Raw genomic sequence first — 57,671 nt, 5'->3', positions numbered from 1 at the left:
GGAGAGTCCGCCCTCGACCCGGAGCGGGTCGCGACGGACGTCGCCGGCGCCGTGGAGACCGTCGCGGCGCGCCTCGGCACGCCGCTGCCGCGGTTCTCGATCGAGCCGGGCCGGGCCGTCGTCGGGCCCGCGGGGCTCACCCTCTACACGGTGGGGACCGTCAAGCCCGTGACGCTCGACGACGGGCGCGTGCGCACCTACGTGTCCGTCGACGGCGGCATGAGCGACAACGTCCGCCCCGCGCTCTACGGCGCGCAGTACCACGCGGAGGTCGTGGGCCGGGCGTCCGACGCCGAGCCCGTCCTCGCGCGCGTCGTCGGCAAGCACTGCGAGAGCGGCGACATCGTCGTCCACGAGGTGCAGCTCCCCGGCGACGTGCGGGCGGGCGACCTGCTCGCCGTCCCTGCCACCGGGGCGTACGGGCGGTCCATGGCGTCGAACTACAACCTCCTCACCCGCCCGCCGGTGGTCGCCGTGGCCGACGGCGCCTCCCGCGTGCTCGTGCGCCGCGAGACGGTCGACGACCTCCTCGCGCTCGACCTCGGCTGAGCGCCCTCGCGGCGGCGACCCGGTCGTGACCACTCCTCGGGAGGGACGACGGGGTGCGCCGCCGCGCACGTATCCTGTGCCCTGCGGCGCCTCGCCGCCCCTCCCTGGAGCCTGACCGGCCCCGTCGCCGGCCGACCGAAAGAAGAGCCGTGCCCGCTGTCCCCGTCGAGTCCCACCCGCCCCTGCGCGTCGCCCTGCTGGGCTGCGGCGTCGTCGGCACGCAGGTCGCGCGGCTGCTGACGCAGGAGGCGGACGACCTCGCCTCGCGGGTCGGCGCGCGGCTCGAGCTCGTCGGCATCGCCGTCCGGGACGCGTCCGCGCCCCGCGACCCGGTGGTCGACCGGTCCCTGCTCACCGAGGACGCAGGAGGGCTCGTCGAGCGGGCGGACATCGTCGTCGAGGTCATGGGCGGCACCGAGCCGGCCCGCGAGCTCCTGCTCCGCGCGATCGGTGCCGGGGCCGCCGTCGTCACCGCCAACAAGGCGCTGCTCGCCGAGGACGGCCCGACGCTCTACCGGGCGGCCGACGACGCGGGCGTCGACATCTACTTCGAGGCCGCCGTCGCCGGCGCCATCCCCATCGTGCGCCCCGTGCGGGAGTCGCTCGCCGGCGACCACGTGCAGCGCGTCCTCGGGATCGTCAACGGCACCACGAACTACGTGCTCGACCAGATGACCAGCACGGGCGCCGACCTCGCGGAGGCCGTCGCCGAGGCGCAGGCCCTCGGGTTCGCCGAGGCCGACCCGACCGCCGACGTCGAGGGCTTCGACGCCGCCGCCAAGGCCGCGATCCTCGCGAGCCTCGCGTTCCACACGCGCGTCCGCCTCGACGACGTCGCCCGCGAGGGCATCATGTCCGTCACCGCCGACGACGTCGCGTGGGCCGCCCAGACCGGCCACGTCATCAAGCTGCTCGCCATCGCCGAGCTCCGCGACGGGGAGGGCGGCGCACCCGGCGTGTCCGTGCGGGTCCACCCCGCGCTCCTGCCGAGCACCCACCCCCTCGCCACCGTCCGCGGGTCGTTCAACGCCGTGTTCGTCGAGGCCCGGTCGGCGGGCGAGCTCATGTTCTACGGCCGCGGCGCCGGCGGTGCCCCGACCGCCTCGGCCGTCCTGGGCGACGTCGTCTCCGCCGCACGGCACCGCGTCCTCGGGGGCAAGGGCCCGCAGGAGTCCACCTACGCCGAGCTGCCGATCCTCCCGCCGAGCGCCGCCCTCACCCGGTACCAGATGCGGCTCGACGTCGAGGACCGCCCCGGCGTCCTCGCACAGGTCGCGCAGGCCCTCGCCGAGCACGGCGTCTCCATCGAGGCCGTCCGGCAGCCCAGCGCACCCGAGGCCGAGGCCGCGGAGGGCACGCAGACCCCGCCGAGCGGCGTCGCGCAGCTCGTCATCACCACCCACACCGCGCCCGAGTCGGCGCTCGCGGCGACCGTCGAGGCCGTCGCCGGGCTCGACCCGGTCCGTACCGTCACGTCCGTCCTGAGAGTCGAGGGAGCCTGATGGCCCAGCAGATGGCACACCAGTGGAGGGGGATCATCGCGGAGTACGCGGATCGCCTCCCCGCGCACGTCTCGGAGCGCGTCGTCACGCTGGGGGAGGGCGGCACGCCGCTCGTCGAGGCGCCCGCGCTGTCCGACCGCACCGGTGCGCAGGTGTTCGTCAAGGTCGAGGGCATGAACCCGACGGGGTCGTTCAAGGACCGTGGGATGACCACGGCGATCTCCGCCGCCGCCGCGCGCGGCGCGAAGGCGGTCGTGTGCGCGTCGACGGGCAACACGTCCGCGTCCGCCGCGGCGTACGCGACGCGCGCCGGCATGCTCTGCGCCGTGCTCGTCCCGGACGGCAAGATCGCGATGGGCAAGCTCAGCCAGGCCATCGCGCACGGCGCGCGCCTGCTGCAGGTCGACGGCAACTTCGACGACTGCCTCGTCGCGGCCCGCAAGCTCGCCGAGACGCACCCCATCGAGCTCGTGAACTCGGTCAACCCCGACCGCATCGAGGGGCAGAAGACGGGCGCGTTCGAGATCGTCGACGCCCTGGGCGACGCCCCGGACATCCACGCGCTGCCGGTGGGCAACGCCGGCAACATCACGGCCTACTGGCGCGGGTTCCGCGAGTACGCGGGCCAGGGCGCCCCCGGTCACCCGGGCGAGGGCCTGCCCGCCGTCGCGACCCGCGTGCCGCAGATGTGGGGCTTCCAGGCCGCGGGCGCCGCGCCGATCGTCGCCGGGCACCCGATCACCGAGCCCGAGACGATCGCGACCGCGATCCGCATCGGCAACCCCGCCTCGTGGGAGCTCGCCGAGGCGGCGCGCGACGACTCGGGCGGCGTCATCGAGTCCGTCACCGACGAGCAGATCCTCGCGGCGCACCGCGTGCTGTCCAGCGAGGTCGGCGTCTTCGTCGAGCCCGCGTCCGCGGCGGGCGTCGCGGGCATCCTCGCGCGCGCCGAGCGCGGTCTCGTCCCGGCGGGTGCGCGGATCGTCGTCACCGTCACCGGGCACGGGCTCAAGGACCCGCAGTGGGCGCTGCGGACCGCGGACGGCGGCGACGTCGTGCCGACGCGCGTGGGCGCCGACGTCGTGTCGATCGCCGACGCGCTCGGTCTCGGCTGATGCAGCTCGGCGCCGACCACGTCCGGGTCCGCGTGCCCGCGACGAGCGCGAACCTCGGGCCCGGCTTCGACGCGCTCGGTCTCGCCCTGGCGCTCCACGACGTCCTCGACGTGCGGGCGCTCGGCAGTGATGAGGTCGTGGTCGACGTCGAGGGCGAGGGCGCCGGCGAGGTGCCGGGCGACGAGACCCACCTCGTGGTGCGCGCGCTGCGCACCGCGCTCGACGTCGCCGGCGCGCCGCAGACCGGCCTGCACCTGACCTGCGTCAACCAGGTCCCGCACGGGCGCGGCCTCGGGTCGTCGGCGGCCGCCGTCGTCGCGGGCGTCGTGGCGGCGCGCGCGCTCGTCGCCGACCCGTCGGTGCTCGACGACGACGTGGCCCTGCGGATCGCGACCGAGCTCGAGGGACACCCGGACAACGCGGCACCCGCCCTGCTCGGCGGGGCGACGGTCGCCTGGACGGGGCACGACGGCGCGCGGGCCGCCCGCCTGGACATCCACCCCGACGTCCGGGCGACCGTGCTCGTCCCGTCCGCGCGCCTCGCGACGAGCCGCGCCCGCGGCGTGCTGCCGCCGACCGTCCCCCACGGCGACGCCGCGTTCAACGCGGGTCGCTCCGCGCTGCTCGTCGAGGCGCTCACGCGCCGCCCCGACCTGCTGCTCGACGCGACGGACGACCGGCTGCACCAGGGCTACCGCGCCGACGTGATGCCGACGTCGTACGAGCTCGTGCGCGCGCTGCGCCGCGCGGGGCTCGCCGCGACCGTCTCCGGTGCCGGACCGACCGTCCTGGTGCTCAGCGACCGGGCCGGTGCCGAGCGGGTGGGCCAGGTCGCCGGCGAGCTGCTGGACGGGACCCCCGACTGGGCCGTGCGTCGTCTCGACGTCGACCCGGACGGTGTCGTCGCGCGCCGGGTGGCCCCCGCCTGACGCGCGTCCCGTCGGGCGGGGCTCGGCGGGACGCCCGCCGTGGCGTGCCGCGCAGGGGTCCGGGCAGGAACGCTCGGGTGCTAGGATGGGGGCAGCCTTCGGTCATACCCTCCCGTCCCGTCCGACGTCGGTCCGGCGTCGCGTCGGGGGATCCGTTCGACCACCACCAGGTCCGGTCGGACCGGGAGCCATCCGAGAGAAGGCCATCCAGCCCACGTCAGCTGACGTCGTCGTACCACTGACGCGTGGTTGTAGCTGCGCTCCGGCCGTCACGGTCGGGCGTCGACCACCCGCGGCCCACCCTCTGAGAGGTGGGCGCAGACGAGGGGGAAGGGTCCTTCGTGACAGACACCATCGACACCGCCACGAGCAGCGCGAACGGTTCCGCTGCCGGCGGGAACGCCCGGGGCGCCGCGCTCGGCACGCTGCGCCTCCCGGAGCTGCAGGCGCTCGCGTCGCAGCTCGGGGTGAAGGGCACGTCCAAGATGCGCAAGAGCGATCTCGTGGACGTCATCCGCGCTCGCACCGGCGAGCAGAGCGCCCCCGCGCGGACCGCGGGTGCGGCGCCCCAGAACGACACGCCCCGCACCGGGGCGTCGCCGGACGGCGCCGAGCCGCGTGCCGCCCGTGGCCGCAGCCGTCGCGCCGACCGCCCGGCGGGCTCCGGCGAGACCACCGAGGCGCGCTCGGACGCGCCCGCCGCCGCGAGCCGTGCGGCACGCGGGGCCGCCCCCGTGCTCGACCTGCCGGTCCGCTCGGGCGAGCAGGGCGAGAACGGCAGCCGCCGCGCCGAGCGCTCGCGCGACGAGCGCGACTCGCGCTCCGAGGCTGCTGCCGCCGTCGCCGAGGCGCTCGGCGAGCAGGGCGTGCGGGCCCGTGACTCCGAGTCGACCGACGACCGCGCGGCGCGTGCCGCGGCCGCCGTCGGCCTCGTCACCGGAGAGCGCGGTTCGCGCCGGTCGGGCCGTGGCGCGGGTGCGCCGTCGACGGACACGGACGGCGAGCGCCAGCGCTCCGGCGACCGGTCCGGTGAGCGCTCCGGCGACCGCCAGCAGGGCCAGCAGCGCTCCGGCGAGCAGGGGTCGCGCGGCGACCGCCAGGGCGACCGCCAGAGCGAGCGCAACGACCGCGGCGGGCAGGACGACGAGCGCGGCGGCCGCCGCCGTCGCGGCCGCGACCGCGGCCGGGACCGCAAGCGCGGGCGCAACCGCCAGAACCCCGACGTCGCCGGTCTCGACGACATCGAGGTGAGCGAGGACGACGTCCTGCTGCCCGTCGCCGGCATCCTCGACATCCTCGACAACTACGCGTTCGTGCGCACCAGCGGCTACCTGCCCGGCTCGAACGACGTGTACGTCTCGCTCGGCCAGGTGAAGAAGGCCGGCCTGCGCCGCGGCGACGCGGTCACGGGCGCGGTGCGCCAGCCCCGCGAGGGCGAGAACCAGGGCAGCAGCGCGCGCCAGAAGTTCAACGCGCTCGTGCGCCTCGACTCGGTCAACGGCATGTCGCCGGAGGAGGCGCGCCAGCGCCCCGACTTCACCAAGCTCACGCCCCTGTACCCGCAGGAGCGGCTGCGCCTGGAGAACGCCGAGGCGACGCGCCTCACGCCGCGCGTCATCGACATCGTCGCGCCCGTCGGCAAGGGCCAGCGCGGCCTCATCGTCGCGCCGCCCAAGGCGGGCAAGACGATCATCATGCAGCAGATCGCGAACGCGATCACCGCGAACAACCCCGAGGTCCACCTCATGGTGGTCCTCGTGGACGAGCGGCCCGAAGAGGTCACCGACATGGAGCGGACGGTCAAGGGCGAGGTCATCGCCTCGACGTTCGACCGCCCCGCGTCCGACCACACGATCGTCGCCGAGCTCGCCATCGAGCGCGCGAAGCGGCTCGTGGAGCTCGGCCAGGACGTCGTCGTGCTGCTCGACTCGCTGACCCGCCTGTCGCGCGCGTACAACCTCGCGGCGCCCGCGTCGGGCCGCATCCTGTCCGGTGGTGTCGACGCCTCGGCGCTCTACCCGCCGAAGCGCTTCTTCGGCGCGGCCCGGAACATCGAGAACGGCGGCTCGCTGACCATCCTCGCGTCGGCGCTCGTCGAGACCGGCTCGAAGATGGACGAGGTGATCTTCGAGGAGTTCAAGGGCACCGGCAACATGGAGCTCCGCCTGTCCCGCAACCTCGCGGACAAGCGCATCTTCCCGGCCGTGGACGTCAACGCCTCCGGCACGCGCCGCGAGGAGATCCTGCTCTCGCAGGACGAGCTCAAGATCGTCTACAAGCTGCGACGCGTCATGGGCGCGCTCGACCAGCAGCAGGCGATCGAGCTGCTGCTCGGCAAGCTCAAGGACACGAAGTCGAACGTCGAGTTCCTCCTGCAGGTCCAGAAGACCACGCCGCAGGGCTTCGCCGACGACGACAACGTCGGTCGCACGATCTGACGCCCGCCGGCCGCGGGCCGTCCCGTGCCCGGGGCGGCCCCGCGGTCTGGCACAATGGTTCGTCGGTCTGCGTCACGCAGACCGCGTCTGCGGTTCACAGGCCCGGGGTCTCCCGGGGCTGACCCGGAGACCTCGCACCCAAGGAGACACTGTGAAGTCTGGTATCCACCCCGAGTACGTCCTCACCGAGGTGACGTGCACCTGCGGCAACACCTTCGTGACGCGCAGCACCGAGACGTCCGGCAAGATCAGCTCGGACGTGTGCAGCGCCTGCCACCCGTTCTACACGGGCAAGCAGAAGATCCTCGACACCGGTGGCCGCGTGGCCCGCTTCCAGGCGCGCTACGGCAAGAAGGACGCCGACAAGTAGCATCCCCGCAGCGCCGGTGGTCCGCGCCCGACAACCTCTCCAGGGGCAGTCGAGCGGCGCGGACCACCGGCGCTGTCGCGTTGCCGGGGTCGGTGCGTCGACGCCTCCCCGCCGCCGGCCCTGCCGGACCCGTTGACCCCGAGGAGCCCGAGTGACCGACCAGTTCGCCGCGACGAGGCCTCTCCTCGCCGAGCACGCCGAGATCGAGGCGCAGCTCGCCGACCCGTCGGTCCACGCCGACCCGGCACGGGCGCGCGCGCTCGGGCGCCGGTACGCAGAGCTCAACCAGGTCGTCGGCGCGCACCGGGCGTGGCGCGAGGCGACGGACGACGCCGAGGCCGCGGCCGAGCTCGCCGCGGAGGACGAGGCCTTCGCCACCGAGCTCCCCGCGCTGCGCGAGGCGGCCGACGCCGCGGCCGAGCGCCTGCGTCGCGTGCTCGTCCCGCGCGACCCCGACGACGGTCGCGACGTCATCCTCGAGATCAAGGCGGGGGAGGGCGGCGAGGAGTCGGCGCTCTTCGCGGGGGACCTCCTGCGCATGTACCTGCGCTACGCCGAGCGCCAGGGCTGGAAGACCGAGGTCATCGAGGCCACGGAGTCGGACCTCGGCGGGTACAAGGACGTCCAGGTCGCCGTCAAGGCGAAGGGCGCCCCGTCGGACCCGGCGGAGGGCGTCTGGGCGAACCTCAAGTACGAGGGGGGCGTCCACCGCGTCCAGCGCGTCCCCGTCACGGAGTCGCAGGGCCGCATCCACACGTCGGCGGCCGGCGTCCTCGTCTTCCCCGAGGTCGAGGACCCGGGCGAGGTCGAGATCGACCCGAACGACCTGCGCATCGACGTCTACCGCTCCTCCGGGCCGGGCGGGCAGTCGGTCAACACGACCGACTCCGCGGTGCGCATCACCCACGTGCCGACCGGCATCGTCGTGTCGATGCAGAACGAGAAGTCCCAGCTCCAGAACCGCGAGCAGGCCATGCGCGTGCTGCGTGCCCGGCTGCTCGCCGCCCAGCAGGAGGCTGCGGCCGCCGAGGCGGCGGACCTGCGCCGCTCGCAGGTCCGCACCGTGGACCGCTCGGAGCGCATCCGCACCTACAACTTCCCCGAGAACCGCATCGCGGACCACCGGACCGGGTACAAGGCGTACAACCTCGACCAGGTGCTCGACGGCGACCTCGGCCCCGTCGTGCGGTCCGCCGTCGAGGCGGACGAGGCCGCGCGGCTCGCGGCGGCGGGCGAGGCCTGACCCCGTGGGCGACGGTACGGTCGCGGGCGGTCCGGTGGCGGACCCCCGTCCTTCCGTGGGGGTGCGCTGGGCCACCGGTGTGCTCGACGAGAGCGGGGTCGCGACCCCGCGTGCCGACGCCGAGATCCTGCTCGCCCATGTGCTGGGCGTGCCGCGCGGTGAGGTGCGGCGGCTGGCCGTCCTGGACCGGCCGCTGCCCGACGACGCGGTGCGGGCCTTCGAGGACCTCGTGGCCCGGCGCGCGGCTCGCGTGCCGCTGCAGCACCTCACGGGCACGGCGCCGTTCCGGCACCTCGACCTCGCGGTCGGTGCCGGCGTCTTCGTGCCGCGTCCCGAGACGGAGCAGGTCGCGCAGGTCGCGGTCGACGCCGCCCGGGAGGCCGTCCGGCGCACGGGGCGCGCGGTCGTCGTCGACCTGTGCACGGGGTCGGGCGCGATCGCGCTCGCCGTGGCGAGCGAGGTGCCCGGCGCCGAGGTGCACGCCGTGGAGCTCGACGCGGCGGCCCACGGCTGGGCCGAGCGCAACGTCGCGTCCGTGCGCGAGGCGACGGGCGCCGTCGTGCACCTGGTCCGCGGGGACGCGCGGCGGGCCCTCGCCGGGCCGCCGGGGAGCGGGGGGCTCGACGGCGCGTGCGACGTCGTCGTGTCCAACCCGCCCTACGTGCCGCCCGGAGCCGTCCCGCGGGACCCCGAGGTGGCGGACCACGACCCGGCGGTCGCCCTGTACGGGCTGGGTGCGGACGGGCTCGAGGTGCCCCGCGGGGTGACCGCGGCGGCCGCGCGCCTCCTGCGTCCCGGCGGGCTGTACGTCATGGAGCACGCCGAGGTCCAGGCCGCGGCGGCCCGCGCGATGGTCGCGGCGGCGGGGGAGTTCACCGACGTGCGGACCGGTCAGGACCTCACGGGCCGCGACCGGATGGTCGTCGCGCGCCGCGCCGGCGGCGACGGACGCTCCGGCGAGCGTGGAACACTGGTCCCGTGAGCACCGTCCACCCCGTGACCGACCCGAACACCTGGGGCCCTGGGATCGACGAGGCGGTCAACGCCGTGTCCCGCGGCGGCCTCGTGGTCCTTCCCACCGACACCGTCTACGGCATCGGCGCCGACGCGTTCGACGCGGACGCCGTGTCCGCGCTGCTGGCCGCGAAGGGCCGGGGCAGGCACATGCCCCCGCCGGTGCTCGTGCCCGACGCGCGGACCCTCGACGGGCTCGCCACCGACGTGCCCGACGACGTCCGTCGCCTCGTCGAGGAGCTGTGGCCCGGCGGGCTCACCATCATCCTGCGCGCCCAGCCGTCCCTCGCCTGGGACCTCGGTGAGACGCACGGGACCGTGGCGCTGCGCATGCCCGACCACGAGGCCGCGCTCGCGCTGCTGCGTCGTACGGGCCCGCTCGCGGTCTCGTCCGCGAACACGACCGGCAGCCCTGCTGCGCTCGACGTGGACGACGCGCGCACGCAGCTCGGCGACGCCGTCGCGGTCTACCTCGACGGCGGCACGGCGCCCGGCGGGGTGGCGTCCACCATCGTCGACGCCACGTCGGGCGCGCTGCGCGTCGTGCGCGCGGGCGCCGTGCCGCTCGACCGGCTGCGCGAGGTCGCGGCCGTCGACGGGCCCCAGGACGCCGTTCCCGGGGACGACGCAGCCTCCGGCACGGCGGCCGACGAGGAGCCCGCGGGCGCCACCTTGCACGAGGGGGACCAGCCGGAGGCGAACGGCGGGTGAGGGTCTACCTGCTCGTCATGCTCGTCGCCGCCGCGGTGACGTTCCTGACGACGCCTTTCGCCCGGTGGGTCGCGATGAGGTCCGGGGCGATCACGGCGGTCCGGGCGCGCGACGTGCACACCGTCCCGACCCCGAGGCTCGGCGGCGTCGCGATGCTGCTCGGGCTGGTCGTCGCCGTGGTGCTCGCGTCGCAGATGCCGTTCCTCGAGGGCGTCTTCGTGCGCGACGTCGCGGGGGTCGCCGTCGTCGACCCACGGGTGTGGGGGATCGTCGGGGCGGCGGCGATCGTCTGCCTCCTGGGCGTGGCCGACGACATCTGGGACCTCGACTGGATGACCAAGCTCGCCGGGCAGGTGCTCGCCGCCGGTCTCATGGCGGCCCAGGGCGTGGTCCTCTACACCGTCCCCGTCGGCGGGTTCCAGGCGCTGCCGTCCTCGCGCCTGCAGCTCGTCGCGACGATCCTCGTCGTCGTCGTCGCCATGAACGCGGTGAACTTCGTCGACGGGCTCGACGGCCTCGCGGCGGGCCTCGTCGCGATCGGCGGGACGGCGTTCTTCGTCTACTCCTACGCGCTCACCCAGCGCACGGACCCCGACGACTTCTCGAGCCTCGCGACGCTCGTCATCGCCGCTCTCGTCGGGGTGTGCGCGGGCTTCCTCCCGCACAACTTCAACCCGGCCCGGATCTTCATGGGCGACTCCGGGTCGATGGTGCTCGGGCTCGTCTTCTCCGGGGCGGCGATCGTCGTCACCGGCAACATCGACCCGGGGGCGACCTCGGGCCGCGAGCAGCTGCCCGCGTTCATCCCGCTGCTGCTGCCGCTCGCGGTCATCCTCCTGCCGCTCCTGGACATGGGGATGGCCGTGGTGCGGCGCGTGCTCGCGGGCAAGTCCCCGTTCCACCCCGACCGGATGCACCTGCACCACCGGATGCTCGCGCTCGGCCACTCCCACCGTCGTGCCGTCCTCATCCTCTACGTGTGGACGGCGGTCTTCGCGTTCGGCGCGGTCGCGCTCGTCGCGTGGGACGCCCGCACGGTCGCGGTCGGGCTGGGCGTCGCGTGCGTCGTGGCGCTCCTGCTCACGCTCGGCCCGCTGCGTACGCGTGGACGGTTCCTCGACGACCAGGAGCCCCCGCAGGACGCGCACGAGACCGGCGGTCTCCCGCCCGACGCCGACCGGACCCCCCCTCCTCGACCCGCCTCCGCGCCGTCGGGCGCGACCACCTCGACCCCGCCGAAGGAAGCCTGAGATGGACACCCACCAGCCCGAGCCCGCGCACCCCGAGCAGGGGGCGGGCGCCGACCCCGGCACGACCGGCTCCCCGGACACGGCCGCGCCGCAGGCCGAGCAGACGCTGGGCCCGCACGGCCAGGCCGTCCGGGCCGTCTTCCGCACCGCCCTGCGGGACGTCCTCGTCCTGCTCGGCGGGCTCACCGTGCTCGGTGTGGCCGTCGGCGCGCTGGTCTCCGGCGTCGCGGGGGTCTGGGGTGCCCTGCTGGGCGTCGGGGTGGCGCTGGTCTTCTCCGCGACGACGGTGTGGACCATGCTCCGCACGGTCGACTCGACGCCGACGACGACGGCGGCGGTGGTCATGGGCAGCTGGCTCGCGAAGATGGTCGTCCTCGTGGCGGTCCTCGTGGTGCTGCGCGGCATGGACTTCTACGACCGCTGGGTGTTCGCGGGGGTGCTCCTCGTCGGCGTGATCGGCTCGGCCGTCCTCGACTACAGGGCCGTGAACAGGGGACGGATCCCCTACGTCGAGCCCGCCCCGCGCACGGGCGGCCCGACGGCCTCCTGAACCGTCCGGAACGGTTGCCCCGGGCGCATGAGCAGAATGTCACAAGCGCCGCCGGATCGGCGTGAGCACGCCGATCCATACGTTAGGCTAGCGGCGAATCCATGACGGCCAGGTCCGACGGCGTGCCCACGATCGAGTGGTGAGTGCCCGGACCACACGACCATTGGGAGTCCACCCTGTCCACGCTTGCGACCCCCGTGATCCTCGCTGCCTCCGAGAGCGAAGGTGGCTTTCACGCGCCGTCCATCGCCGACTTCTTCCCGCCGGCCATCCTCTTCGAGGACACGATCTTCCAGATCGACCGCATCTGGATCCTGCGGATCATCGCGACGGTCGTCCTCCTGACCGTGTTCCTCATCGGCGCACGCCGCGCGAAGCTCGTCCCCGGGCGTCTCCAGAACGTCCTCGAGATGGGCATCGACTTCGTGCGCGTCCAGATCGTCGAGGAGATCATGGGGAAGGAGACCGCCCGCCGGTTCGTCCCCATGATCGCGACGATCTTCTTCGCCGTGCTCGCGTTCAACATCACCGCGGTCATCCCCGGGCTGAACCTCGCCGGGACGTCGCGCATCGGTCTTCCCCTCGTGCTCGCGCTCTGGGTGTTCGTCACCTACTGGGCGGTGGGCATCAAGAAGCACGGGCTGGGCGGCTACCTGAAGAACAACCTGTTCCCCCCGGGGATCCCGTGGCCGATCTACATCATCGTCACGCCGATCGAGCTCCTGCAGATCCTCGTCATCCGGCCCGCCTCGCTGGCGATCCGACTCGCGGCCAACATGATCGCCGGGCACATCATGCTCGTGCTCTGCTTCGCGGCGACGCAGTACTTCATCTTCGAAGCGGCCCCCGCCATGAAGGCGTTCGGCGCGCTGACCCTCGCCGGCGGCTTCGCGATCACCCTGTTCGAGGTCCTCGTGGCCTTCCTGCAGGCGTACATCTTCGCGCTCCTCGCGGCCGTCTACATCAACATGTCGCTGGAGGAGGAGCACTGACCCCCGGGTCCGTGCCCGGCAGCGTCACCCGCACCACCAGCAGCACCCTCATCAAGCGCAGTACCAACGCGACGCCCGATCATCCGGTCGGGCGCCCAACGGAAGGAACGAGCAATCGTGGACGTCACCACTCTCGCTGAGGTCTCCGGCAACGTCGGCACCATCGGGTACGGCCTCGCGGCGATCGGCCCCGGCATCGGCCTCGGCATCCTCATCGGCAAGACCATCGAGGGCATCGCCCGCCAGCCCGAGGTCGCCGGCCAGCTCCGCGCCACCATGTTCATCGGCGTCGCGTTCGTCGAGGTGCTCGCGCTGCTCGGTCTCGTCGCCGGCTTCCTCTTCACGGCGTGATGCCGGCGCTGGCGACCGCCGCGCTGAACGTCGCGGCGGAGACGGGCGAGGAGCCTGCAGGCATCGACCTGTTTCTCCCCGCCGGGTACGACATCCTCTGGTCGTCCGTCGTCGTGCTCGTGATCGCGATCGTCTTCTACAAGGCGATCCTGCCGAAGTTCCAGGCGGTCCTCGACGAGCGCACGGCCAAGATCGAGGGCGGGCTCGCCAAGGCGGAGTCCGCGCAGGCCGAGGCGGCCGCCGCGCTGGCGGAGTACCACCAGCAGCTGCAGGAGGCCCGTGCCGAGGCCGCGAAGATCCGCGAGGAGGCCCGCGCCGAGGGCTCGGCCATCGTCGCGGACCTGCGCACCAAGGCGTCGGACGACGCCGCGCGGATCGTCGAGACGGCGCACCGCCAGATCGAGGCCGAGCGCCAGCAGGCCGCGGTCTCGCTGCGCAACGACGTCGGCCTGCTCGCGACCGAGCTCGCGTCGAAGATCGTCGGCGAGTCCCTCGCCGACTCGGCGCGCCAGAGCCGCGTGGTCGACCGCTTCCTCGACGAGCTCGAGGCCGCGGGTCCCGCGGCGGCGAGCTCCGTCGGCGGTCAGGCCGCCAAGGAGGACTGATGCGCGGTACGAGCGGAGAGTCCCTGTCCCAGGCGCGCGAGCGGTTCGAGCCGGTCCTGCGCTCTGCCGGGGACGACGCCCTCGCCCTGGGCGAGCAGCTGTTCGCGGTCACGGCCGCGCTCGACGAGTCGGCACCGCTGCGGCGGTCGCTCGCCGACCCGTCGCGCTCCGGCGACGACAAGGCGGCGCTCGTGACGGCGGTCCTGCGGACCGGCTTCGACGGTCGCGTGGTCGACCTCGTCTCGGGTCTGGTGCGCTCGCGCTGGTCGCACGAGCGCGACCTCGCGGACGCGGTCGAGCACCTCGGTCTCGACGCGGTCCTCGCGTCGGCCGAGCACCGCGGTGCCCTCGAGAAGGTCGAGGACGAGCTGTTCCGCGTCTCGCGGTCGCTCGTCGGCCAGCGCGAGGCACGGCAGATCCTGTCCGACGACACGACCGCCCCGGAGCGGCGCGCGACCTTCGTCGCCTCGCTCCTCGACGGCAAGGTGGACCGGGTCACCTCGGTCCTCGCCCAGCACGCGACGCGCGCGCTGCGCGGCCGCCGGTTCGTGCCGACGCTGGGGTGGATCGGCGAGGTCGCCGCGGAGCGGCGCCAGCGCCTGGTCGCCTCCGTCACCTCGGCGGTCGTGCTCGACGCCGCTCAGCTCGACCGGCTCGGCGCGCTCCTCGAGCGTGCCTACGGGCGGGCCGTGCAGCTCAACGTCACGGTCGACCCGGCCGTGCTCGGCGGGCTGCGGGTCCAGGTCGGCGCGGACGTCGTCGACTCGACCGTGCTGTCGCGTCTCGCCGACGCCCGTCGGCGTCTCGTGAGCTGACTCCCCGGGCCGACATCCTCCCGACCGACGACCGCCTGCCGGCCACCGGCCGCACAACGACAAACGTTCGACCGCACCCGAACCACGAGGTGCGGCCACGACAGGAGAAGAGCAATGGCTGAGCTGACGATCCGGCCGGAGGAGATCCGGGCCGCTCTGGACAGCTTCGTGAAGTCCTACGAGCCCGAGGGCGCCGTGTCCGAGGAGGTGGGCCGGGTCACCCTGGCCGCCGACGGCATCGCGAACGTCGAGGGTCTGCCCGGCGCGATGGCCAACGAGCTGCTGCGCTTCGAGGACGGGACCCTGGGTCTCGCCCTCAACCTCGACGTCCGCGAGATCGGTGTCGTCGTCCTCGGCGAGTTCACCGGCATCGAGGAGGGCCAGGAGGTCCGCCGCACCGGTGAGGTCCTGTCCGTCCCCGTCGGGGAGGGCTACCTCGGGCGCGTCGTCGACCCGCTCGGCAACCCGATCGACGGTCTCGGCGAGATCGCGACCGAGGACCGCCGCGCCCTGGAGCTCCAGGCCCCCGGCGTCATGGCCCGCAAGTCGGTCCACGAGCCGCTGCAGACCGGCCTCAAGGCGATCGACTCGATGATCCCGATCGGCCGTGGTCAGCGCCAGCTGATCATCGGCGACCGCCAGACGGGCAAGACGGCGATCGCGATCGACACGATCATCAACCAGAAGGCCAACTGGGAGTCGGGCGACCCGGAGAAGCAGGTCCGCTGCATCTACGTCGCCGTCGGCCAGAAGGGCTCGACCATCGCCTCGGTGCGCGGCGCCCTCGAGGAGGCCGGCGCGCTCGAGTACACGACGATCGTCGCGGCCCCGGCCTCCGACCCCGCCGGCTTCAAGTACCTCGCGCCGTACACCGGCTCGGCCATCGGCCAGCACTGGATGTACTCCGGCAAGCACGTCCTCATCGTGTTCGACGACCTGTCGAAGCAGGCCGAGGCCTACCGTGCCGTGTCGCTGCTGCTGCGCCGCCCGCCGGGCCGCGAGGCGTACCCGGGCGACGTCTTCTACCTGCACTCCCGTCTGCTCGAGCGTTGCGCGAAGCTCTCCGACGAGCTGGGCGCGGGCTCGATGACGGGCCTGCCCGTCATCGAGACGAAGGCGAACGACGTGTCGGCGTACATCCCGACGAACGTCATCTCCATCACCGACGGCCAGATCTTCCTCCAGTCGGACCTCTTCAACGCCGACCAGCGCCCCGCCGTCGACGTCGGCATCTCGGTGTCCCGCGTCGGTGGTGCCGCACAGGTCAAGGCCATGAAGCAGGTCTCCGGCACGCTGAAGCTCGAGCTCGCGCAGTACCGCTCGCTCGAGGCGTTCGCGATGTTCGCGTCCGACCTCGACGCGGCGTCGCGCGGCCAGCTCGCCCGCGGTGCGGTGCTCATGGAGCTGCTCAAGCAGGGCCAGTACTCGCCGTACCCCGTCGAGGAGCAGGTCGCGTCCATCTGGGCCGGCACGAAGGGCAAGCTCGACGACGTCCCCGTCGACGACGTGCGCCGCTTCGAGTCCGAGCTCCTCGACCACCTGCGCCGCAACACCGACGTGCTCTCGACGATCGCCGACACCGGCAAGCTCGCCGAGGACACGGAGTCGCAGCTCGCCTCGGCGGTCGACGCCTTCCGTGAGGGCTTCCTCAAGGGAGACGGCTCGCCGCTCGTGGGCGGCGACGAGGTCGAGGACGAGGGCGTGGACGTCGAGCAGGAGCAGATCGTCCGTCAGAAGAAGGGCTGAGCATGGCCGGATCCCAGCGCGTCTACAAGCAGCGGATCAAGTCGACGCAGTCCCTGAAGAAGATGTTCCGCGCGCAGGAGCTCATCGCTGCGTCGCGCATCGGCAAGGCACGCGCACGCACGGCGGCGGCGACGCCGTACTCGCGGGCGATCACGCGTGCCGTGTCGGCGGTCGCGACGCACACCGCGACCCAGCACCCGCTGACGAGCGAGCGCACCGACACCAACCGTGTCGCGGTGCTCGTCGTCGCCTCGGACCGCGGCATGGCCGGCTCCTACTCCGCCTCGATCCTCCGCGAGACCGAGCGTCTCGTGGAGCGGCTCACGGCGGAAGGCAAGGAGGTCGTGCTCTACGCCTCGGGCCGACGTGCGATCTCGTACTACACGTTCCGTGAGCGCGAGCTCGCCGGGACGTGGTCGTACGGGTCGGACGCCCCGAACGCCGAGGTCGCCGGCGAGATCGCGGACACGCTCCTCCAGGCGTTCCTCGCGCCGGCCGCCGAGGGCGGCGTGAGCGAGCTGCACATCGTGTACACGCAGTTCGTCAACATGGTGACGCAGCGTCCTCGCGTCGTGCGGATGCTCCCGCTCGAGGTCGTCGAGGGCGTCGCCCCCGCGGGCAAGCACGACGTGCTCCCGCTGTACGACTTCGAGCCGTCGCCCGAGGCGGTGCTCGACGCCCTGCTGCCGCGCTACGTGCGCAGCCGCATCTTCAGCTGCCTCCTCGAGGCGGCGGCGTCCGAGCTGGCGGCGCGCCAGCGCGCGATGCACACGGCCACCGACAACGCGGAGGACCTCATCCGCACCTACACGCGGTTGGCGAACCAGGCCCGCCAGGCGGACATCACCCAGGAGATCAGCGAGATCGTCTCGGGTGCCGACGCGCTGGCGGCGTCATGACGCGCCACCGGGTGGCCACGGCCGGCGTGCCCGCCACCACCGACATCCTGACCGAAACCGCCGGGGACCGTCCCGGCACTGCGAAGCGAGGCCAGCAATGACCGCCACCACCGTGGAAGCCCAGGTCGAGCACTCCAGCGGTCCCGGCGTGGGCCGTGTCGCGCGTGTGATCGGCCCCGTCGTGGACATCGAGTTCCCGGCGGACGCGATCCCCGACATCTACAACGCGCTCCAGGTCGACATCGACCTGTCGTCGCAGGGCGAGGGCGAGCAGAGCTTCACGCTCATGCTCGAGGTCGCCCAGCACCTCGGCGACTCGCTCGTGCGCGCCATCGCGCTCAAGCCGACGGACGGTCTCGTCCGCGGCGCCCAGGTCACCGACACGGGCGCGCCGATCAGCGTTCCCGTGGGCGACGTCACCAAGGGGCGCGTGTTCAACGTGACCGGTGACGTGCTCAACGCGGAGCCGGGCGAGAAGGTCGAGATCACCGAGCGGTGGCCCATCCACCGCAAGCCCCCGGCGTTCGACCAGCTCGAGTCGAAGACCACGATGTTCGAGACGGGCATCAAGTCGATCGACCTCCTCACCCCGTACGTGCAGGGTGGGAAGATCGGCCTCTTCGGTGGTGCGGGCGTCGGCAAGACGGTCCTCATCCAGGAGATGATCCAGCGCGTCGCGCAGGACCACGGCGGTGTGTCCGTGTTCGCCGGCGTCGGCGAGCGCACGCGTGAGGGCAACGACCTCATCGTCGAGATGGAGGAGGCGGGCGTCTTCGACAAGACGGCACTCGTCTTCGGCCAGATGGACGAGCCGCCGGGCACGCGTCTTCGCGTCGCGCTCTCCGCGCTGACGATGGCGGAGTACTTCCGTGACGTGAAGAAGCAGGACGTGCTCCTGTTCATCGACAACATCTTCCGCTTCACGCAGGCGGGTTCCGAGGTGTCGACGCTGCTCGGCCGCATGCCCTCCGCGGTGGGCTACCAGCCGAACCTCGCCGACGAGATGGGTCTCCTCCAGGAGCGCATCACCTCGACGCGTGGTCACTCGATCACCTCGCTCCAGGCGATCTACGTCCCCGCGGACGACTACACCGACCCCGCCCCGGCGACGACGTTCGCGCACCTCGACGCGACGACCGAGCTCTCCCGCGAGATCGCGTCGCGCGGTCTGTACCCCGCGATCGACCCGCTCGCGTCGACGTCGCGCATCCTCGACCCGCGCTACGTGGGCCAGGAGCACTACGACGTCGCCACGCGCGTGAAGTCGATCCTGCAGCGCAACAAGGAGCTGCAGGACATCATCGCGATCCTCGGTGTGGACGAGCTCTCGGAGGAGGACAAGACGGTCGTCGCGCGTGCGCGCCGCATCCAGCAGTTCCTCTCCCAGAACACCTACATGGCAGAGAAGTTCACCGGCGTCGTCGGCTCGACGGTGCCGCTGAGCGAGACCATCGAGGCGTTCAAGAAGATCGCGGACGGCGAGTTCGACCACATCGCCGAGCAGGCGTTCTTCAACATCGGCGGCCTCGAGGACCTCGAGCGCAACTGGGCCCGCATCCAGAAGGAGTACGGGGCCTGATCCGACGCCGCGGGGGTGGGCGGGCGACCGCCCGCCCCCGCGACCGTCATCGCCCGCGGTCCGTCCCTTCGGCCGCGGAGCACCGTCGTACGGGTCCGTCCCGTGCGGCGGGTCGGACCTGATCCGGACACCGTGCCGGGGATGAAGGAGTTGCAGTGGCACAGCTGAACGTCGACCTCGTCTCGGCGGACCGCAAGATCTGGTCGGGCGAGGCGCAGATGGTGAGCGCCCCGGCCGCCGACGGCGAGATCGGCATCCTCGCGGACCACTCGCCCCTGCTGTCGGTGCTGCGCGAGGGGTCGGTCCGGATCAAGGCCACCCAGGGCACGCCGCTGGAGGTGCGGATCTCCGGCGGGTTCCTCTCGGTGGACGCCAACCAGGTCACGATCGTCGCGGACTCGGTCGAGTCCGAGTCCGCTCGCTGAGCACCGGGACCGGCCACCGATGACGCCCCCCGTCTGGATCGCGATCGGCCTGCTGCTCGCAGCGGTCGTCGTGGTCGGGCTGGGGGCGTTCCGCCTGCGTGCGCTGGCCCACCGCGTCGGGTCGTTCGAGTGCGGCGTACGTCCCGCGGGCGTCGAGGGTGCTGCCTGGACGTCCGGGATCGCCCACTACGGCGTGGGGCGGATCGACTGGTGGCGGTCGTGGTCGCTCGCGTGGCGCCCCGCGCGCATCTGGTCCCGGTACGACCTGCAGCTTCTCGGCCGGGAGCCGTTCACCGGCCCGGACGCCCGCCCGGACTCCTACCTCGTCCGCTGTCGCTACGACGGCCAGGACTTCGAGCTCACCATGACGCGGCCCGCGTACGAAGGCCTCGCCTCTTGGCTGGAGGCCGCGCCGCCCGGCCGGCGCGACGTCGTCGTCTGAGCGGAACGGTCGCGGCACGCCCGTCCCGTCACCCTCTCGCCCGACCGCCCTCGGCGGTCACCTCGACCAGGAGGACACGCCGCTCCATGCGCCTCGTCGTCGCCCGCTGCTCCGCCCGCTACACGGGCAGGCTCTCCGCACACCTGCCGCTCGCGACCCGCGTGCTGCTCGTCAAGGCCGACGGCAGCGTGCTCCTGCACTCCGACGGCGGCTCCTACAAGCCGCTCAACTGGATGAGCCCGCCGTGCACGCTCGCGGTGCGCGCGCCGTCGGACGACGCGGTGACACGCGGCGTGACCGAGGTGTGGGCGGTCCAGCACGCCAAGAGCGACGACCGCCTCGAGATCGAGCTGCACGAGGTGCTGCACGACAGCTCCCACGACCTCGGCGTCGACCCCGGCCTCGTCAAGGACGGCGTCGAGGCGCACCTGCAGGAGATGCTCGCCGCGCAGATCGACCTCCTCGGCACGGGTCACACCCTCGTCCGCCGCGAGTACCCCACCGCGATCGGCCCCGTCGACATCCTCGCGAAGGACCCGACCGGCGCCACCGTCGCCGTCGAGATCAAGCGCCGCGGGGACATCGACGGCGTGGAGCAGCTCACCCGGTACCTCGACCTGCTCAACCGCGACCCGCTCCTCGCGCCCGTGCGGGGCGTCTTCGCCGCGCAGGAGATCAAGCCCCAGGCGCGCGTGCTCGCGACCGACCGGGGGATCGGCTGCCTCGTCCTCGACTACGACGCGATGCGGGGCGTCGACGACGTGGAGTCGCGGCTCTTCTGAGCCTGAGCCTGAGCCTGGGCCGGGGGCGCGTGGGCTTCGGGTGCGTGGGCTTCGGGTGCGTGGGTGGACGGGACGGGTCCTGGCGGGTCTACCATCCGGACCCTCGTTCCTCGGGTCCTCCCGCCAGACCCGCCACGACCCGCCAGAACCCGTCCCGTCCACCCACTCGGTCGTCCACCCACTCGGTCGTCCACCCACTCGGTCGTTCAGTCTTGCGGTCGTTCAGTCTTGCGGTCGTCCAGCCTTGCGGTCCTCCAGCCTTGCGGTTCGCCCGTCCGGCGCCGGCCCCACGGGTCTCCCACGTCTGCCCGCACGGGTCGATCGGATCGGGAGCAGAACGGCCGTGGTAGTTTTTGAACATGTTCAGATATGCCGTCGGGGCGTGCGCGCGATGAGCGGGGCGACGCCGAAGTCCGAGCGGACGCGGGCGCTGGTGCGGGACGTCGCGATCCGGATGCTGCGCGACGTCGGCTACGAGCGGACGACGATGCGGGCGATCGCGGCGGAGGCGGGGGTGAGCACGGGCAACGCGTACTACCACTTCCCGTCGAAGGACGCGCTCGTGCAGGAGCTCTACCTCGAGGTCCAGGACGAGCACGCGGCGCTCGCCGAGCCGCTGCTGTCGGCGGGCGGGACGCTCGCGGAGCGGGTGCGCGGCGTCTGGGGTGCGTCGGTGGACGCGTTCGCCCCGTTCCACGCGTTCGGGGCGGAGTTCGTGTCCGTCGCGATCCGGCCGGGGTCGGACGCCAGCCCGTTCTCGGCGGTGTCGGCGCCCGCGCGGCACCGGTCGCGCGCGCTCTTCGAGGAGGTCGTCGCCGGGGCGGAGCCCGCGGTGCCGGCGCGGCTGCGCGCCGAGCTGCCGGAGCTGCTGTGGCTGGGGCAGCTCGGCGTGACGCTGTTCTGGGTGCACGACACGTCCGCGGGGTTCGCGCGGACGCGGCGGCTGGTCTCGGGCGGCGCGGCGCTCGTCGGGAGCGTGGTCCGGCTGTCCCGCCTCCCGGTGGCTCGCGGGGTGGTCGACGACGCGCTGCGGCTCCTGCGGGCCGTCCGCCCGGGGCCCGACGCGGCGCCCGACGGCGAGGGGGAGCGGTGAGCCCGGGGGCGGCCGCGCTCGTCACGGCCCTCGTGGCGCTCGGGATGGTCGTGGTGCTCCCGCTCGGTCTGCGGCTCCTGGGCAGCCCGACCGTGCCCGCGCCGTTGAACCCGCTGTGGCCGCTCGCGGGGCTTGTGGGCGCGACGAGCCTCATGCTGCCGCGCGGTGCTCCCGCCACCGCGTGCGCGACCGTCTTCGCCGCGGCGACGCTCGTGCTGCTCGGCGCCGCCGTCCGCACGGGCTGGGCCGCGCTGCACGGCGGGCGCCGGGATGCGGAGGCCGCTCAGGTGCTCGCGACGGTCGTCGCCCTCGGGACGCCCGCGGTGGGGGCGTGCGCCCTCGTCGCCGAGCGCGCGGGGTGGGGGCTCCTCGGGTTCTCCGGCACGTATCTCGCCCTCACCGTGCCGCACATGCTCTACGCGGGCTTCGGTGCCGCGCTGGTCGCGGGGACCGTGGCGCGCCTCGCGCCCGACGACCAGCTCGCGCGCGCGGGAGCGTGGGGAGTCCCGGTGGGCACCCTCCTCGTGCTCGTCGGGTACTTCCTGGGCGACGTCGCCGAGCTCGTCGGCGCCCTGGTGCTCACCACGGCGCTGTGGTCGACGGCGGCCGCGACGACGCGCGCCCTCGTCGCGCCTCCCGGGCGGGGGGGCGGTCGCGCGGGTCCTGCTCGGGACGGGGGGCGCCACGGTCGCCGTCTCGATGCTGCTCGCCGTGTGGTGGGCGGTGGGCGAGGCCTTCGCGGTGCCGCACCCGGGACTCGGTGTCATGGCCGCCACGCACGGGCTGGCGAACGCCGTCGGGTTCGTGCTCTGCACCGTCCTGGGGCTCCGCCTGCTCCGGGCCACGACCGCCGGCGGACGCCGGCCCGAGCGCACGAGGAGCGCCGCATGACGTTCACCTACCCCGAGGTGGGGGCGACCCGCACGGGTGCGCGCCCGGACGGCTACCGGCACGTGCGCGTGCAGGTCCGGCTGTCGCGGCACGCGCACCCGCCCCAAGACCTCGACCGCCTCGGCGACGCGCTCCTGCGGTGGCAGGTCCACGCGGCGGCCCGGCTGCGGGTCGAGACCGACGCGCCGGAGGCGGCGCCCGGCGTGCGGGTCACGACGCTGCTCGGCGTCGGCCCGCTCCACCTGCGCGAGTGCTGCGAGGTCGTGTGGGTCGAGCGGAGCGAGGAGCGCGTCGCGTTCGGGTACGGCACGCTGCCCGGCCACGCGTTCGTCGGAGAGGAGATGTTCGCCGTCGAGCGCGACGCGGCGGGCGACCTGTGGTGGCGCGTCGAGCTCTTCAGCCGTCCGGCGCTGTGGTGGTTGCGGCCGGTCGCGCCGGTGCTGCCCCTGGTCCAGCGGGCGTTCGCCCGGCACCTCGCGCGGGGCGCCGCACGCGTCCTGCGCGCGACGACCGGACCCTGACGGATTTGTGCGCCGGGCGTACGAAGTGCGCCACAATGAGGGCATGGCCGACGAGCAGCGAGCGCACCGTCCCGACGAGCAGACCGCGGAGCGGGCCGGGGGAGGCGCTGCACCGTCGGCGACCGTCCTCACGGGCCGGGTGGTGACCCCCACGGGCGTCGTCGAGGACGGGGCCGTGGTCGTCGCGGGGGAGCGGATCGCCTGGGTCGGGCCGCGGGCGGAGCTCGCAGCCGCCGGGTTCGACGACCCCGGCACCACCGACGGCTCCACGATCCTGCCCGGCCTCGTCGACGTGCACGACCACGGCGGCGGCGGCGCGAGCTTCCCCGACGCGACGAGCGCCGACGACGCGCGGGTCGCGGCACGCGAGCACCTGCGGCACGGCACGACGAGCCTCGTCGCGTCCCTCGTGACGGCACCGCGCGACGTCCTCCTCGCACGGGTCGCGACGCTCGCCGACCTCGCGGACGCCGGAGAGCTCGCCGGGATCCACCTCGAGGGCCCGTTCCTGTCCGAGGTGCGGTGCGGTGCGCAGAACCCGCACGACATGCTCGACGGCGACCCCGCGCTCGTGCGGGAGATCGCGGCCGCCGCCCGGGGGCACCTGCGGACGATGACGGTCGCGCCGGAGGTGCCGGGCGTCGTCGGGCCGGGCGGCGTGATCGAGACGCTCGTCGAGGTCGGCGCGCTGCCGTCCATCGGGCACACGGACGCGAGCACCGAACAGACCGAGGAGGCGATCGCCGCCGGCGTCGCCGCGCTCGCGGCCGCCGGGCGCGACAGCGTGCGCCTGACCGCGACGCACCTGTTCAACGGGATGCGCCCGCTGCACCACCGTGAGCCCGGCCCGATCGCCGCGTGCCTCGCGGCGGCCGCGCGCGGCGAGATGGTGGTCGAGCTCGTCGCGGACGGGACGCACCTCGCCCACGGGACGACCCGCAGCGTCGTGGAGCTCGTCGGGGCGCACGTCACCGACGGCGCGGTCGCCGGGCCGGACGCCGTCGCCCTGGTCACCGACGCGATGGCTGCCGCGGGGATGCCGGACGGCCGCTACGACCTCGGGCCGATGAGCGTGACCGTCGCGGACGGCGTCGCGCGGCTCGCCGAGGGCGGGTCCATCGCGGGCGGGACGTACCACCTGCTCGACGTGGTGCGCGAGACAGTGGCAGCCGGCGTCGCGCTCGTCAACGCGGTCCGGGCTGCGTCGTGGACCCCGGCGGGGGTGCTGGGGCGTGACGACGTGGGCGGGCTCGTGCCGGGCCGTCGTGCCGACGTCGTGGTCACGGACGCGGATCTCCGGGTGCGCCGGGTGCTGCGCGGGGGGACGCTCGTCTCGGGCGGCTGACCTCCCGGTGCCGGGCGGTCCGGTGCCGGGGTACCCTGGCACCGCCCGGCGTGGAAGCGCTACCACGCCGCGCTCGCCCGACCGCAGGCCGACACCGATCAGCGAGGATCCCGTGACCACCGAGACCACCCCCCGAGCACCCGAGCCCGCACCCGGCCCCGCGACGTCGGGCAGGCGGACGTTCCCCGCCGGCTTCCTGTGGGGCTCCGCCACCGCGTCCTACCAGATCGAGGGCGCCGCCGCCGAGGGCGGCCGCACCCCCTCCATCTGGGACACCTTCTCCCACACCCCCGGCAAGACCCTCGGCGGCGACACCGGCGACGTCGCCGACGACCACTACCACCGGTGGGCCGAGGACGTGCAGCACATCGCCGACCTCGGCCTCGGCGCCTACCGCTTCTCCATCTCCTGGTCGCGCGTCCAGCCCGGCGGCACCGGCCCCCTCAACCCCGAGGGCGTCGCCTTCTACTCACGGCTCGTCGACGCCCTGATCGAGAAGGGCGTCCGGCCCGTCGTCACGCTCTACCACTGGGACCTCCCCCAGGAGCTCGAGGACGCCGGCGGGTGGGCCCACCGCGACACCGCCCTCGCGTTCGCCGAGTACGCCCGCCACATGGCCCGCGAGCTCGGCGACCGCGTCGACACCTGGACCACGCTCAACGAACCCTGGTGCTCCGCCTACCTCGGCTACGGCTCCGGCGTGCACGCCCCCGGTCGCACCGAGCCCGCCGCCGCGCTCGCGGCCGTGCACCACCTCAACCTCGCCCACGGGCTCGCCGTCGCGGCGATCCGCGACGAGCTCGGCGACGACGTGACGACCTCGGTCACGCTCAACCTCCACGTCATCCGCCCCGACGACCCCGCGTCCGACGCCGACCTCGACGCCGTCCGCACGATCGACGCGCTCGCCAACCGCGCGTTCCTCGGCCCGATCCTCGACGGCGAGTACCCCGCCGACCTCCTCGCGGACACCGCGCACGTGAGCGACTGGTCGTTCGTGCACGACGGCGACCTCGACCTCGTCCGTCAGCCGCTGTCGATCCTCGGCGTGAACTACTACTCGACCGTCCGTGTGCGCCACCACGACGGCACGGGCGAACGGTCCGAGAACGACGGCCACGGCGCCTCGAGCCACAGCCCGTGGATCGGCGTCACCGACGTCGAGTTCGTCCAGCAGCCCGGCCCGTACACCGCGATGGGCTGGAACATCGAGCCCGCCGGCATGACCGAGCTCCTGACGTCAGTCGCCGCGACCTACCCGGACCAGCCGATGATGGTCACCGAGAACGGCGCCGCGTTCGCCGACGAGGTCACGCACGACGACGACGGCACGCCCCGTGTGCACGACGACCGCCGCGTCGCCTACCTGCACGACCACGTCGACGCCGTCGGCGCCGCGATCGACGCCGGCGCCGACGTGCGCGGCTACTTCGCCTGGTCGCTGCTCGACAACTTCGAGTGGGGGTACGGGTACGACCGCCGGTTCGGCATCATCCGCGTCGACTACGACACGCTCGAGCGCACCTGGAAGGACTCCGCGCACTGGTACCGCCGGCTCGCGACGTCGAACGTCCTCCCCGGGGTGGACGAGACCGTCTGACGCGGCACCCTCCACCGGCGCGCCGGGGGAGTCGCGCCTACGCGTGAACCATGCGCGGACCGCCGGCGCCCCGCGTGTGTCCCGACACCCCGCGTGGAGTGCCGAGGAGGGGCCTGGTGACGTTCGTCGCACCGTCGACCCGGACGGGTGCCGCGGGGCGACACGCCGAAGGATCCGGACGTGTGCGGGCGCGGGGCGCGGCGGTGTGTCCGGTTGGTGCCGTTCGCGGAGCGGGGTCACGGGGGCCGCGGACGTGCCGGGGGAGTGCGGGACGGGCGCGCACAGGGTGTGGAGCGCCGTCGTCCCCACCCTGTGGACGACGGCGCGTGGGCCGCGCCACCGTGCCGATCCGGCGGTGTCGCGGCGGTGGACGGACGGTGGACGGAGGGTGCCCGGCGGGGGTGTCAGAGGGCCCTGGGAACATGGTCCCGTGCCTCCTAGCACACGCGAGCGGGTGAACTCGGACCACGACATCTAGTGGGGTGGCGGTGTCCGAACCCCTAGGTATAGTGGTTGCACACCCAGGGGGCGAAGGCCTTCCCGGGAATCACACAGACGTAGTTCCACCGGTGTCCTTCGAGGTCAGAGACTCTTCTCCCTCCCCGAGGACCACCCTCCGGACGAGAGACGAGGAGTCACCCCATGAGCGTCACGGTCTACAGCAAGCCGGCTTGCGTTCAGTGCGACGCGACGTACCGCGCTCTCGACAAGAAGGGCGTCGAGTACACGGTGGTGGACATCAGCCAGGACGCGGAGGCGCTCGAGCTGGTGCGCGGGCTCGGTTACCTGCAGGCCCCGGTCGTCGTGGCCGGCGACGAGCACTGGTCGGGCTTCCGCCCCGACCAGATCAACGCGCTCGCGCAGAAGGTCGCCCCGGTCGTCGCCTGACGGCAGGGCACGCGGCGGTCAGCAGACCGCGGCGGTCGGCAGCACCGCAGGTTCAGCAGGACGGAGGTGCGTCCCCGTGGGGTCGCTCGTGTACTTCTCCAGCGTCAGCGAGAACACGCACCGCTTCGTCCAGCGGCTCGACCTCCCCGCGTCGGGCATCGACGTACGACGCATCCCGCTGCGGCCCACCGACGGGTTCCTGCGGGTCGACGAGCCGTACGTGCTCATGGTCCCCACCTACGGGGGCGGCAACGAGGGCGGCGCCGTCCCGCGTCAGGTCGTGAAGTTCCTCAACGACGTGCACAACAGGTCGTTGATCCGCGGCGTCATCGCGGCGGGCAACACCAACTTCGGCGAGGCGTACTGCATCGCCGGCGACATCATCTCCGCGAAGTGCCAGGTGCCCTACCTGTACGCCTTCGAACTCCTGGGAACAGCCGAGGACGCCGCGCGCGTCCGCGACGGATTGGGACGATTTTGGCAACGACAGTCACAGATTCCGGCGTGATCGCGGGCCCCGTCGCGGACGGCGGCGCGCCCGCGGTCCAGCAGGTCGCGCTGAGCGGCACGCAGCTCGACTACCACGCGCTCAACGCGATGCTGAACCTCTACGGTCCGAACGGCGAGATCCAGTTCGACAAGGACCGCGAGGCCGCGCGCGCCTACTTCCTGCAGCACGTCAACCAGAACACCGTGTTCTTCCACGACCTGCAGGAGAAGCTCGACTACCTCGTCGAGCACAAGTACTACGACCCGGCCGTCCTCGCGAAGTACGACCGCGCGTTCGTGACGTCGCTCTTCGAGTTCGCGTACTCGAAGAAGTTCCGGTTCGAGACGTTCCTCGGCGCGTTCAAGTACTACACGTCGTACACGCTGAAGACGTTCGACGGCAAGCGCTACCTGGAGCGCTTCGAGGACCGTGTGTGTATGGTCGCGCTCGGCCTCGCCGACGGCGACGAGCAGCAGGCGCTCGACATCGTCGAGGAGGTCATCTCCGGCCGCTTCCAGCCGGCGACGCCCACGTTCCTCAACGTCGGCAAGGCGCAGCGCGGCGAGCCCGTCTCCTGCTTCCTGCTGCGCATCGAGGACAACATGGAGTCCATCGCGCGCGGCATCAACTCCGCGCTGCAGCTCTCCAAGCGCGGCGGCGGCGTCGCCCTGCTGCTGAGCAACATCCGCGAGCACGGCGCGCCCATCAAGCACATCGAGAACCAGTCGTCGGGCGTCATCCCCGTGATGAAGCTCCTCGAGGACTCCTTCTCCTACGCCAACCAGCTCGGTGCGCGCCAGGGCGCCGGTGCGGTGTACCTGCACGCGCACCACCCGGATATCCTGCGCTTCCTCGACACCAAGCGCGAGAACGCCGACGAGAAGATCCGCATCAAGACGCTGTCCCTCGGCGTCGTCATCCCGGACATCACGTTCGAGCTCGCCAAGAAGAACGAGGACATGTACCTCTTCTCGCCGTACGACGTCGAGCGCGTCTACGGCAAGCCGTTCGCCGACGTCTCCATCAGCGAGAAGTACGACGAGATGGTCGACGACTCCCGCATCCGCAAGACGAAGATCAAGGCGCGCGAGTTCTTCCAGACCATCGCCGAGCTGCAGTTCGAGTCCGGCTACCCGTACATCATGTTCGAGGACACCGTGAACCGGGCCAACCCGGTCAAGGGTCGCATCACCCACTCGAACCTGTGCTCCGAGATCCTCCAGGTCTCCACGCCGTCGACGTTCAACGAGGACCTCTCGTACGACCACGTCGGCCGCGACATCTCCTGCAACCTCGGCTCGCTGAACATCGCGAAGACGATGGACTCGCCCGACTTCGCGAAGACCATCGACACCGCGATCCGTGCGCTCACCGCCGTCTCGGACCAGACGAGCATCGAGTCCGTCCCGTCGGTCAAGCGGGCCAACGAGTCCGGGCACGCGATCGGTCTCGGCCAGATGAACCTGCACGGCTACCTCGCCCGCGAGCGCATCCACTACGGCTCCACCGAGGGCGTCGACTTCACGAACATCTACTTCTACACCGTCGCCTACCACGCGATCGCGGCCTCCAACCGGCTCGCGATCGAGCGCGGGCGCGCGTTCGGCGGGTTCGAGGACTCGAAGTACGCGAGCGGCGAGTACTTCGACAAGTACACGGACCAGGTGTGGCAGCCCGAGACCGAGCGCGTGCGCCAGCTCTTCGCCGACGCCGGCGTGCACATCCCCACGCAGGACGACTGGAAGTCCCTCAAGGCCTCCGTCATGGAGCACGGGATCTACAACCAGAACCTCCAGGCCGTCCCGCCGACCGGCTCGATCTCCTACATCAACAACTCGACGTCCTCGATCCACCCGGTGCCGTCGAAGATCGAGATCCGCAAGGAAGGCAAGATCGGTCGCGTCTACTACCCGGCGCCGTACCTGACGAACGACAACCTCGAGTACTACGAGGACGCGTACGAGATCGGGTACGAGAAGATCATCGACACCTACGCCGCCGCGACGCAGCACGTCGACCAGGGCCTGAGCCTCACGCTGTTCTTCAAGGACACGGTCACCACGCGCGACGTCAACCGCGCGCAGATCTACGCGTGGCGCAAGGGCATCAAGACGCTCTACTACATCCGTCTCCGCCAGATGGCGCTGGAGGGGACCGAGGTGGAGGGTTGCGTCAGCTGCATGCTGTAGTCGCCTGAGGCAACCATCTGGGTTGCCGTCGCGACCTCTGGGGAGACGCGCGCGGGTCCACCATCCGCACCGCTCGTGCCTCGCGGTGCTCCCGCCAGGCCCGCCACGACCCGCGCGCGCCTCCCCGCCGGCCGCTCGTCGTCGGCTCGCCCCGGCCGTCGTGCAGCAGTGCCCGACGGCGTAGGGCCCGTCCCAAGTCATCGTCCCGGTCGGTCCGGGGTCAGCAGGAGAGAAGAAGGCAGATGTCGCCCACCGGGAAGCTCAAGCTCATCGATCGCGTGAGCGCGATCAACTGGAACCGACTCGAGGACGACAAGGACCTCGAGGTCTGGGACCGGCTCGTCGGCAACTTCTGGCTGCCGGAGAAGGTGCCGGTGTCGAACGACATCCAGTCGTGGCACACGCTCACCGAGTCGGAGCAGCAGCTCACGATGCGGGTGTTCACCGGCCTGACGCTGCTCGACACGATCCAGGGCACCGTGGGCGCGGTGTCGCTCATCCCGGACGCGATCACGCCGCACGAGGAGGCGGTGTACACGAACATCGCGTTCATGGAGTCGGTGCACGCGAAGAGCTACTCGTCGATCTTCTCGACGCTGTGCTCCACGCGCGAGATCGACGACGCGTTCCGCTGGTCGGAGGAGAACCCGAACCTGCAGCGCAAGGCCGAGATCGTCATGGAGTACTACAAGGGCGACTCGCCGCTCAAGCGCAAGGTCGCGAGCACGCTCCTCGAGTCGTTCCTCTTCTACTCCGGCTTCTACCTGCCGATGTACTGGTCGAGCCGCGCCAAGCTGACGAACACGGCCGACCTCATCCGCCTCATCATCCGCGACGAGGCGGTGCACGGGTACTACATCGGCTACAAGTTCCAGAAGGGCCTCGAGAAGCTCAGCCCCACCGAGCGCGACGAGCTCAAGGCGTACACGTTCGAGCTGCTCTTCGAGCTGTATGACAACGAGGTCCAGTACACCGCGGACCTCTACGACGGAGTCGGGCTCACCGAGGACGTCAAGAAGTTCCTGCGGTACAACGCCAACAAGGCCCTCATGAACCTCGGGTACGAGGCGCTGTTCCCCAAGGACGAGACCGACGTCAACCCGGCGATCCTGTCCGCTCTGTCGCCGAACGCCGACGAGAACCACGACTTCTTCTCCGGCTCCGGCTCGTCGTACGTCATCGGCAAGGCCGTGAACACCGAGGACGACGACTGGGACTTCTGACGTCCCCGGGGAGCCCGGTGGCTCGACACCGGGTGCTCGCCCGAACCGGCTGATCACAGGCCCGGGACCGCAGGAGGACGCGGTCCCGGGCCTGTGTGCGAGCCCGTGGCGTGGAGACGCACGAGGCCCGCCGCCGTATCACCGGGTACCGCCGGCCGCTCCTTCTCTTCGAGCGGCGCAGTCCCGCGGCTCGAGGGATCACAGGCGAGGCGGTGGTCGACGATGACCATGGACGAGCAGCGAACCGCACGAAGCGGGTTCTTCACGACGATGCCGGGCGTGCTCACGGCCGTCGCCGCGATCGTCACGGCCGTGGGCGGGGTCTACGGCATCTACGTCAGCCAGAGGTCTGCCGAGCAACCGGTGTCGCCCCCGACGGTCGCGACGGGAACCCCGACCCCGGAACCAACCACGCCGACGCCGGAACCGACCACGCCGACGCCGCAACCGACCACGCCGGCCGGGACGACGGAGGTCCCCATCATCATCGCGCTCGGCGACCTGCACGGGGAGGAGGACGCCGACACGAGCCCCGTCGAAGAACCGTTCGCCGCGTGGTACCTGTCCGCCGACGTCGACCGGCAGGTGGTGGCCGACGCGTGCGGTGCGGGCGACCCGACGTCGTGCGCGGTGCTGGAGCAGGTGCTCGTGCAGGACTGCACGGAGACGTTCGACGCGGCGTGCGACATCCTCTACTACGTCGAGCCGGTGGGGTCGGAGCTCGAGAACCTCGACGCGACGTGCGGCTATCTCTTCGGGGACTGGTCCCTCGCGGGCCGGTGCACGTCGTGACCACGTCGCCGGCCTTCTGGCTGACTGTCTGCGCCATCTTCGCGGCGAACGCGCTGCTGTCGTGGGCGTGGCACGCCCCGGTCCTCGCCCTCGCCCAGGTGGCGACGGCCGTCCTGGCGGCGGTCGCGGCGTGGACCGCGCGGCGTCGGAGCTCGGCGGGCGTGCGTCGTGACGGCGTCGACGACCGACGGCACGTCTGACGTCGGGACGAGAGGTTCAGTCCGACGGGCGGGCCTGCGCGCCCTCGACGGGAGGGTCGGCGGACCAGGGGAACGTGATCCACAGGTCCGTGTCCTTCCACGAGTAGTCCGGGTGGATGATCGTGCGCGGCTTCGTGTACAGCACGGCCGACCGGGCCTCGGCCCCGTGCTCGCTCAGCATCTCCATGACCAGGGCCAGGGTGCGGCCGGAGTCGGCGACGTCGTCCACCACGAGGACGTGCGCGCCGGGTAGGTCGGACGTGTCCATGAGCGGCGGCAGCACCTTGGGGTCGGCGAGGGTCTGACCGATGTCCGTGTAGAACTCGACGTTGAGCGTCCCGACGCCCTTCGTCCCCAGCGCGTACGCGACCGCGCCGCCCGGGAGGAGCCCGCCGCGCGCGATGGCGACGACGACGTCCGGCCGGAACCCGCTCGCGACGACCTGCTCCGCGAGCTCGCGCGCGGCCACGCCGAACTGGTCCCACGACAGCACCTCGCGCTCGGGCGCCACGGCGTCGGTGGGCACGGCCTCGGTAGGCACAGCCACGGGAGACGCCGCCGCGGCAGGAGTCGTCTCGGTGGTCCGGTTCTCCGTCATCCGACGAGCCTAGGCGCCGCGCCTCGACTTCTCGCGCCAGGCAGCCACCCGCGGCACCGCCGGGAGAGTGGCGACGGCGCCCTGTGCCGGAACGACGACGGGCCGCCCCCCGGGAGGGGACGGCCCGTCGTCGGCCGGCGATCACCGGCGAGACGTCACTGTGCAGACGTCACTGTGCAGACGTCACTGCGCGTCGAGGATGTCGACGACGAACACGAGCGTCTCGTTCTGCAGCTCGTGGCCCTCGCTCGCGCCGTAGCCGAGCGACGGGGGGATGACGAGCAGCACCTGGCTGCCGACGGTCTGGCCGGCGAGGCCCTGCGTCCAGCCCGCGACGACCTGCTGGAGCGAGAAGCTGGACGGCGACCCGCGGTCCCAGGACGAGTCGAACTGCTCGCCGTCGAGCTTCCAGCCCGTGTAGTGCGCGGTGACGGTCTGGTCCTCGGTGACCTCGGGGCCGTCGCCCTTGATGAGGGTCTGCACGACGAGGTCGTCCGGCGCCTCGTAGCCCTCGGGGATCTCGACGCTGGGCTTGCCGTCGTCGTCGAGCGTGACCACGGGCAGGCCGTCCTCCGGCGTCACGGCCTCACCCTCGGCGCGCGACGGGATCTCGCGCGCGGCGGTGATCTCCGCGACCGTGAGGTACGTGATCGGCTCCTGGGTCTGCGGGTCCGTCGTCGGGTTCGCGAAGAGGAAGCGCGTGCCGACGTTCTTGCCCTCGAGGACCTCGGTGAGCTGCGGGATGAGGGTCTCGTCGCCCATGCCGATCGAGTCGGGCATCTCGTTCTCCCACGTCGACCCGAGCACGGTGCCGTCCGCGCCCGAGTACACGACGGAGTGCATCGTGAGCTGCTGGCCGTCCTCGAGCGGCTCGCCGTCGCCGTCCTCCAGGGACAGGGACGCCATGGTGGACACCTCGAACGGCGTCTCGAACTCCAGGGTCACGTCTCCCTCGTCGCCCGAGACGGTCACGCCCTCGAGCGCGGCGAGGTCCTCCGGCGAGGTGGTGGCGGCGTCGGTCGTGGTCTCCGAGGGCGTCGACGACGTCTCGGCGTCCGACCCGCCGTCGCCGGACGCGCAGCCGGCGAGCAGGAGGGAGGCCCCGAGGGTGAGCGCGGCGACGCCGCGCAGGGTGCGGTGCTTCACGTGAAGGAGTCCTTCGGTCGAGGGGACGACGCGCACGCCGTCGGGGTCTGTGCCGCAGGCCGGCCGTTCGTCCCGGCAGGACGGTCGGACGCCGGGTGCAGCACCGGCCCGGACACTCTAGCCCTCTCGTCTGGACGGCGGCTGGGAGCGGGCCGGGGTCGATCCCGGGGCCCTCGCCGGGTCATCATGGACGGATGCCGTCGCGTCGCCCCTCCCGCAAGCGCCCCTGGGGCGCGGAACCCCCGCCGCTCGACCTCGACCGCGCCCTCGGCGGGGCGCGCCGCGAGTCCGGTGCGGACGGCGAGTGGACCGTCCGCACGGTCCGCGGAGGGGACAAGTCCTACCTCTGCCCGGGCTGCAACCAGACGATCCCGCCGGGCACCGGCCACGTCGTCGCGTGGCAGGAGGACTCGTTCTTCGGCGCGCAGACCGCGCTCGAGCACCGCCGGCACTGGCACTCGGCCTGCTGGACGGCGCGCGGGCGCCGTCGGCCCGGCTGAGCACGCAGGCGCCCCCGAGCAACTAGGCTCGACGGCGATGAGCACCGCACCCGAGACCGCGCCCCAGCCCGTGCCCGACGACGGGACGGCCACCCCGATCCGGTCCCTCACCGTCCTGCCGGCGCGGCGCGAGGACGTCGAGCTGCACACCGCGGACGGTCTCACCCTCGTGGGCGAGCTCGCGCTCCCGGCCGACCGTCCGCCGTCGGCCACCCTCGTCACGCTGCACCCCCTGCCCACGCACGGCGGGTACATGGACTCCCACGTGTACCGCAAGGCGGCGTGGCGGCTCCCGGCGCTCGCGGACCTCGCGGTGCTGCGGTTCAACACGCGCGGCACGTCGTCGCCGCGCGGCACCAGCGAGGGGACGTTCGACGGCGGCGAGGCCGAACGCTTCGACGTCGCCGCGGCGATCGAGTACGCCGAGTTCCACGACCTGCCGCACCCGTGGCTCGTCGGCTGGTCGTTCGGCACGGAGCTCGCGCTCAAGCACGGCGCCGACCCCGCGGTCGAGGGCGCGATCCTGCTCTCGCCCCCGCTGCACCGCGCGACCGACGAGGACCTCGACCGGTGGGACGCGTTCGGCAAGCCGCTCGTCGTCCTGGTGCCGGAGCTCGACGACTACCTGCGCCCGGACGAGGCGCGCCGCCGGTTCGCGCGCGTGCGCCAGGCGGAGGTCATCGGCGTCGACGGCGCCAAGCACCTGTGGGTGGGGGAGCCGTCCGTGCGGCGCGTCCTCGACGAGATCGTCGGGCACGTGCTCCCCGGCCACCCCCTGCCGCTGCCCACGACGTGGTCCGGGGACGACGGCGCGCCCGCCGACGCGGACGAGGACACCGAGGCGAGCGACCAGGCGAGCTACGACGCGAGCCGCACGGACGGCGTCCCCGACTGACGGCGTCGGGCCGGACGTGGCAGCGTGGGGGTCGTGACCCGTACCCGGGGCACGACCCGACCCGAGGAGAGAACGACGTGACCACGCCACGGCTCGAGACCTACACGCTGCGCGACGGGCACGGCACGCCTCTGGTGCTGCTGCACGGGTTCCCGCTGGACCACCGCATGTGGGAGGACGTCGCCGCCGCGCTGCCGGGGGAGCCGACGGTGCTCGCCCTCGACCTGCCGGGCCTCGGCCAGAGCCCGCTCGGAGCCGAGCCGCCGTCCCTCGACACCGCCGCGGACGCCGTCGCGCAGGCCCTGCACACCGCGGGGGTGCGCCGCGCCGTCGTCGCCGGGCTCTCGATGGGCGGGTACGTCGCCCTGGCCCTCGCGGAACGCCACCGCGACCTCGTGGCCGGGCTCGGCCTCGTGGACACGAAGTCGACCGCCGACACGGACGAGGCACGGGACAACCGGCTGCGCGTCGCGGACCGCGTGACGTCCGAGCAGTCCGTCGACGCCGTCCTCGGCATGCCCGGCGTGCTGCTCGGCGAGACGAGCGCGACCCTGCGCCCGCACCTCACCGCGCGCCTGGAGGAGTGGATCCGCGTGCAGCGTCCCGCGGGCGTCGCCTGGTCCCAGCGGGCCATGGCGGCACGGCCGGACCGCACCGGCGTGCTGGACACCTTCGGCGGCCCCGTCGCCGTGGTCGTCGGCGAGGAGGACCAGGTGACCCCCGTCGCCGAGGCGGAGCACATGGCGTCCGCAGCGCGGGACGCACAGCTCGTGCAGGTGCCGAAGGTCGGGCACATGAGCGCCGTGGAGGAGCCGGCCGCCGTCGCGGACTCTCTCGCCGACCTCCTCGCCCGCGCCACGGCCTGAGACCGCCGGGCCCGACGCCGCGTGGCCGGCCCCCGCGGAGCGGCTACGCGCCGTCGAGCACGAGGGCGAGCGCGTCGGCGAGGTCGATCGACTCGCCGTCGCGCCCGCCCTTGCCCAGCACCAGGGGCGGGTCCGACGGCGTGAGCGCGGCACCCCGCAGACGTGCCGCGAGGCCGCCGGGCACGCTCAGCACGTAGAACTCTTCGTCCGTGCCCACCGCGACCGAGCGGTTACGGCGTAGGTACCACCCGCTGACGGGCGTGCGGTACGTCGCCGAGCCGTCGAACGCCCGCGCGCGCAACGGCTCCGGCGCGAGTCCACGCTCGCGGGCCTGCGCGACGAACGTCGAGATCAGCTCGCGCGCGGCCGTGGTCTCCTGGGCACGTCGCCGGTCCAGCGCACGCTGCTGCTGCTCCGCGGCCTCCGTCCGCTGCCGACGCCAGCGCGCGGCGTCGGCAGCGGCCCGCGACTCGTCGGGCATGTCAGGCGGAAGCCGGGGTCTCGGCCTCGTCGTCGGCCGGGGGCTTCCTCGCGGTGTCCTTCGGGGCCCCGCCCTGCGCGGGGCGTGCCGCGCCGCTCGCAGGGGGACCGCTCGTCGTGGCGCCCTCGGGTGCCGTCACGGTGCCGACCGGGGTGGCCTCGTCCTGCACGACCGGGAACTCGGCCGTGAGGAGCTGTGCGGCCCGCGCCTGCTGCGCCGGGGTGCCCGCCGGGACCGCCGACGAGCGGGCCGACTGCTTCGTCCCCTCGTTCGGGTCGCCCAGCAGTCCGCGCAGCTCGTCGAGGTAGGTGTTGATCGAGTCGTGCTGCCGCGTGAGGTCCTCGAGCTGGCGCTGCGCGGCCGTGCGCTGCTGCTCCGCCTCGACCCGGGCGTCGCCGACGGTCTGGTCGGCGAACTCGCGCGCCTCCGCGACGATCCGGTCCGCGTTGCGCCGGGCCGTGGCCATGAGGTCCTTGACGTACGCGTCGGACTCGGCGCGCACCTTCTCCGCCTGCTCGAGCGCCAGCGCGACGCGCTTCTCCGCCTCGGCCGCGTGCTCCTCCGCCGTGGCGACCAGCTTCTCCGTCTCCGCCTTCGCCGTCGCGTGACGCTCCGCGTTCTCCCGCTCGGCGTCCTCGCGGCGGCGCACCACGTCGAGCTCCGCCTCGGCCAGCGCCGTGCGCGCCCTCTCGCGCAGCTCCTCCATCTCGGCCGTCACCGCGTTCGCGGCCTCCGACGCCTGACGCTGCGCCTCGTCCACCGTGCGCTGCGCCTCGCGCCGCGCGTTCTCCAGCAGCTCCGCCGTCTCCCGATCCGCCGACTCGCGCTGGGCCGCCGTCTCCGCCGCGACCCGGGCGCGCAGCTCCGCGGCCTCGCGCTCGGTGGTGACGCGCAGCTCCGTCGTCTCACGCTCCACCGACGCGCGCAGCGTGCCGAGCTCGCGCTCCAGCGACGCACGGCGCTCGCTCTCCTCCGTCGCGATGGCGCTCTGGATGCGGGCCGCCTCGCGCTCCGCCGACCCGACCAGCTCCTCCGCACGTCGCTGCGCACCCACGAGCGTGCTCTCCGCCTCGGAACGGCTGGTCGCCCGGACCTCCTCCGCCTCGAGCCGCGCGCTGTTGAGCAGCTCGCCGACCTCGTTCTCCGCTCGCGACCGCACCTGGCCGGCAGAGAGCTTCGCGCGCGCCATGACGTCCGCAGCCTGGGAGTTCGCCTGCGAGAGGATGTCGGCCGACTGCTCCTCCGCCGAGCGCAGCAGCTGCTCGATGCGCGAGCCCAGGCCCGCGTACGACGGCTTGTCCGACTCGCGGAGCTGGCGCTGCGCGTCCGAGAGGTCCGTCGTCAGCTGCATGACGCGACCGTCGGCGGCCTCGAGCCGCCCGCGGGCCTCCTCGAGCGCCCTCTCCAGCTTCGCGAGCTGGGCCTCGACCTGGACGCGGTCGTAGCCGCGCATGGTGATGGGGAAGAGCGTGCGCTCGTCGGACACGTCGATGACCTCCGGTGTGGTTCGTCGTGGGCGGCCGCGCCGGGCGACTCGTCCCCTCCGGCGCAGCCCGAAGGGCGCGGTCCGCGGCCCCACGTGCTCGGTCCAGGATACGGTCCGCCCGCTGTCCTGAATACCCGGAATGGGTCCGCGGCGGCACGCCCGCCCCCATCCTCGGGTCGAGGGGTGGGGCCGGTTCGCGCGCAGGTCGTGAACGGTTCGTGAGGATCCGTGCCACGGCTGCCAGGGTCGATCCGGCGGCTCGTTCGCACCTATCCTGGAACGTCGATCGACGAAGGGAAAGCTCGGTGCTGCAACGAATCATCGCCGTCGTCCTGCTCGTGGCAGGGCTCGTCGCCGTGGGCCTCGGCGTCGCCTCCGCCACGGTGTGGAGGGACAGCGACACCGTCGTGGCGGCGACGTCGTACACGGGCGACGGCACGATGCTCGTCACCGAGCCCGGGGTCCTCGACCTCGTGGCCGAGGACGTGACGATCACCGCGACCGCACCGGGCGAGCAGCCGGTGACCCTGGCGATCGGCCGCGAGGTCGACGTGACCGGCTGGGTGGGCGAGGACCCGCACGGCGTGGTCACCGGCCTCGCCGACTGGGACCGCCTCGCGGTCAGCGCCGCCGAGCCCGCCCCCGCGGAGGAGGAGGCGCCCGCGGAGGAGGAGGCGCCCGCGGAGGAGGAGGCACCCGCGGACGGGGAGACTCCAGCCGAGGAGGAGACACCCGCCAACGGGGAGACCCCGGCCGAGGACGAGGCTGCCGGCGACGAGGCTGCGGAGGCCGAGCCGGTCGTCGGCGTCGACCCCGCGGGCTCGGACATGTGGGTCCAGGAGTCGAGCGGCGAGGGCTCCACGACGCTGCGCTGGTCCGACCAGCCCGGCCGTTGGCAGGTCCTGGCCGCCGGAGTCGGCGAGGACGCGCAGGCACCGACCCTCACCCTCTCCTGGCCGCGCGACGTCGAGACGCCGTGGCTGTGGCCGGGCGTCGTCGGCGGAGTCGTGCTCGTCCTCCTCGGCCTCGGGATCGGCGCCGCGAGCCTGCGGCCCAAGCGCCGCCGCTCGTCCGAGCGGCGTGCCGCCACCGCCGCCACCCCCGTCGTCGGCGACGGGACCGACGCGGGCGGGCACGCGGCGTCGGGCACCGGCACGCGGCCGGACGACGCAACCCCGAGCGACGAGAACGGGGAGCCGACGACGCACACCGCCCAGGTCCGCATGCTCACCCGCCGCGAGCTGCGTGAGCGGGAGGAGGCGGAGCGCAACGCCCAGCAGCAGGCGAAGCCCAAGCAGCGGCGCGCCTGGCTCACGGGCCAGATCCCCGTCGTGCCCGGTGGGCGCCGGCCGAAGACCGCGGCCCAGCCGGTCGTCGACCCGGCCCAGGGCCACCCGACCGCCCAGGACAGCGCCAGCACGCGAGCCGACGCCTGGCGACGCGCCTGGGGCTTCAACGCCGACGCGTCGACGACCGACCCCGTGCGCGACGAGACGGACGAGACGAAGGACCCGACCCGATGACCACCACCGCACGCACCACCATCCGCCGTCGCGGGCGGATCGCCGTCGCGACGGCCACCGCCGGACTCCTGCTCGTCGGGGGCTGTGCGGCGCCGCTGCCCACCCCGCAGCCCGAAGCCAGCCCGTCGACGCCGCCCCCCGTGCTCGACGAGACGCAGGAGGCCGACGTGCTCGCCGCTGTCGGAGCCGCGCTCCAGGAGGCGGACGAGGCCAACGACCCCAGCCTGCTCGAGGAGCGGGTCACCGGACCCGCGCTCGCGATCCGCACGAGCCAGCTCGAGGTCGCGAAGGCCCGCGGCGACGCCGAGCTCGTCACCGAGCTCCCCACCGACGTGCAGCAGGTCGTCGTGCCGACCACGCAGACCTGGCCGCGCACGTCGTACGCCGTCAGCGTCCAGCCGGAGTCGCTCCAGTCGCCGCGCCTGACCGTGCACGAGCAGGCGAGCGCGCGCGACCAGTACGAGCTCTGGGGATGGGTCCGCCTGTTCCCCAGCACGACGCTGCCCAGCTTCGCGGCCCCCACCCTCGGCAGCGAGGCCGTCGCGCCCGACGACGACACCCTGCTCATGTCACCGACCGACGCGATCGCGCAGTACGCCGACGTCCTCAACGTCGGGTCGTCGTCGAGCTTTGCGGACGCGTTCCCCGACGACTCGTTCCGCTCGCTCCTCGCGGAGCGGTCGAAGCTCTGGACCGACGCGCTCGAACCCGCCGCAGGGCGGTACAAGCTCGAGTTCGAGCCGGACCCCGACGAGCCCGTCCGGGCCGTGCGCACCGCTGACGGCGGCGCCCTCGTGGTGGGGGAGATGACGTCGCTGGAGACCATGTCGGCCGAGGAGGGTGCTGTCGTGCCCCCGTCGACGGACACCGAGAAGGCGCTGTTCGGCGACGCCGACGCCACCAACGTGCTGCGGGTGCGCTACGTCGACGTCGTCGCGATCTACGTGCCGCCGGCCGGAGGTGACGAGCAGGTGCAGGTCCTCGGGACCGAGCACGTCGCCGTCACCGTCGTCCCTGCCTGATCCGTCCGTAGGATGCAGCCATGAGCGAACCCACCCAGCCCACGTTCGACGTGCGCGGCGCGGTCGACCTGTCCGCGCTGAACCGGCCGCAGGCACCCCCGCCGGGTGAGGAGGGCGGCCCGCCCGCGGCCGGCGGGTACGTCGTGGACGTCACCGACGAGACGTTCGGCCAGCTGGTGCAGGACTCGGCGCAGTACCCCGTCGTCGTGCTGCTGTGGCTCCCCACGGACCAGGCCAACGCCCAGCTCGGCACCGACCTCGGCGCTCTCGCCGAGGAGTACGCCGGCCGCTTCCTCCTCGCCCGTGTCGACGCGCAGGCGTACCCGCAGGTCGCCGCCGCGTTCCAGGTCCAGGGCGTGCCGACCGTCGTCGCCGTGCTCCAGGGTCAGCCCCTCCCGCTGTTCCAGGGCGCCGCCCCCGCCGAGCAGGTCCGGGCGGTGCTCGACCAGGTGCTCGAGGCCGCCGAGGCCAACGGCGTGACGGGTCGGGTCCCGGCACAGGGCGACCAGCCCGCGCCCGACACGACCGCTGAGGACACACCGGAGCCCGAGCCCGAGCTCCCTCCCCTCCACCAGGAGGCGTACGACGCGATCGAGCGCGACGACCTCGACACCGCCGTCGCCGCGTACGAGAAGGCCATCAAGCAGGACCCCAAGGACACGCTCGCCGTCGCGGGGCTCGCCCAGGTCCGGCTCCTGCAGCGGACCCGCGGCGCCGACCTCGCCACGGTCCGCACCGCCGCCGCCGACGCACCGTCCGACGTCGACGCCCAGCTCGCGATCGCCGACCTCGACCTGCTCGGCGGTCACGTCGACGACGCCCTCGGCCGCCTCCTCGACCTCCTGCCGAGCGCCGACGCCGACGGCAAGGAGAAGGTCCGCGTCCGGCTCCTCGACTACTTCGAGGTCGTCGGCCCGACGGACCCCCGCGTCGGCAAGGCCCGCCAGCGCCTCGCGATCAGCCTGTACTGACACCCGGCCCGCCTCGACATCGGGTGAGGTCGGGTCCGCGTGCGGGGTGCCCTCGGTGCTCGGGCTGCCGCGTCTTTCAACGGTGCCGGGTCGGGTCCGCGTGCGGGGTGCCCTCGGTGCTCGGGCTGCCGCGCCGTCGCCCGGGTCGTCCGGCCGACGGTTCGCGAGCGCGGCTCGACGCCCTTCGCACCCGAGGCCACCCCGCACGCTCGGCCGAGACTCACCGCCCGTAGGCGGTCGTCGACACGCGTTCCGAGCGGTTCGTCGCGGCCGCAGAGCGTACGCGAGTCGACGTCTGACGAGCCGGACGACGGCGAGGCTTGGCAACGGCGAGGCTTGGCGACGGCGAGGCTTGGCGACGGCGAGGCTTGGGCGAGGCGAGGCGACGGCGAGGCGACGACACCGGGTGGGTGGGGTGAGGGCGCCGGGTCGTGGTGGGTCTGGCGGGAGCCGCGAGGGACGAGCGGCGGATGGTAGACCCGGCGCCCTCACCCCACCTGCCCGGCGGTGACCACGCTCCTACCTCGCGTGACCACGGTTCTACCTCGCGTGACCACGGTTCTACCTCGCGTGACCGCGGTTCTCCCTCGCGTGACCGCGGTTCTACCCCGTGTGACCTCGGTTCTCCCCAACGTCAGGCCGGGACGAGGTAGAGCGCGCCGAGGGGCGGGACGCGCAGGGCGACGGAGTGCGCGCGGCCGTGGTGGGGAACGGGCTCGGCGTCGACGACGCCGAGGTTGCCGACGCCCGACCCGCCGTACGTCTCGGCGTCGGTGTTGAGGACCTCGCGCCACGCGCCGCCGGACGGCAGGGCGAGGCGGTAGCCCTCGTGCGGGGTCCCGGCGAAGTTCACGACGACGGCGACCGGGCTGCCGTCGCGGCCGCGGCGCACGAACGCGAGGACGTTGTGGCCGGCGTCGTCGGCGTCGAGCCACTCGAAGCCGGCGGGGTCGTGGTCGAGCTCCCAGAGCGCAGGGGTGGCGCGGTAGAGGGCGTTGAGGTCGCGCGTGCACCGTTGGACACCCTGGCGGCCGGGGTCGGCGGCGAGGCCGTCCCAGTCGAGCGAGCGGCCTTCGTTCCACTCGGTGTGCTGGCCGATCTCGCTGCCCATGAAGAGGAGCTGCTTGCCGGGGTGGGACCACTGGTAGGCGAGGAAGGCGCGGACGCCGGCGCGCTTCTGCCAGTCGTCGCCGGGCATCTTGCCGTACAGCGACCCCTTGCCGTGGACGACCTCGTCGTGGCTGATGGGCAGGACGAACTGCTCGGAGTACGCGTACACCATGGAGAAGGTGATCTCGTGGTGGTGGTAGCGCCGGTTGATGGGCTCCTCGGCGACGTAGCGCAGGGAGTCGTTCATCCAGCCCATGTTCCACTTGAGCCCGAACCCGAGGCCGCCTGCGGAGGTGGGGCGGGTGACGCCGGGCCAGGCGGTGGACTCCTCGGCGATCATCATGACGCCGGGGGTGCGGCGGTAGGCGGTGGCGTTGGCCTCCTGGAGGAAGGCGATGGCTTCGAGGTTCTCGCGCCCGCCGTGCACGTTGGGGTGCCACTGGCCGGGTGAGCGGGAGTAGTCGAGGTAGAGCATGGACGCGACGGCGTCGACGCGCAGGGCGTCGACGTGGAACTCCTCGAGCCAGTAGGTGGCGTTGGCGACGAGGAAGTTGCGGACCTCGTTGCGGCCGAAGTCGAAGACGTAGGTGCCCCAGTCGGGCTGCTCGCCGCGCAGCGGGTCGGCGTGCTCGTAGAGGGGTGTGCCGTCGAAGCGGGCGAGCGCCCACTCGTCGCGGGGGAAGTGCGCGGGGACCCAGTCGACGATGACGCCGATCCCGGCGGCGTGCAGCGTGTCGACGAGGTGGCGGAAGTCGTCGGGGTGGCCGAACCGCGAGGTCGGTGCGTAGTAGCCGGTGACCTGGTATCCCCAGGACCCGCCGAAGGGGTGCTCGGCGACGGGCAGGAGCTCGACGTGGGTGAAGCCCTGCTCGACGACGTACGCGGTGAGCTGGTCGGCGAGGTCGCGGTAGGACAGGCCCTGCCGCCAGGACCCGAGGTGCACCTCGTAGACGCTCACGGGCCCGGCGTGGGGGTCGCGGGTCGCGCGCTCGGCGAGCCACGCGTCGTCGGACCACGTGTAGGACGACTCGACGACGACGCTGGCGGTGGCGGGCGGGACCTCGGCGCCCTTGGCGAGCGGGTCGGCCTTCTGCCGCCAGGACCCGTCGGGCCCGAGGATCTCGTACTTGTACCGGGCGCCGCCCTGGACGCCGGGGACGAAGATCTCCCACACGCCGGACGACCCGAGCGAGCGCATCGGGTGGGTGCCGCCCCAGCCGTTGAAGTCGCCGATGACGCGCACGGCGCGGGCGTTGGGTGCCCAGACGGCGAACGCGGTGCCCGTGGTCGCGCCGAGCACGCTGGGGTAGGTGCGGACGTTCGCGCCGAGCGCGGTCCAGAGCTGTTCGTGGCGGCCTTCGCGGACGAGGTGCAGGTCCACCTCGCCGAGGGTCGGGAGGAAGCGGTAGGGGTCGTCGCCGGTGGTGACGTCGTCGCCGTACCGGGCCCGGACGCGGTAGTCGGGTGCGTGGCGCACGGTGCTGCCCGGGTCGCCGGCGGGCTCGGCGGCGACGGGGACGACGGCGGCCCACACGCCGTCCTGCTCGTGCACGGCCGGGTGCTCGCCGTCGGGCGTCACGACGACGACCTCGTCGGCGAGGGGGCGCAGCACGCGGACGACGGCGCGGGCGTCGTCGGGGTCGGGCGCGAGGTGCGGTCCGAGGACGGCGTGCGGGTCGAACGTGCGCCCGCTGGCCGCGGCGGCGAGCGCCTCGGGCGGGACGACGACGGGCGGCGGGGTGGCGGTGGTGTCGGACCCGGTCATGCGCCCACCCTTCCACGTCCGTGTGTCGCTCACATGACGGGCTCGCCGGGCGGTGCGGCCGGTCCGGGGGCAGGGCTCACCCGTCGGACGCGAGCAGGCGGTCGACGGCGGCGAGGGGGATCGGTTCCCAGTCGGGGCGGTTGCGGGACTCGTAGACGACCTCGTACAGCGCTTTGTCGAGGGTGAGCGCGCGGACGAGCACCTCGGAGGTGGCGCGGTCGACGCCGGCGGTGTCGGCGTGGTCGTACGCCTCCAGGAAGGCGTTGCGCGCCTGGACGGCCCAGCCGGGGTTCGGGGCGCGGCCGACGGCGGCGGCGTAGTCGAACGACCGGACGATGCCGGCGACGTCGCGCAGCGCGAGGTCGGGGCGGGTGCGTTCGGCGACGGGCCGCAGCGGTTCTCCTTCGAAGTCGAGGACCTTCCAGCCGAACCGTCGGGCGTGGAGCACCTGCCCGAGGTGGAGGTCGCCGTGGACGGTCTGCAGCCGGGGGAGCGCGTCGGGCACGTGGGCGACGTCGCCGAGCCGGGCGGCGGTCCGGTCCCAGAACGCTGCGACGTGCGCGGCGCGGCGCCCGAGCGCGGCCGACGACGCGACGGCCTCGTCGGACCGGCGGCGCAGGTCGGCGAGGAGCCAGCGCACGTCGACGGGCGACCCCACGCCGAACGCGCTGCGGAGCGCGCCGTGCAGGTCGGCGAGGAGGCGGCCGAGGTCGACCGCGAGGTCGGCGAACGACTCGTCCTGGCCGGCGTAGGCGCACGCGAGGTCGAAGCCGTCGCGGGCGCCGTCGACGAACTCGCCGAGGATCGCGAGGTGGGCGGTCCGGGGGCCGTCGCCGGGGTGCGGGTCGTCGTCGGCGTCCCACGCGACCTCCAGCCACGCGAGGGGGCGCGGCACGCCGGGCCAGCCCTGGCGGGCGAGGGCGCGGGGGATCGTCACGTCCGGGTTGGGCCCGATCGCGACGGCGCGCAGCAGCTTGAGCATGGTGCCGCCCGCCGTCCCGGGGAGGAGGACGGACGAGTTGGACTGCTCGACGGCGAGCGCGCGCCCGCCGGTGAGGTCGAGGGCGGTGCGGTCGGCGTCGTCCTCCCAGGTGGCGGCGGCGAGCACGGCGGCCCACGCGGCGGGGTGCGCCGCGCCGTCGTGCACGACGCGGGGCCTGCCGTCCACGACGACCTCGCCGACGGCGGTCGGGGGTGCGGTGCCGTCGTGCGGGGGGCCGAGCACGAGGGGTACCTGGACGACGAGGTCGACCCCGTCGCCGACGAGCCGCACGAGGTGCAGCGCGACCTGCAGGTCGTCCCACGCCCCCGGGGCGACCCCGTGGGCCGCCGGGTCCGGGACGTCGAGCGCGAGGGACAGCCAGGGGACGTGCCGGACGGCGACACCCTTGACGGGGTACCAGCGGCGGGCCGGGAGCCAGGTGTCGAGCAGGGCGAGGAGGTCGGGCGAGGGGAGGTCCGTGCGTCGGGCGGCCACGCGTCTCCTTCGTCTGTCGGTCCGGGCAGCAGGTCCATGCCACCACGAGTGGCGTCGCCATGCCGCTCGGGCGGCCGATGGGCGGCCGAGCGGCAGGGCGACGAGGTCCGTGTCGGTGGCCCGCGGGAGGATCGTGCGCGCCGGGACCGCCCTGGCGCGGGGGCAGGACGGGAGGAACCGTGGTGGGGTGCGAGCACCGTGACGTGCGGCTGACGCAGGAGGGTGTCCCGGTGGCGCACATGGTCTCGGTCGTGAGCTGGTTCACGTGCGAGGCGTGCGGCGAGCGGGCCGCGGTCGTCGAGAAGAGCGAGGTCCTCGGGGACCTCGCCCGGGAGCTCGCGGCGACCGTGCGGAGGCTCGGTCAGTCCTCCTCGTCCGGCGGGCCGACGGCGAGCCAGTAGAAGTCGCGCGACCCCCAGGTCATCGCGACCCGGCCGTCGGCGTCCACGCCGGGGAAGCGCGCGCCGCCGAACACGTCGGTGAGGCTCGCGCCCGCGTGGTCGGGCAGGTGGACCGTCGCGGACCGTGCCGTCGCCGCGAGGTTCGCGACGCACAGGACCGTCTCGTCGGGCGTGCGCCGGAGGAAGGCGAGGACGGACTCGTTGTCGCACTCCAGCGCGACGAAGTCGCCCGTGCCGAACGCGGGGTGGCGGCGGCGCACCTTGAGCATGCCGTGGACCCAGTGCAGCAGCGACGTCGACTGCTCGAGCTGTGCCTCGACGTTGACGTACCCGTAGTGGTGGACCAGCGACTGCACGAGCGGCAGGTAGAGCTTGCCCGGGTCGGCCGTGGAGAAGCCGGCGTTGCGGTCGGGCGTCCACTGCATGGGGGTGCGCACGGCGTCGCGGTCGGGCAGCCAGATGTTGTCGCCCATCCCGATCTCGTCGCCGTAGTACAGGCACGGGCTGCCGGGCAGGGACAGCAGGAGGGCGTGCGCGAGCTCGACCTCCTTGCGGGAGTTGTCGAGCAGCGTCGCGAGCCGACGCCGGATCCCGACGTTCGCGCGCATGCGCGGGTCCTGCGCGTACCACCCGTACATGGACGCGCGCTCCTCCGTGGAGACCATCTCCAGGGTGAGCTCGTCGTGGTTGCGCAGGAACGTGCTCCACTGACCGCCCGCGGGGATCTCGGGCGTGTCCGCGAGGATCTCCACGAGCTGGTTCGCCCGCTGGTCGCGGATCGCGTAGAAGATGCGCGGCATGACGGGGAAGTGGAAGCACATGTGGCACTCCGGCTCCTCGTCGGTGCCGAAGTAGTCCACCACCTCGCGCGGCCACTGGTTCGCCTCGGCGAGCAGGATGCGGCCGGGGAACTCGGTGTCGACCATCTTCCGCACGCGGCGCAGGAACGCGTGCGTGCGCGGCAGGTTCTCGCAGTTCGTGCCCTCCTCCTCGAACAGGTAGGGCACGGCGTCGAGACGGAAGCCGTCGACGCCCATCTGCAGCCAGAACCGCGCGACGTCGAGCATCGCGTCGGCGACGCGCGGGTTCTCGAAGTTGAGGTCGGGCTGGTGGGAGAAGAACCGGTGCCAGAAGAACTGCCGCCGCACGGGGTCGAACGTCCAGTTGGACGTCTCCGTGTCGACGAAGATGATGCGCGCGTCGGGGTACCGCGTGTCGTCGTCGCTCCACACGTAGAAGTCGCCGTACGGGCCCTCGGGGTCGGCGCGCGACGCCTGGAACCACGGGTGCTGGTCGCTCGTGTGGTTCATGACGAGGTCGATGACGACGCGGATGCCGCGCGCGTGCGCCTCGGTGACGAGCTCGGCGAACTCCGACGTCGAGCCGTACTGCGCGGCGATCGCCGTGTAGTCCGACACGTCGTACCCGCCGTCGCGCAGCGGCGACGGGAAGAACGGCGGCAGCCACAGCGCGTCGATGCCGAGCCACTGCAGGTAGTCGAGGCGGTCGATGAGGCCGCGCAGGTCGCCCGTGCCCGTGCCGTCGGAGTCGGAGAACGCGCGCACGATGACCTCGTAGAACACCGCGGTGCGGTACCAGTCCGGGTCGTCGGACAGGCCGGGCCGCGTGTCCGTCGTCGCGACGGGCTGGCGCCGGGGCGGCAGGGCGGCGATCGGGACGGGCGCGGTCAGGGGCGGCACGGGCGCGGGCCCGGCGGCGACCTCGCGCCCCGTCACGCGGGCCTCACGTGCACGACGTGCGCGACTTGCCGCTGGGGCTCCAGCCGCACGTAGACCTTCTCGCCCCACGGGAAGCTCTCGCCGGACAGCTCGTCGTGCGCGACGAACGACGGCGTCCACGGGTCGTGGCCGTCGGGCGGCGTCGGGAGGCCGAGGGCCGCGAGGTCGAGGTGCACGTCGGACTCCTGCGGGGAGTGCGGGTCGAGGTTCACCACGACGACGACCGTGTCGGCCTCGCCGGTCGGCGAGTGCTCGGCGGGCAGGTGCCGCGAGAACGCGAGCACCTGGTCGTTCGTCGTCGGGTGCACGGTGAGGTTGCGGAGCTGACGCAGCGCCGGGTGGTCGCGGCGGACCTCGTTGAGCCGGGTGAGGAGCGTCGAGATGCCGATCTCCCCCGCCGCGGCCCAGTCGCGGGGCTTGTACTCGTACTTCTCGTTGTCGATCTGCTCCTCGACGCCCGGCCGCGGCACGTTCTCCACGAGCTCGTAGCCGGAGTAGATCCCCCACGTGGGCGAGCCGAGGGCGGCGAGCACCGCGCGGACCGCGAACCCGGCCACCCCGCCGTGCTGGAGGTACGGCGGGAGGATGTCGTGCGTCGTCGGCCAGAAGGACGGGCGCATGTATGCGCCGCCCTCGCCGGACACCTCCTCCAGGTACTCGGCGAGCTCGTCGCGCGTGTTGCGCCACGTGAAGTACGTGTACGACTGGTGGAACCCGATGCGCGCGAGCGTGTGCATCATCGCGGGCTTGGTGAACGCCTCCGACAGGAAGATCACCTCGGGGTTCGTGCGGCGGACCTCCGCGAGCAGCCACTCCCAGAAGTCGAGCGGCTTCGTGTGCGGGTTGTCGACGCGGAACGCGGTGACGCCCCGGTCGATCCACACGCGCACCACGCGCAGCACCTCGGCGTAGATCCCCGCGGGGTCGTCGTCGAAGTTCAGCGGGTAGATGTCCTGGTACTTCTTCGGCGGGTTCTCGGCGTACGCGATCGACCCGTCGACGCGCGTCGTGAACCACTCCGGGTGCTCGGCCACCCACGGGTGGTCCGGCGAGCACTGGAGCGCCAGGTCGATCGCCACCTCCAGCCCGTGGCGTCGCGCCTCCTTCACGAACGCGCGGAAGGTGCGCTCGCTGCCCAGCTCGGGGTGGATCGCGTCGTGCCCGCCGTCCTTCGACCCGATCGCGTACGGGCTGCCCGGGTCGCCCGGCAGCGCGGTGAGCGAGTTGTTCCGGCCCTTGCGGTGGGTGGCGCCGATCGGGTGCACCGGGGTGAGGTACACGACGTCGAAGCCCATCGCCGCGATCGCGGGCAGCCGCCGCGCCGCCGCGGTGAACGTCCCGGAGCGCCACCGGCCGTCCTTGAGCCGCCGCGCCCCCTCCGAGCGCGGGAACATCTCGTACCAGGCGCCCGCGAGCGCCAGCGGGCGCTCCACGCGCAGCGGGTACGTGGCCGACGCCGTCACGTGGTCGCGCAAGGGGGCGCGCCGCAGGACGTCCCGCACCTCGGGCGACGTCGCCGCGGCGAGTCGGGCGGGCGCGGGCCGGGACGCGTCGCGCAGGGCGGCGAGCGCGGCGGCGAGCGTGCGCTCGTCGTCGGGTGTCCGGGCGCCGGCGGTGCCGTCAGGCGCCGGGAGCGGCACGGCGTCGGCGAGGACGCGCTCGACCAGCCGGACGCCCTCCGCGAGCATGAGGTCGACGTCGACGCCCGCCTCGACCTTGATCGTCGCGTCGTGCGCCCACGTGCCGTACGGGTCGCTCCACGCCTCGACCCGCAGCGACCAGTCGCCCTCGGCGTCGGGGTGCAGGGTCGCGCGGAACCGGTCGAGACCGGGCGCGACGTCGACCATCGGCGCGGTGCGCTCCGTCCCGTCGGGCGCGACGAGCACGGCGGTCGCGGCGACGGCGTCGTGCCCCTCGCGGAAGACCGTCGCCTCCACCGGCACCATCTCCCCGACGACGGCCTTCGCGGGCCAGCGACCGCCCTCGACGACGGGCGAGACGGCGAGGACGGGGATGCGCCCGACCGGGGCCGCGGGTGCGGGTGCGGGGGCGGGAGGGCGTTCCGTCGCCGTCGCGGCAGGAGCGGGGGCCGTCGGGGCAGAGGGTGGGGTGGCGGGCACGCGGGCCTGCGGTGTCGACGTCACGCCCCCAACGTATCGAGGGGTGCGGGGGGCAGGCACGCGGTGGCCGGTCCTCGGCCGAGCACCGGCGCGAGAGTTCACGCGCGCGTTACGCCGACGAGACACGGTGAGCGTGTGCCACGCCGTCCGGCTGCGTAGTCTCGTCCCCGTGAGAGCGATCCGACGGTTCACCGTCCGCACCCTGCTGCCCGCCCCCCTGCGGGACCTCGACGAGCTGGCGCACAACCTGCGCTGGTCGTGGCACGCCCCGACGCGCGATCTCTTCGCCGGGATCGACCCCGACCTGTGGGCCGACGTGCACGGCGACCCGGTCGCGCTCCTCGGCGCGCTCGGCCCCGACCGGCTCGCGGCGCTCGCGGACGACACGGCGTTCGTGGAGCGCGTGCGCACCGCGGCCGACGGGCTGCGCCATTACCTGCAGGACGACCTGTGGTATCAGCAGCAGGCCGCGTCGGGTGGCCCCGGCGACGGCCCGCTCCCCGCGGCGATCGCGTACTTCTCGCCCGAGTTCGGCATCACGTCCGTGCTGCCCCAGTACTCGGGCGGCCTCGGCATCCTCGCGGGCGACCACCTCAAGAGCGCGAGCGACCTCGGCGTGCCGATCGTCGGCGTCGGGCTCCTGTACGGCGCGGGGTACTTCAAGCAGTCCCTCACGCGCGACGGCTGGCAGGTCGAGACGTACCCGCTGCTCGACCCGGACGGCCTGCCGCTCACGCTCCTGCGCGAGGACGACGGCACGCCCGCCCGCGTCACGCTGCCGCTGCCCGGCGGCCGGTCGCTGCACGCCCACGTGTGGGTCGCCGCCGTCGGCCGCGTCCCGCTGCTGCTCCTCGACTCCAACGTGCCCGGCAACGACGAGGCCGCCCGCAAGGTCACCGACCGGCTCTACGGCGGCGGCGGCGAGCACCGGCTCCAGCAGGAGCTCCTGCTCGGCGTCGGGGGCGTGCGCGCGCTGCGCCTGTGGTCGCGCCTCACCGGCGCGCCCGAGCCGGAGGTCTACCACACCAACGAGGGCCACGCGGGCTTCCTCGGCGTCGAGCGGATCCGCGAGCTCGTCGGTCAGGGCCTGACGTTCGACGAGGCGCTCGAGGCCGTGCGCGCCGCCACCGTCTTCACGACGCACACCCCCGTGCCCGCCGGCATCGACCGGTTCGGCCGCGACCTCGTCACGCAGTACTTCGGCGGCGACATGGCCGTCGACGGGCTGCCCGTCGAGCGCGTCCTCGCCCTCGGCGCGGAGGACTACGACGGCGGCGACCCCACCGTCTTCAACATGGCCGTCATGGGCCTGCGCCTCGGTGGCCGCGCCAACGGCGTCTCCCTCCTGCACGGCGAGGTGTCCCGCGGCATGTTCGAGGGCCTGTGGCCCGGCTTCGACGCGCGCGAGGTCCCCATCACGTCCGTGACGAACGGCGTCCACTCGCCCACGTGGGTCGACCCGGCGCTCGCTGGCCTGGAGGCCGAGCGGCTCGGGCTCGACGAGCTCACGGCCGACCACGCGTCGTCGGGCTGGCTGCGGTCCGGGCGCGACGGCGACGGCCCGGCCGTGAGCGACGGCGAGCTGTGGGCGATCCGCCGCGAGATGCGCGGCCGGCTGGTCGACGAGGCGCGCCGGCGCGTGCGCCGGTCGTGGCGCGAGCGCGGCGCGACGCCCGCCGAGGTCGGCTGGATCGACGACGTGCTCTCGCCCGACGTGCTGACCATCGGCTTCGCGCGCCGCGTCCCCACGTACAAGCGCCTCACGCTCATGCTGCGCGACCCCGAGCGCCTCAAGGCGCTGCTGCTGCACCCGGAGCACCCCGTGCAGCTCGTCGTGGCCGGCAAGTCGCACCCGGCGGACGACCAGGGCAAGCGCCTCATCCAGCAGCTCGTCCGGTTCACCGACGACCCCGAGGTGCGCCACCGCATCGTCTTCCTGCCGAACTACGACATCGCCATGGCGCAGTCGCTCTACCCGGGCTGCGACGTGTGGCTCAACAACCCGCTGCGCCCCCTGGAGGCGTCGGGCACGTCCGGGATGAAGTCCGCGCTCAACGGCGGCCTCAACCTGTCCATCCTCGACGGCTGGTGGGACGAGTGGTTCGACGGCGAGAACGGCTGGGCCATCCCCACGGCCGACGGCGTCGACGACCCCGACCGTCGCGACGACCTCGAGGCCGCCGCCCTCTACGATCTCGTCGAGCAGCAGGTCGCCCCCCGGTTCTACGACCGGAACGCCGACGGCGTGCCCGCGCGGTGGCTGGAGATGGTCCGCCACACGCTCGCCACCCTCGGCCCCAAGGTCCAGGCGACCCGCATGGTCGGCGAGTACGTCACGCGCCTGTACGTCCCTGCGGCCACGGCCGGGCGCGCGCTCGCCGCCGACGCGCTCGCCCCGGCCCGCGACCTCGCGCACTGGAAGCAGGCCGTCCGCACCGGCTGGAGCCGCGTGCGGGTCGACCACGTCGACTCCTCCGGAATCGGCGAGGTGCCGCAGGTCGGCGACCGGCTCACCGTGCGCGCGTACGTCTCGCTCGGCGACCTGCGTCCCGAGGACGTCGAGGTGCAGGTCGTGCACGGCCGCGTCACCGAGGCGGACGTCATCGACGACTTCACCGCCGAGCCCCTCGCGCTCGCCGAGTCGTACGAGGCCGGCCGCCACGCGTTCGCGGGGGAGGTCGTGCTGGAGTCGTCCGGGCCGTTCGGCTACACGGTGCGCGTCGTGCCGAAGCACGCCGGCCTGCCCAGCGTCGCCGAGCTCGGCCTGGTCGCCAACGCCTGACGGGGTCGCGCGGGGGAGAGCCGTGGGTGCCCGACGTCGGCCCCGGCCCGGGCGTGCCCGCTCACCTCGCGTTTGTCCACAGTTCCGGTGAGCGGGCCCCGCAACGGTCCCGTACGACCGGCGTCGCCGTGCCGAGCCGACGGCCCGGGCGCGCGACGGCGAGCTCGTGCGCGTGCGCCGCGGCGTCTACCTCCCGTCGCCGCACGCCGACACGCGGGTGCGCGAGGACTGGCTGCTCGGTCAGGTGCGCGGCGTCGTGGACCGCTTCACCACCCCGTACTGGTTCAGCCACGACACCGCGGCGCTGCTCTGGGGGTGCTGGACGTGGCGCCTGCCCCCGTTCGTGCACGTCACCCAGCTCGTGCACCCGCGTGTCGGGCGTGAGCGCGACCCGGCCGTCCGGCGGCACTGGACCGACCTGCCCGCGCGCGACCGCGTGCGCCTCGGCGGGGTGCCGGTGACGAGCCTCGAACGGACCGTCGTCGACTGCGCGCGCTCCTCGCCCCCGGAACGCAGCCTCGTCGTCGTGGCCTCGGCGCTGCGGATGGGTGCCGACCGGCGCGTCGTCGAGCAGATCCTGGAGGAGTCGCGCGGCAAGCGTGGCGTGGTCCGCGCGCGTCGCGCGCTGGAGCTCGCGGACCCCGCGTCCGAGTCGCCGGGGGAGACCCTGGTCCGGCTGGCCGCGGTCGTCCGCGGGCTGCCTGCCCCACGACCGCAGGTGCCGGTGCCGACGGCGCGCGGCCGGTACGTCGTCGACCTCGCGTGGGTGGAGGCGCGCGTCGCGATCGAGTTCGACGGTGCCGTGAAGTACTCCGGCGGGTCGTTCGGCGACCCGGCGACGGTCCGGCGCGCGCAGGCGGCGCGCGAGGCCGCGCTCGTCGCGGCGGGCTGGACCGTCGTGCGGTTCACGTGGGACGAGCTCGCCGACCCCGTCCAGGTCGGGTACCGGCTCGCCGAGTGCGTCGGGCGGCGCTGCGACGTCGGGTCTCCCGTCGGTCGTCCGCGCCGGGGGAGGACAGAGGTCGCGCGAGGTAGAACCGTGGTGACGCGAGGTAGTACGCCGGTCGCGACTGCGGTACTACCTCGTGGACCTGCGGTCCTCCCTCGGCGGGGCGGGCGGGGCGCCGCCGTCGAGGAGGGCGAGGTAGCGGGAGCGGACGCGCACGACGTCGGCCAGCTGGGTCTCGATGCCGTCGACGAACTCCTCACGGTAGACCGCGTCGACCTGGACGGAGATGGCGTAGTACAAGCCGGTGAACGTCGCGATCGCGACCGAGACGCGCAGGAGCGTCTGCGTGACGACGAGGTCCGCCCCGCCGACGCCACCGCCGCCCGCGAGCGACAGGGTCCGCCGCCACGTGCCGCCGTCGACGTCCCACAGGGCCATGACGTCGGGTGTGACGGTCAGCGTGCCGAGCGCCATGAAGAACGCGCCCATCCCGAGGCTCACGACGAGGACCTGGAGGAGCTGGCTGGTCGCGATCATCGTGGCGAGGTTGGCCGTCTGGCCGCGGCTGAACCGCGTCGCGCGGTCGTGCTCGGGGAGCCGGCCCGCGGTCTCCGCGAGGGCCTCGCGCGCCTCGGCCGGGGAGCGCAGGGCGACGAACAGCACGACGAGGAGGGCGAAGAACGCGCCGAGGACGAGGTCGGCGACGCCGTGCGTGCGGTCGAACACCTGCCACACCTCGGCGTTGTAGAAGAGCACGAGGGAGAAGACGAGCAGCAGCGGCAGGAGCCGGACGAGCCGCAGGAGCGCGGCGCCGAGCTCGTCGGTGACGCGCGCGAGGCCCCACCACAGCGACGACAGGACGCCGTACCCGACGACGACGCGCACGACCCCGAGCAGCACCAGGTTGCCGGCGACGGTGAGCAGGGCGTCGCCCCACTGCCCGCCGAACACGAGCGGCAGGAGGGCCGGTGCGAGCACGAAGAACGCGAGCTCAGGCACCCCGACGGACTGCGGCAGGGTGGACCAGCGGCGGCCGCGCAGCACGTTGAGCCCCGCGTACGCCGCGGCGACGAGCGCGGCACCCCCGAGCAGGGCGAGCACGTTCGCCCACGCGGGCCAGCCCATGCGCACCGCGCCCGACAGCTCCGCCAGGAGCACGACCAGCAGGAACGGCGCGGAGCGGCCGAACACGTCACGGTCGAGCGAGTGCCCCTCGACGAGGAGCGGCAGCCCGTTGCGTCGGAACACCCGTTCGCACGCCGCGATCTCCGGCAGCGGGGTCGTCGGCTCAGGGGCCGCGCCCGTCGTGCCGGGCCCGACGCCGCCCGGTCCGGTCGGTCCTGCGTGCCCGGCCCGCCGTTCGCCCGGGTCGGGGTCGGACGCCCCGGGCGGGGACGCGTCGTCGTGCACGCTCATGCTCGGTGACCCTACCGGCCGGTCTGCGGCCGACGGGTCAGCGGAGCTCGGCGGCGAGGGCGCGGCCGGCGACCCGGCCCGAGTAGAGGCAGCCGCCGAGGAACGTGCCCTCGAGCGCGCGGTGCCCGTGCACGCCGCCACCGCCGAACCCGGCGGCCTCGCCGGCGGCCCACAGGCCGGGCAGCACGGTGCCGTCCTCGCGGAGCACGCGCGCCGAGGTGTCGGTCCACAGCCCGCCGAGCGTCTTGCGCGTCAGCACGGAGAGCCGGACGGCGAGCAGCGGGCCGTCCTTGGGCGTCGTGAGCGGGCGGGGAGGCGAGACCCGGATGAGGCGGTCGACGCGGTAGCGGCGGGCCATCGCCGTCGCGACGACCTGCGGGTCCTTGCCGAGACCCGTGCGCACCTGCTCGTCGCGCAGGCGGACGACACGGGCGAGGGCGTCGGGGTCGACGTGCCCGCGCGACCCGGGTGTCGCGTCGACGAGGGCGTTCATCCCCGCGGCGAGGTCCTCGGGCGTCTCGGCCCACACGAACTCGGGGGACTGCTCCGCGAACCGCGCGACCGGCCCGACGGCGCCCGGCAGCACGCGCTGGGCGAGCAGCCGCACGTCCTTCCCGGTGAGGTCGGGGTTCTGCTCGGAGCCGGAGAGCGCGAACTCGGTCTCCATGATCGCCTTGTTGAGCACGAACCAGGAGTGGTCGTCGCCGCGCGCCGTCACGTGCTGGAGCGCGCCGAGGGCGTCGAACCCGGGGAACAGCGGTGCGGGGAGGCGGTTGCCGTCGGCGTCGAGCCACAGGGAGCTCGGCCCGGGCAGGATCCGGATGCCGTGGTCCGTCCAGACGGGTGAGTGGTTCGCGATGCCCTCGGGGTAGTGCCACATGCGGTCCTCGTGGACGAGCGCGGCACCCGCGTCGGCGGCGACGCCGATCATCCTGCCGTCGGTGGAGTCGGGGACGCCGGAGAGCATGCGCGCGGGCAGCGTGCCCGCGGCCTTCGGCCACCGGGACCGCACGAGCTCGTGGTTCGCCCCGATGCCGCCCGACGTCACGACGACGGCGCTCGCCGCGATCTCGACCTCGCCCACCACGTCGCGCGACGACGGGGCGCCGCGCTCCGCGTCCGACGGCGCGAGGACCTGCGCGCGCACGCCCGTCACCGCACCGTCGGTCACGACGAGCGAGGTGACACGGTGCCGGAACCGCAGGTCGAGGAGCCCGGCCGCGCGCGCGTCGAGCGCCGCCCGGACGAACGGCTCGAGCACCCCGGGTCCGGTGCCCCACGTGACGTGGAAGCGGGGGACCGAGTTGCCGTGCGACCCGCCGGCGCTCCCGTCCGCGCCCGAGCGCACCGGGTAGCCGCCGCGCTCGGCCCACTGCACGAGGGGGAACCAGCGCACACCCTTGTCGTGCAACCAGCCGCGCATCTCGCCGGCCGCGAAGTCGACGAACCCGCGCGCCCACGCGTACCCGTGCCGGTCGGGGCCCTCGCCGCGCTCGGCTCCGGGCGCGAACTGCGCGGACCCGAGCCAGTCGTCGAACGCGAGCTCGGCGGTGTCCGTCACGCCCATGCGGCGCTGCTCGGGCGACCCGACGAGGAACAGCCCGCCGAACGACCACCAGGCCTGCCCGCCGAGGCTCGCGGCCGGCTCCTGGTCGAGGAGCACGACCCGCCGGCCCGCCGCTGTGAGCTCCGTCGCCGTGACGAGCCCGGCGAGCCCGGCACCCACCACCACGACGTCCGGGTCCTCGATCGCGAAGGAGCCTGCGGCGGAGTCGACCACGCTGTCACCCATGCCGGAACCCTAGAGCACCGGCCGCTCCCCGGGAATGCCCCGGGCGGACCGGGAGCGAGGTGGGACGGGAGCGAAGGCGGTGCGGTCGCCGTCGGGCAGCCCGAGCCCCGGGGTGAGACGGCCGAGAAGGTGGTGGGGCGGCGTCTGGCACGGGGTGCGCACCAGGGTGCGGTGGGAGCGGAGGCGGTGCCGTTGCCGTCGGGCCGACCGAGGACCGGGGTGAGACGGCCGAGGAGGTGGTGGGGCGGCGTCGGAGGCGAAGGGCGTGGTGGGTCTGGCGGGAGCGCCCGAGGGACGAGGGCGCGGAAGGTAGCCCGAGCCCCGACGCCGCCCGACCACACCGCCGGAACCCCGGCACTACCTCGCGCAACCCCGGTACTACCTCGCGGTACCCCGGTACTACCTCGCGGTACCCCGGTACTACCTCGCGAGACCCTGGTACTACCTCGGCGGGGCGGAGACGTACACGCGCAGGCTCAGGGCCTCGAGCCCGACGACGTCGCCCGCCCGGGCGGACGGGTCGCCGTCGGCGCGGTCGTCGGGGTGCTCCCAGTCGGAGTCCCAGGCGAGGTCCCAGCGTTCGGGCGCGCCGCCCGCCGCGCCGCGCACGCCGGGGAGCACGACGTCGACGGGGTCGAGCGCCCCGGCGAGCACGACGAGGACGTCCGCGTCGCCCGCTGCGGGAGCGGTGCGCAGCATCTGGAGGGTGCGCACGGCGGGGTCGTGCCACGCCGCGTGGTCGAGGAGCTCGCCGTCGGCGTCGAACCACACGAGGTCCGGGACGCCGGGCGCGTCGTGCGCGTCGGTGCCGGGCCGGGGGCGGCCGGTGTAGAACGTGTCGGGCCGCAGGGCGGGGTGCGCGCGGCGCAGCGCGAGGAGGTGCTGCGCGGTCGCGAGGAGGTCCTTGCGCCAGGGGGACAGGTCCCACGACACCCACGACGTCTCGTCGTCCTGCACGTACGCGTTGTTGTTGCCGCGCTGGGTGCGGCCCATCTCGTCGCCGGCGGTGAGCATGGGCGTCCCGGCCGAGAGGAGGAGGGTCGCGAGGAGGTTGCGGATCGACCGGCGGCGCAGGGGGGCGATCTCGACACCG

Annotated in this window: 51 protein-coding genes and 2 pseudogenes (2 of these 53 cut by a window edge); 42 read left to right on the top strand and 11 right to left on the bottom strand. The window is 73.6% G+C overall.

The window, feature by feature from the left end; translation table 11 throughout:
* The 33 genes and pseudogenes from lysA to LGQ04_RS15955 all read left to right on the top strand — a co-directional run.
* Positions 1–549, top strand: the end of a protein-coding gene (lysA, locus tag LGQ04_RS16105) for a diaminopimelate decarboxylase (RefSeq protein WP_372470114.1). It extends 867 nt beyond the left edge of the window; the window shows 549 of its 1,416 coding nt (coding positions 868–1,416); its start codon lies beyond the left edge, outside the window; its stop codon occupies positions 547–549.
* Between the two features lie 149 nt (positions 550–698).
* Positions 699–2,051, top strand: a complete 1,353-nt coding sequence (locus LGQ04_RS16100) for a homoserine dehydrogenase (RefSeq protein ID WP_229244978.1) — start codon at positions 699–701, stop codon at positions 2,049–2,051.
* A gap of 11 nt (positions 2,052–2,062) precedes the next feature.
* Positions 2,063–3,166 (top strand): threonine synthase, encoded by a 1,104-nt coding sequence (thrC, locus tag LGQ04_RS16095; protein WP_229245003.1) that lies wholly within the window; start codon positions 2,063–2,065, stop codon positions 3,164–3,166.
* Complete coding sequence (thrB, locus tag LGQ04_RS16090; RefSeq protein ID WP_229244977.1) at positions 3,166–4,095, top strand: homoserine kinase; 930 nt, start codon at positions 3,166–3,168, stop codon at positions 4,093–4,095. Before thrC ends, thrB begins: the two co-directional genes overlap by 1 nt.
* A gap of 341 nt (positions 4,096–4,436) precedes the next feature.
* The gene (gene rho / locus LGQ04_RS16085; protein WP_229244976.1) at positions 4,437–6,533 is read left to right on the top strand and encodes a transcription termination factor Rho; all 2,097 of its coding nucleotides are present in this window, start codon (positions 4,437–4,439) and stop codon (positions 6,531–6,533) included.
* 151 nt (positions 6,534–6,684) lie between these two features.
* Entirely contained in the window at positions 6,685–6,903 is a 219-nt protein-coding gene (gene rpmE, locus LGQ04_RS16080) for a 50S ribosomal protein L31 (protein WP_229244975.1), read from the top strand.
* A 151-nt stretch (positions 6,904–7,054) separates the two neighbouring features.
* Positions 7,055–8,146: a peptide chain release factor 1 gene (prfA, locus tag LGQ04_RS16075; protein WP_229244974.1), complete on the top strand. Its 1,092-nt coding sequence runs from the start codon at positions 7,055–7,057 to the stop codon at positions 8,144–8,146.
* A 61-nt stretch (positions 8,147–8,207) separates the two neighbouring features.
* On the top strand, positions 8,208–9,128 hold the full coding sequence (gene prmC, locus LGQ04_RS16070; protein ID WP_229245002.1) for a peptide chain release factor N(5)-glutamine methyltransferase: 921 nt from the start codon (positions 8,208–8,210) through the stop codon (positions 9,126–9,128).
* Positions 9,125–9,871 (top strand): L-threonylcarbamoyladenylate synthase, encoded by a 747-nt coding sequence (locus tag LGQ04_RS16065; RefSeq protein ID WP_229244973.1) that lies wholly within the window; start codon positions 9,125–9,127, stop codon positions 9,869–9,871. Before prmC ends, LGQ04_RS16065 begins: the two co-directional genes overlap by 4 nt.
* The gene (locus LGQ04_RS16060) at positions 9,868–11,121 is read left to right on the top strand and encodes a glycosyltransferase family 4 protein (protein ID WP_229244972.1); all 1,254 of its coding nucleotides are present in this window, start codon (positions 9,868–9,870) and stop codon (positions 11,119–11,121) included. The genes LGQ04_RS16065 and LGQ04_RS16060 overlap by 4 nt, the downstream gene beginning before the upstream one ends.
* A gap of 1 nt (position 11,122) precedes the next feature.
* Positions 11,123–11,671 (top strand): Cg1360 family ATP-synthase-associated protein, encoded by a 549-nt coding sequence (locus LGQ04_RS16055; RefSeq protein WP_229244971.1) that lies wholly within the window; start codon positions 11,123–11,125, stop codon positions 11,669–11,671.
* Between the two features lie 197 nt (positions 11,672–11,868).
* Positions 11,869–12,663 carry a F0F1 ATP synthase subunit A gene (gene atpB / locus LGQ04_RS16050; protein WP_229244970.1) on the top strand — a complete coding sequence of 265 codons (795 nt, stop codon included), beginning with the start codon at positions 11,869–11,871 and terminating at the stop codon, positions 12,661–12,663.
* A gap of 117 nt (positions 12,664–12,780) precedes the next feature.
* A complete protein-coding gene (locus LGQ04_RS16045; protein ID WP_229244969.1) occupies positions 12,781–13,014 on the top strand; it encodes an ATP synthase F0 subunit C in 234 nt (77 codons plus the stop codon).
* Entirely contained in the window at positions 13,014–13,619 is a 606-nt protein-coding gene (locus LGQ04_RS16040; RefSeq protein WP_229245001.1) for a F0F1 ATP synthase subunit B, read from the top strand. The genes LGQ04_RS16045 and LGQ04_RS16040 overlap by 1 nt, the downstream gene beginning before the upstream one ends.
* The gene (locus LGQ04_RS16035) at positions 13,619–14,434 is read left to right on the top strand and encodes a F0F1 ATP synthase subunit delta (RefSeq protein ID WP_229244968.1); all 816 of its coding nucleotides are present in this window, start codon (positions 13,619–13,621) and stop codon (positions 14,432–14,434) included. The genes LGQ04_RS16040 and LGQ04_RS16035 overlap by 1 nt, the downstream gene beginning before the upstream one ends.
* A gap of 114 nt (positions 14,435–14,548) precedes the next feature.
* Positions 14,549–16,180 (top strand): F0F1 ATP synthase subunit alpha, encoded by a 1,632-nt coding sequence (gene atpA / locus LGQ04_RS16030; protein WP_229244967.1) that lies wholly within the window; start codon positions 14,549–14,551, stop codon positions 16,178–16,180.
* A 2-nt stretch (positions 16,181–16,182) separates the two neighbouring features.
* Complete coding sequence (locus tag LGQ04_RS16025) at positions 16,183–17,079, top strand: F0F1 ATP synthase subunit gamma (RefSeq protein WP_229244966.1); 897 nt, start codon at positions 16,183–16,185, stop codon at positions 17,077–17,079.
* A gap of 97 nt (positions 17,080–17,176) precedes the next feature.
* Positions 17,177–18,658 (top strand): F0F1 ATP synthase subunit beta, encoded by a 1,482-nt coding sequence (gene atpD / locus LGQ04_RS16020; protein WP_229244965.1) that lies wholly within the window; start codon positions 17,177–17,179, stop codon positions 18,656–18,658.
* 155 nt (positions 18,659–18,813) lie between these two features.
* A complete protein-coding gene (locus LGQ04_RS16015; RefSeq protein ID WP_229244964.1) occupies positions 18,814–19,083 on the top strand; it encodes a F0F1 ATP synthase subunit epsilon in 270 nt (89 codons plus the stop codon).
* Between the two features lie 19 nt (positions 19,084–19,102).
* On the top strand, positions 19,103–19,525 hold the full coding sequence (locus LGQ04_RS16010; protein ID WP_229244963.1) for a DUF2550 domain-containing protein: 423 nt from the start codon (positions 19,103–19,105) through the stop codon (positions 19,523–19,525).
* 86 nt (positions 19,526–19,611) lie between these two features.
* Entirely contained in the window at positions 19,612–20,307 is a 696-nt protein-coding gene (gene nucS / locus LGQ04_RS16005; RefSeq protein WP_229244962.1) for an endonuclease NucS, read from the top strand.
* Positions 20,308–20,698: 391 nt separating this feature from the next.
* The gene (locus LGQ04_RS16000) at positions 20,699–21,400 is read left to right on the top strand and encodes a TetR/AcrR family transcriptional regulator (protein WP_229245000.1); all 702 of its coding nucleotides are present in this window, start codon (positions 20,699–20,701) and stop codon (positions 21,398–21,400) included.
* A pseudogene (locus LGQ04_RS17935) lies at positions 21,397–22,017 on the top strand (YndJ family transporter); the annotation flags it as partial. The gene LGQ04_RS16000 and the pseudogene LGQ04_RS17935, both read left to right, overlap by 4 nt.
* Positions 22,018–22,099: 82 nt before the next feature.
* Positions 22,100–22,291 (top strand): YndJ family transporter, encoded by a 192-nt coding sequence (locus LGQ04_RS17930; protein WP_372470115.1) that lies wholly within the window; start codon positions 22,100–22,102, stop codon positions 22,289–22,291.
* Positions 22,288–22,812, top strand: coding sequence for a DUF1990 domain-containing protein (locus LGQ04_RS17925; protein ID WP_267495050.1), 525 nt, complete (start codon positions 22,288–22,290; stop codon positions 22,810–22,812). Before LGQ04_RS17930 ends, LGQ04_RS17925 begins: the two co-directional genes overlap by 4 nt.
* A gap of 43 nt (positions 22,813–22,855) precedes the next feature.
* Positions 22,856–24,157, top strand: coding sequence for an N-acetylglucosamine-6-phosphate deacetylase (locus LGQ04_RS15990; protein ID WP_229244960.1), 1,302 nt, complete (start codon positions 22,856–22,858; stop codon positions 24,155–24,157).
* Positions 24,158–24,269: 112 nt separating this feature from the next.
* Positions 24,270–25,757, top strand: coding sequence for a GH1 family beta-glucosidase (locus tag LGQ04_RS15985; protein WP_308016423.1), 1,488 nt, complete (start codon positions 24,270–24,272; stop codon positions 25,755–25,757).
* Positions 25,758–26,399: 642 nt separating this feature from the next.
* A complete protein-coding gene (nrdH, locus tag LGQ04_RS15980) occupies positions 26,400–26,645 on the top strand; it encodes a glutaredoxin-like protein NrdH (RefSeq protein WP_229244959.1) in 246 nt (81 codons plus the stop codon).
* A gap of 76 nt (positions 26,646–26,721) precedes the next feature.
* Positions 26,722–27,153 carry a class Ib ribonucleoside-diphosphate reductase assembly flavoprotein NrdI gene (gene nrdI, locus LGQ04_RS15975; RefSeq protein ID WP_229244958.1) on the top strand — a complete coding sequence of 144 codons (432 nt, stop codon included), beginning with the start codon at positions 26,722–26,724 and terminating at the stop codon, positions 27,151–27,153.
* A 50-nt stretch (positions 27,154–27,203) separates the two neighbouring features.
* Positions 27,204–29,324: a class 1b ribonucleoside-diphosphate reductase subunit alpha gene (gene nrdE / locus LGQ04_RS15970; protein WP_267495049.1), complete on the top strand. Its 2,121-nt coding sequence runs from the start codon at positions 27,204–27,206 to the stop codon at positions 29,322–29,324.
* Positions 29,325–29,566: 242 nt separating this feature from the next.
* Entirely contained in the window at positions 29,567–30,547 is a 981-nt protein-coding gene (gene nrdF / locus LGQ04_RS15965) for a class 1b ribonucleoside-diphosphate reductase subunit beta (protein WP_229244957.1), read from the top strand.
* A gap of 228 nt (positions 30,548–30,775) precedes the next feature.
* Positions 30,776–31,339, top strand: coding sequence for a hypothetical protein (locus LGQ04_RS15960; protein ID WP_229244956.1), 564 nt, complete (start codon positions 30,776–30,778; stop codon positions 31,337–31,339).
* Complete coding sequence (locus LGQ04_RS15955) at positions 31,336–31,539, top strand: hypothetical protein (protein ID WP_229244955.1); 204 nt, start codon at positions 31,336–31,338, stop codon at positions 31,537–31,539. The genes LGQ04_RS15960 and LGQ04_RS15955 overlap by 4 nt, the downstream gene beginning before the upstream one ends.
* A gap of 16 nt (positions 31,540–31,555) precedes the next feature.
* On the opposite strand, the gene LGQ04_RS15950 is transcribed toward LGQ04_RS15955, so the two are convergent.
* Complete coding sequence (locus LGQ04_RS15950; protein WP_229244954.1) at positions 31,556–32,137, bottom strand: phosphoribosyltransferase; 582 nt, start codon at positions 32,135–32,137, stop codon at positions 31,556–31,558.
* A 183-nt stretch (positions 32,138–32,320) separates the two neighbouring features.
* Positions 32,321–33,283, bottom strand: coding sequence for an FKBP-type peptidyl-prolyl cis-trans isomerase (locus LGQ04_RS15945; protein WP_229244953.1), 963 nt, complete (start codon positions 33,281–33,283; stop codon positions 32,321–32,323).
* 194 nt (positions 33,284–33,477) lie between these two features.
* Here LGQ04_RS15945 and LGQ04_RS15940 point away from each other — a divergent pair, with 194 nt between their 5' ends.
* The 3 genes from LGQ04_RS15940 to LGQ04_RS15930 all read left to right on the top strand — a co-directional run bounded on the left by LGQ04_RS15940 (position 33,478) and on the right by LGQ04_RS15930 (position 35,544).
* Complete coding sequence (locus LGQ04_RS15940) at positions 33,478–33,783, top strand: Rv1322 family protein (protein ID WP_229244952.1); 306 nt, start codon at positions 33,478–33,480, stop codon at positions 33,781–33,783.
* 37 nt (positions 33,784–33,820) lie between these two features.
* The gene (locus tag LGQ04_RS15935) at positions 33,821–34,678 is read left to right on the top strand and encodes an alpha/beta hydrolase (protein ID WP_229244951.1); all 858 of its coding nucleotides are present in this window, start codon (positions 33,821–33,823) and stop codon (positions 34,676–34,678) included.
* 77 nt (positions 34,679–34,755) lie between these two features.
* Positions 34,756–35,544, top strand: a complete 789-nt coding sequence (locus tag LGQ04_RS15930; RefSeq protein ID WP_229244950.1) for an alpha/beta fold hydrolase — start codon at positions 34,756–34,758, stop codon at positions 35,542–35,544.
* Between the two features lie 43 nt (positions 35,545–35,587).
* Here the strand turns inward: LGQ04_RS15930 and LGQ04_RS15925 are convergent, their stop codons facing one another.
* Together LGQ04_RS15925 and LGQ04_RS15920 are read right to left on the bottom strand one after the other, a co-directional pair.
* The gene (locus LGQ04_RS15925) at positions 35,588–36,025 is read right to left on the bottom strand and encodes a hypothetical protein (protein WP_229244949.1); all 438 of its coding nucleotides are present in this window, start codon (positions 36,023–36,025) and stop codon (positions 35,588–35,590) included.
* Position 36,026: 1 nt separating this feature from the next.
* Positions 36,027–37,511, bottom strand: coding sequence for a coiled-coil domain-containing protein (locus LGQ04_RS15920; protein WP_229244948.1), 1,485 nt, complete (start codon positions 37,509–37,511; stop codon positions 36,027–36,029).
* Positions 37,512–37,816: 305 nt separating this feature from the next.
* Between LGQ04_RS15920 and LGQ04_RS15915 the strand changes: the two genes are divergently transcribed.
* The 3 genes from LGQ04_RS15915 to LGQ04_RS15905 are packed head-to-tail and all read left to right on the top strand — an operon-like array spanning position 37,817 to position 41,027.
* Positions 37,817–39,034: a hypothetical protein gene (locus LGQ04_RS15915; protein ID WP_229244947.1), complete on the top strand. Its 1,218-nt coding sequence runs from the start codon at positions 37,817–37,819 to the stop codon at positions 39,032–39,034.
* Positions 39,031–40,056, top strand: coding sequence for a DUF8094 domain-containing protein (locus LGQ04_RS15910; protein ID WP_229244946.1), 1,026 nt, complete (start codon positions 39,031–39,033; stop codon positions 40,054–40,056). Before LGQ04_RS15915 ends, LGQ04_RS15910 begins: the two co-directional genes overlap by 4 nt.
* Before the next feature lie 20 nt (positions 40,057–40,076).
* A complete protein-coding gene (locus LGQ04_RS15905) occupies positions 40,077–41,027 on the top strand; it encodes a tetratricopeptide repeat protein (protein ID WP_229244945.1) in 951 nt (316 codons plus the stop codon).
* A 634-nt stretch (positions 41,028–41,661) separates the two neighbouring features.
* Here the strand turns inward: LGQ04_RS15905 and glgB are convergent.
* Together glgB and LGQ04_RS15895 are read right to left on the bottom strand one after the other, a co-directional pair.
* Positions 41,662–43,902 (bottom strand): 1,4-alpha-glucan branching protein GlgB, encoded by a 2,241-nt coding sequence (gene glgB, locus LGQ04_RS15900; RefSeq protein WP_229244944.1) that lies wholly within the window; start codon positions 43,900–43,902, stop codon positions 41,662–41,664.
* A 76-nt stretch (positions 43,903–43,978) separates the two neighbouring features.
* Complete coding sequence (locus LGQ04_RS15895) at positions 43,979–45,379, bottom strand: aminoglycoside phosphotransferase (RefSeq protein WP_229244943.1); 1,401 nt, start codon at positions 45,377–45,379, stop codon at positions 43,979–43,981.
* Between the two features lie 203 nt (positions 45,380–45,582).
* On the opposite strand from LGQ04_RS15895, the gene LGQ04_RS15890 reads away from it, so the two are divergent.
* The gene (locus tag LGQ04_RS15890) at positions 45,583–45,780 is read left to right on the top strand and encodes a hypothetical protein (protein WP_229244942.1); all 198 of its coding nucleotides are present in this window, start codon (positions 45,583–45,585) and stop codon (positions 45,778–45,780) included.
* On the opposite strand, the gene treS is transcribed toward LGQ04_RS15890, so the two are convergent.
* Together treS and LGQ04_RS15880 are read right to left on the bottom strand one after the other, a co-directional pair.
* Positions 45,741–47,444 carry a maltose alpha-D-glucosyltransferase gene (gene treS, locus LGQ04_RS15885; protein ID WP_267495044.1) on the bottom strand — a complete coding sequence of 568 codons (1,704 nt, stop codon included), beginning with the start codon at positions 47,442–47,444 and terminating at the stop codon, positions 45,741–45,743. The two genes, LGQ04_RS15890 and treS, sit on opposite strands and share 40 nt — an antisense overlap.
* A 68-nt stretch (positions 47,445–47,512) precedes the next feature.
* Positions 47,513–49,663 carry an alpha-1,4-glucan--maltose-1-phosphate maltosyltransferase gene (locus LGQ04_RS15880; protein WP_308016422.1) on the bottom strand — a complete coding sequence of 717 codons (2,151 nt, stop codon included), beginning with the start codon at positions 49,661–49,663 and terminating at the stop codon, positions 47,513–47,515.
* 145 nt (positions 49,664–49,808) lie between these two features.
* Here LGQ04_RS15880 and glgP point away from each other — a divergent pair, with 145 nt between their 5' ends.
* Together glgP and LGQ04_RS17970 are read left to right on the top strand one after the other, a co-directional pair.
* Positions 49,809–52,421: an alpha-glucan family phosphorylase gene (gene glgP / locus LGQ04_RS15875; protein ID WP_229244940.1), complete on the top strand. Its 2,613-nt coding sequence runs from the start codon at positions 49,809–49,811 to the stop codon at positions 52,419–52,421.
* Positions 52,422–52,587: 166 nt separating this feature from the next.
* A pseudogene (locus LGQ04_RS17970) lies at positions 52,588–53,334 on the top strand (type IV toxin-antitoxin system AbiEi family antitoxin); the annotation flags it as partial.
* A 165-nt stretch (positions 53,335–53,499) separates the two neighbouring features.
* Here LGQ04_RS17970 and LGQ04_RS15870 read toward each other — a convergent pair.
* The 3 genes from LGQ04_RS15870 to glgX form a co-directional block, all read right to left on the bottom strand.
* The gene (locus tag LGQ04_RS15870) at positions 53,500–54,786 is read right to left on the bottom strand and encodes a hypothetical protein (RefSeq protein ID WP_229244939.1); all 1,287 of its coding nucleotides are present in this window, start codon (positions 54,784–54,786) and stop codon (positions 53,500–53,502) included.
* Between the two features lie 37 nt (positions 54,787–54,823).
* Positions 54,824–56,578, bottom strand: coding sequence for an FAD-binding dehydrogenase (locus LGQ04_RS15865; RefSeq protein WP_229244938.1), 1,755 nt, complete (start codon positions 56,576–56,578; stop codon positions 54,824–54,826).
* Positions 56,579–57,019: 441 nt separating this feature from the next.
* Positions 57,020–57,671, bottom strand: partial view of a glycogen debranching protein GlgX gene (gene glgX / locus LGQ04_RS15860; RefSeq protein WP_443654133.1) — the end only. Its footprint extends 1,685 nt past the window's final position; the window shows 652 of its 2,337 coding nt (coding positions 1,686–2,337); its start codon lies off the right edge, out of view; its stop codon occupies positions 57,020–57,022.

It is taken from the genome of Cellulosimicrobium marinum (assembly GCF_020551945.1).
Classification (GTDB): Bacteria; Actinomycetota; Actinomycetes; order Actinomycetales; family Cellulomonadaceae; genus Cellulosimicrobium; species Cellulosimicrobium marinum.
Note: the sequence above shows the minus strand (reverse complement) of the source record. Positions and strands in the feature narration are given on the sequence as shown.

Excerpts from the sequence above, each read along its gene's own strand:
- thrC (WP_229245003.1), top strand. The coding sequence starts at position 2,063 with ATGGCACACCAGTGGAGGGGGATCATCGCGGAGTACGCGGATCGCCTC.
- thrB (WP_229244977.1), top strand. The coding sequence starts at position 3,166 with ATGCAGCTCGGCGCCGACCACGTCCGGGTCCGCGTGCCCGCGACGAGC.
- LGQ04_RS16055 (WP_229244971.1), top strand. The coding sequence starts at position 11,123 with ATGGACACCCACCAGCCCGAGCCCGCGCACCCCGAGCAGGGGGCGGGC.
- LGQ04_RS16040 (WP_229245001.1), top strand. The coding sequence starts at position 13,014 with ATGCCGGCGCTGGCGACCGCCGCGCTGAACGTCGCGGCGGAGACGGGC.
- LGQ04_RS16035 (WP_229244968.1), top strand. The coding sequence starts at position 13,619 with ATGCGCGGTACGAGCGGAGAGTCCCTGTCCCAGGCGCGCGAGCGGTTC.
- atpA (WP_229244967.1), top strand. The coding sequence starts at position 14,549 with ATGGCTGAGCTGACGATCCGGCCGGAGGAGATCCGGGCCGCTCTGGAC.
- LGQ04_RS16025 (WP_229244966.1), top strand. The coding sequence starts at position 16,183 with ATGGCCGGATCCCAGCGCGTCTACAAGCAGCGGATCAAGTCGACGCAG.
- atpD (WP_229244965.1), top strand. The coding sequence starts at position 17,177 with ATGACCGCCACCACCGTGGAAGCCCAGGTCGAGCACTCCAGCGGTCCC.
- LGQ04_RS16010 (WP_229244963.1), top strand. The coding sequence starts at position 19,103 with ATGACGCCCCCCGTCTGGATCGCGATCGGCCTGCTGCTCGCAGCGGTC.
- nucS (WP_229244962.1), top strand. The coding sequence starts at position 19,612 with ATGCGCCTCGTCGTCGCCCGCTGCTCCGCCCGCTACACGGGCAGGCTC.
- LGQ04_RS16000 (WP_229245000.1), top strand. The coding sequence starts at position 20,699 with ATGAGCGGGGCGACGCCGAAGTCCGAGCGGACGCGGGCGCTGGTGCGG.
- LGQ04_RS17930 (WP_372470115.1), top strand. The coding sequence starts at position 22,100 with ATGCTGCTCGCCGTGTGGTGGGCGGTGGGCGAGGCCTTCGCGGTGCCG.
- LGQ04_RS17925 (WP_267495050.1), top strand. The coding sequence starts at position 22,288 with ATGACGTTCACCTACCCCGAGGTGGGGGCGACCCGCACGGGTGCGCGC.
- LGQ04_RS15990 (WP_229244960.1), top strand. The coding sequence starts at position 22,856 with ATGGCCGACGAGCAGCGAGCGCACCGTCCCGACGAGCAGACCGCGGAG.
- nrdH (WP_229244959.1), top strand. The coding sequence starts at position 26,400 with ATGAGCGTCACGGTCTACAGCAAGCCGGCTTGCGTTCAGTGCGACGCG.
- nrdF (WP_229244957.1), top strand. The coding sequence starts at position 29,567 with ATGTCGCCCACCGGGAAGCTCAAGCTCATCGATCGCGTGAGCGCGATC.
- LGQ04_RS15960 (WP_229244956.1), top strand. The coding sequence starts at position 30,776 with ATGGACGAGCAGCGAACCGCACGAAGCGGGTTCTTCACGACGATGCCG.
- LGQ04_RS15950 (WP_229244954.1), bottom strand. The coding sequence starts at position 32,137 with ATGACGGAGAACCGGACCACCGAGACGACTCCTGCCGCGGCGGCGTCT.
- LGQ04_RS15940 (WP_229244952.1), top strand. The coding sequence starts at position 33,478 with ATGCCGTCGCGTCGCCCCTCCCGCAAGCGCCCCTGGGGCGCGGAACCC.
- LGQ04_RS15935 (WP_229244951.1), top strand. The coding sequence starts at position 33,821 with ATGAGCACCGCACCCGAGACCGCGCCCCAGCCCGTGCCCGACGACGGG.
- LGQ04_RS15925 (WP_229244949.1), bottom strand. The coding sequence starts at position 36,025 with ATGCCCGACGAGTCGCGGGCCGCTGCCGACGCCGCGCGCTGGCGTCGG.
- LGQ04_RS15910 (WP_229244946.1), top strand. The coding sequence starts at position 39,031 with ATGACCACCACCGCACGCACCACCATCCGCCGTCGCGGGCGGATCGCC.
- LGQ04_RS15905 (WP_229244945.1), top strand. The coding sequence starts at position 40,077 with ATGAGCGAACCCACCCAGCCCACGTTCGACGTGCGCGGCGCGGTCGAC.
- glgB (WP_229244944.1), bottom strand. The coding sequence starts at position 43,902 with ATGACCGGGTCCGACACCACCGCCACCCCGCCGCCCGTCGTCGTCCCG.
- LGQ04_RS15870 (WP_229244939.1), bottom strand. The coding sequence starts at position 54,786 with ATGAGCGTGCACGACGACGCGTCCCCGCCCGGGGCGTCCGACCCCGAC.
- LGQ04_RS15865 (WP_229244938.1), bottom strand. The coding sequence starts at position 56,578 with ATGGGTGACAGCGTGGTCGACTCCGCCGCAGGCTCCTTCGCGATCGAG.